Here is a 46,180-nt window from a genome sequence, read left to right as displayed (position 1 = left end):
GTTAATACGTCCCTGTAGGGCTTGGCTGCAGCCATCCCTGGCTGCAGACAGTTTTTGAAAGCGGCACAGCACCGGCTCTCAGTGTGCTTAAGCCTGCCGGTAGCCACTTCTCAAAACACGCCCGTTAATACGTCCCTGTAGGGCTTGGCTGCAGCCATCCCTGGCTGCAGACAGTTTTGAGAAGCGACCAGCGGCACGCTCTCAGAGTTTGGTGACGCCTGCCTAAAGCTTAAAGCAACGCCTGGTGTTGTGCCCGGCAAGCCAGGATTTGGCTGTTTTCAGCTCAAAAACAGTGTGAAAAATCCGCCAGTTCGGCCATTTTGCCGGCGGCCAGGCCGGAACCCATGGCATCCAGGGCCATGTCTACGCCCATTTTGGCGGTTGGTGCCAGACCGGCCACGTAGATGGCGGCGCCGGCGTTGAGGGCGATCATGTCGCGGGCTTTTTCGGCCATTTCGCCGTGGCCTCTTCCGAAGGCGGCTTTGATCAGGTTCAGGGACTCTTCGGCGGTATCCACCGACAAGCCCACCAGGCCCTGGCTTTTTACGCCCAGGTCTTCCGGGGTGATGTCGTATTCGGTGATTTCGCCGTTTTTCAGTTCTGCTACGTGGGTGGCGCTGGCCAGGCTGATTTCGTCGAGGCCGTCTTTGGAGGCCACCACCATAATGTGTTCGGCGCCGAGTGTTTTCAGCACTTCTGTCATGGGGCGGCACAGGGCGCGGCTGAATACGCCTACCAGTTGGCGTTTGACGCCCGCCGGGTTGGTCATGGGGCCGAGGATGTTGAACAGGGTGCGGCAGCCCATTTCCTTGCGTGGGCCAACGGCGTGTTTCATGGCGCCGTGGTGCGCCGGGGCGAACATGAAGCCGACGCCGATCTGCTCTACGCAGCGGGCCACTTGTTCCGGTGACAGGTTGAGGTTGATGCCGGCCTGTTCGATCAGGTCGGCGCTGCCACTTTTGGAGGAGACGGCGCGGTTGCCGTGCTTGGCAACGAAGCCGCCGGCGGCGGCAACCACGAAGGCGGAGGCGGAGGAGACGTTGAACAGGTTGGCGCCGTCGCCGCCGGTGCCGACGATGTCCACCAGGGGTTCGGCGTTTACAGTGACGCCGGAGACCAGTTCACGCATTACTTCCACGGCGCCGGTAATTTCTTCGACGGTTTCGCTTTTCAGGCGCAGGCCCATCAGCAGGGCGCCAATCTGGGCATCGGTGGCTTCGCCGTTCATCACGGTGCGCATCACCTGTTTCATTTCGTCCCGGGACATGTCGAGGTTTTCTGCCACCCGGCTCAGTGCGTCTTTCATGTTCATTGGTTGTGCCTTTTTATTGGGTTCGCAAGAAGTTGCGCAGTAGTTCGTGACCCTGTTCGCTCATGATGGATTCCGGGTGGAACTGCACGCCTTCCACGGCCAGGGTTTTGTGGCGCACGCCCATGATTTCTTCCACGCTGCCGTCGCTGTTGCGGGTCCAGGCGGTCATTTCCAGGCAGTCCGGCAGGCTGGCCTGTTCGATGGCCAGGCTGTGGTAGCGGGTGGCCTGTACCGGGTTGTTGAGGCCGCGGAAGACGCCGGTGCCCTGGTGAAATACCGGGGAGATCTTGCCGTGCATCACCCGCCCGGCGCGGACGATGTTGCCGCCGTACACCTGGCCGATGGCCTGGTGGCCGAGACAGACACCGAGGATGGGGATTTTGCCGGCAAAGTGGCGAATCACCTCCATGGACACCCCGGCTTCGTTGGGGGTGCAGGGGCCGGGGGAGATCACCAGCCGTTCCGGGTTAAGCGCTTCGATCTGCTCGACGGTGATTTCGTCGTTGCGGTGTACCTGCACCTCGGCACCCAGCTCGGCCAGGTACTGCACCACGTTGTAGGTGAAGGAGTCGTAGTTGTCGATCATTAGCAGCATGATGTGTCCCTCGCCTCAGTGGTCAAAGTCGTTGTAGGTCATGGCGACGGCGCGGAAGATGGCGCGGCCCTTGTTCATGGTTTCTTTCCACTCGAGGCGGGGCACGGAATCGGCGACGATGCCGGCGCCGGCCTGGATGTGCAGGGTGTTGTCCTTGATCACCGCGGTGCGGATGGCGATGGCGGTGTCCATGTTGCCGTTGAACGAGAGGTAGCCCACGGCGCCACCGTACACGCCGCGTTTGACCGGCTCCAGTTCGTCGATGATTTCCATGGCCCGGGTTTTCGGCGCGCCACTCAAGGTGCCGGCGGGCAGGGTGGCCTTGAGTACATCTAGGCAGCTGGTGCCGTCTTTTACCTGGCCGGTGACGTTGGACACTATGTGCATCACGTGGGAGTAGCGCTCTACCGCCATTTTCTCGGTGAGCTTGACGGTGCCGGTTTCCGATACCCGGCCGGCGTCGTTGCGGCCCAGGTCGATCAGCATCAGGTGTTCGGCGATTTCTTTCGGGTCGGCCAGCAGCTCGGCTTCCAGCGCCCGGTCTTCTGCCTCGGTGGCGCCGCGCTTGCGGGTGCCGGCGATGGGGCGCACGGTCACTTCCCGGTCTTCCATGCGCGCCAGGATTTCCGGTGATGAGCCAACAATGTGGAAGTCGTCGAGATTCAGAAAGTACATGTAGGGCGAAGGGTTCAGTACCCGAAGCGAGCGGTACAGGTTCAGCGGCGGGGCTTCAAAGGGGATCGACATGCGTTGGGAAATGACGGTTTGCATCACGTCGCCGTCCAGCACATAACTTTTGATTTTGTCGACTGCAGCCTCGAACTTTTCCTGGCTGAAACCGGGCACAAACTCGCTTTCATCCACCGTTTTGCCGCGCAGGTGTTCCGGTGTTTTCGGAGTGTTGGCGGTTTGCCGATGCAGTTTGTTTTCCAGTTCGTCAAGCCGCAACCGGGCTTGTTCGTAACCGTTTTTATCAGTCGGGTCTGTATGCACAATCAGGTGCAGCTTGCCGCGCAGGTTGTCGAACACTACCAGTTCATTAGAGACCATTAGCAGTATGTCGGGGGTGCCGATGCGATCTGGCGGGCAGCGGGCAGCCAGGCGTTTCTCGATGTAACGCACTGTGTCGTACCCGAAATAACCCACCAGGCCACCGTTGAAACGGGGCAACTCTTCCAGGTCAGGGGCATTAAAGCGCTCCTGGTAGCTGGCAACGAACGCCAGTGGGTCGTCAACCTCAGCACTCTCCACCAGCTCGCCATGCCGACGAATTTCTATGCGGTGGTCAAATACCTTAAGCACTTCTTGGCTGGGCAGGCCAATGATGGAGTAACGGCCCCATTTTTCACCGCCCTGTACAGATTCGAACAGATAAGAGTAAGGTCCGCTGGCGAGCTTGAGATAGATGCTCAGAGGAGTGTCCATGTCCGCAAGCACTTCGCGGTACACAGGAATACGATTGAAGCCAGCCTGCGCCAGCTTGTGGAATTGTTCGGAGGTCATGGTCGGGTTTCCTGAAATCTGATCTGCGTTCGAGCAGGCCTGCAAGGCGATGGTCGCCGGACCTGTCGGGTGGTGGCATCAAACGGGCAGGCGCTCGCTATCCGCCGGGCTGAGTTTTTCAGCCGGTACGCCATCGCCACCATCGTGTTGCGCGGGTAGTGAGCACGCCCCGCGCTGCAGTTGGATTCAGTCCCTGCACGGCAGGAATCTCCCGAATTAAATAGTTAAAAAGCTCAAGAAACTAGAGGTTACAAAAGCTCGCTCAGGGAATCAACCACAGCGTCGGCTCCGAGCGACTTTACCGAGTGGCCGAAGTTGTAACCATAGGTTACGGCTACACAGGGAATACCGGCTGCCCGAGCTGCATTTACGTCGGCCGCAGAGTCTCCCACCATCACGGTGGTGCCGCGGCTGCCACGAAGCGCTTCCATGGCGTGGAGCAATGGCGCCGGCTCCGGTTTTTTTGTGCTTAGAGTGTCGCCACCCACAATCAGTTGAAAATGATGCTCTATGCCCATTTGTTCAAGCAGGGGCGCCACAAATTGCTCCGGTTTGTTGGTCACCACGGCCATGGAGCAGCCGCGTTCGCTTAACAATTCAAGGCAGGTTTCAACGCCGGAGTAGACTGTTGAATGCCGGCCATTGAGCTGTCTGTAATTTTCGTACAATAACTTCAGGGCACTCTCGAACAAGGCGTCATCACTGGGCTTTGCGGGTTCCCAGTCGACTTTTCCGGCCAGCGCCCGTCGCATCAGTATGGGGGAACCATGACCCACCCATTGTCGCACCTGCTCAATGCCGGCAGGCTTACGGCCAATTTGCTCCAGGGTGCGATCAACCGCAGCCGCCAGGTCCGGTGCACTGTCTACCAGGGTGCCATCAAGGTCAAACAGCGCAACCCCCGGCCAACGAGCGTTAAACAATCCCGTCAGGCTCATTGGGTTGGCGCCTTGTAGCCTAACGTTGTGCGGGCCTGCTCCAGTTCCAGGCGCAGGCTGTCGATGGTGGCCTTGTAGTCGTCGGTGTTGAAAATAGCCGACCCGGCAACAAACGTATCGGCTCCGGCCTCGGCAATTTCGCGAATGTTATCGGCTTTTACACCACCATCAATTTCCAGGCGGATATCGTAGTTGCTGGCGTCAATGCGTTTACGGGCTTCGCGCAGTTTGTCCAGGGTGCCGGGAATAAATTTCTGGCCACCAAAGCCGGGGTTAACGGACATCATCAGCACCATGTCCAGCTTATCCATTACATGGTCCATGTAATGCAGTGGCGTGGCCGGGTTGAATACCAGACCCGCTTTGCAACCACCTTCGCGAATCAGCTGCAGGGAGCGATCAATATGCTGCGATGCCTCCGGGTGGAAGGTGATATAACTGGCGCCAGCGTCTATAAACATGCGAATCAGGTCGTCGACGGGCGACACCATCAGGTGTACATCGATGGGTGCAGTAACGCCGTGTCGGCGCAGAGCCTCGCAAACCATTGGCCCGATGGTCAGGTTGGGTACGTAGTGGTTATCCATAACGTCAAAATGCACCACGTCTGCGCCGGCGCTCAGAACGTTATCCACTTCTTCGCCCAAGCGGGCAAAATCAGCAGACAGAATAGATGGGGCAATCAGGTAAGGGTTCATGACGGCTCTCGCAAACAATTGGCAGACATTGATAGTAATGGGTTAGCCGCGAGCAAGGGCGGTAAATTTATCAGTAGCCCAACTGACAGCTCTTGCGGCAAACTGTAGAAGGCTGACAGTCTAACAGCACAACCGTGTGTTTTCGTAGCCGGAGGAACAGGAACTGTGCAGCAATTCAGAACAGCAAACCCGGGCGGCCACCGCACGGGAGCCTGCGGATGGCTGTTGGTTATTTTGGCCATCGCCGGTTTTCTGCCGGCACACGCTCAGAATAAAGGTGTTTCTGCAGAGTCTGCCCGGGTGACAGCGAGTGTTCCGCGGGGCGCTGTAATGTCTGGCCTGGATGAGCAGGCACTTGGCAAACGTTTTCCGGATGCGGCGCTGTGGCTTGATTTTGAGAATGGCACTCGCGCCCTGGCTTTGCTTTGGCCTGGGTATGAAGCGCCTGCCCGGGGTGGCGTGATTGTATTGGCAGATGAAGGCGGTAACGCGGAAGCAGGGTTAACAGGCGCTTTGGCCCGTGAGTTGGCACGCCGGAATCTTGCTGTGTTAACCCTTGGTTTGGCGTCACCTTCTCCCGCTCTTGAGAGGATTCTGGACCCGCCTGTTGCGGGCACGGATTTGCCGCACCTACCCGGTGATCAGAACCAGGGTGCGGCCACGTCTGCCACCATCGATGTGATGGCTTCGGCAAGCGGGAATGATCTGGAGGCCGTCTATCGCGAGCGTATCCGTGAGACACTCGTGGCCGGTGCATCGGCGCTGGGGGCACGTGGCCAGGAAGTTTTGGCTGTGGTGGGTATTGGCCGTGGGAGCAATCATGTGGTGGTAAATGCTGCGGAGCTGAGCGGGGCGCCAGCTATGGTCTGGATAAGCCCGACGTTCTATCCCGAAGACGCATCGAGACTGGCTGATAGGCTGGAAAAACACCCTGTGCCGCGCGTTCTTGCGCTTTCATCGTCGGATGAGCGCCGAGCCGGATTCATGCGGATAAAGGTGGAAGACTTTAGTCATCAGCGTGTGGGCCCTGGCGATTTGTCGACGCCAGGGCACGGCAAGGCGTTGGCTGGGCGAATTTCGGCTTGGCTCAAGCCAAAACAGCCGTAAAATCCCGGGTGCCTTAGCCTGGCTTGTGGTGCCGTCTGATGAGCTCCCAGGCTTTCTGGTAAACCAGCAGATATTCTTTGGCCCTTGCTCGCTCAGCCAGGTTAAGTTGCCGCTGCGCCAGTTTATCCGGGTGGTGCTCAGACACTTTTTTCCGATAGGTTCGTTTGATATCCGCAAGGGAGTCCCGCCGGGTTGCGCCGAATAGTGCGCAGGCCTGTTCGAGGTTTACAGGTGGTGCCGGTATGTCGTGTGGGACGACCCAGACTCTGACGGCGTAACTTTCAAAAATGTCTTCGCTAATGGTTACTGGAAGGCCAATTTGGTCAATGGCATCCTCGCATCGGTAAAGGCGGGGTTTTGCTGGCCTGCCCTTGAGCTGTGCTGCGTGGCAAAGGCAGAAGGCCACTTTCAGGGCCGGAGACGGCCTGGTGCCAAGGCTTAATCTGAGAGTGAGCCCGCTTAGTGGCGGCAAGGTGTCTGATATTTTGCCGCGCTGGAAGTTTTGTATAGCCTTGAGCCTCTGCCGTTTTGACAGTTTAAGTGCTGACATAAGGCTTTCGGCAAAGTTGATGTCCTGCTCGGATACCCGCCCCTCAGCTTTGGCTATGTAGCCCAGGAAGAAAAATAATGGGCGCCGGCACCATGAGGGAAGCCTTGCCTGACCGACCAGGGTGTGGGCTTTGTGGTCAGCGGCAGAAAGGCCGCGCAGGAGTTCTGAAAACCTCGCCTCCATTCGCGGTGGCAATGGTGGTTGTACGGTTTGGGTTGCCATAGCCCTATGGCTCCTGAACGGCCAGTTGCTGATCCAGCGCCCGCAGCCGCTCCGGCGTTCCAACATCAACCCAGCGGCCACTGTGGTATAACCCCGACACTCGACCTCTGGCCATAGCGGCCCTCAACACAGGTCCGAGTTTGCCGGCCTGATCCGTTAACCCCTCAAACAATCGGTGGTGCAGCAGGCTAATGCCGGTAAAGGTCAGTTTCTCGCCTTCTTTAATCGTGCAGCCTTCAGAGAGCATGCCGTCGTGGTTCAGGCAGAAATCACCGCTGCGGTGATGTGCAGGGTTGTCTGTCATCACCAGAACTGCATCGATTGCTGAGTCGTTACTGTTGGCCGGCGGCTGAAGCCGGGCCAGGTCAAAGTCTGTCCAGATATCACCGTTGATCACCATGAACCAGTCGCTTTCCGGGCACGAGAGCAAAGGCAGCGCACGGACAATGCCGCCGGCGGTCTCCAGGGGCTCGCCTTCACGGGAGTAATGCAGTGACAGACAAAATTGCTCGCCGTTGCCCAGGGTGTACTCAATCTGCTCCCCAAGCCATGCATGATTAATGACAACATCCCGGAAGCCGGCAAGGTAAAGGTGTTCCAACTGGTGCCCAATGAGCGGCTTGCCGCCTACACTGAGTAACGGTTTGGGGGTGGTAAGAGTAAGTGGTCGCATACGCTCACCTCGCCCTGCGGCAAGAATCATTGCTCTCACTGTGCCTGTTGCTCCTGGCCCGGAACCGGACCGATTAATTCTTCAATACGGGGCACGGCAACTGCCGTTAGCCAGTTATGGAAATGCCGCAAGGCTGGCTGCCGTTTGCTGGCGGTCAGCAAATATCCCACTGTACGGGGAATGTCCTGCAGGTAGCGTGGCTTGTTGTCCCGCATGGCTAACCTTGCAAAAATTCCGGCGGCTTTGAGGTGGCGCTGCATACCCATCAGCTCAAACCACTGCCGAAACGTGTCCCGGTCAGCCCGGTGCAGACCAGCCTCCAGGGTTTGCCCCCGGAACACCTCTAACCACTCGCAAATCTGCTCCTCAGGCCATTGAATGTAACAGTCTTTCAGCAGTGACACAGCATCGTAGGTCACAGGCCCTGTGACAGCGTCCTGAAAATCGATAACGCCGGGGCGGCTGCTTTGCTCCAGTACCAGCAGGTTTCGGGAGTGGTAATCCCTGTGCACAGTTACGCGGGGTTGGGCCAGGGCGCTCTCACGAAGTAATGCGAAGGTGGTGTCCAGCATGGATTTTTCAATATTATCCAGCTCCAACCCCAGATAGCCTTCCAGCAACCAGTCCCGAAACAGCGCCATTTCGCGGTTGAGCAGCGCGGTGTCGTAGGCGGGCAAAGGGCCGTCCGGAGATGTGGGTAGTTGCTGGATAAGCACAAGTTCGTTCAGTGCGCGTTGGTAAAGTGTATTGGCGGTATCAGGGCTCAGTTGGTTGAGCATTAGCTGATCGCCGAAGTCTTCCAGTAGTAAAAAACCTCGCACAGGGTCGGCTTCATAAACCTTCGGGACCTTTATCCCTGCTTTATGCCAGTGTCTGCCAATCGTGACAAACGGCCCGCAGTCCTCCTGCTCTGTAGGCGAGTCCATAACAATGAACGGCTGGGCATTGCTGTCATCGCCGGCTTGCCTGAACACACGAAAGTAGCGCCGAAAACTGGCATCGCCAGACACGGGGTAGGCTTCGGCATATTTAAAGCCGGGAAACTGTCTGACCCAGGTGGTCAGCATTTGCAGGCGGTGATCCATAGCTCGGAGGCTTATCCTTAAGTGTGGTGAGTGAGCTTAGAGCGAAAGTTAGTACAGGAGTATAAAGAGGGCAAAGCTGTTTTGCAGTGGAGTTTGGCTGATAGGGCTCCATTTTCGTTAACAAGCTTCGGGGGCCTGTGTAAACTAGGCCGCTATTATGTGTGTTTGTGCCGCGTGGCGCTATCCACAATCCTTTATTCATCCGGAACAGGAACCTTGCTACCGTGCCAATGTCCGACCGCTACCTGCAGGCGCAAAAAGGCACAGCGCATCGCCAGTTTGCGAACCTGCTTGTCGGGTTTGCCCTGATCTCAGTAGCGGGTACTTCTGTTGCCGAAGAGGCGCCATCTGCAGCCGAGCTGGATTGGCGACCCAAAAGCCAGCTTCCGGAGTCGGCCAGGAGTTCGCTGCCGGCATTCTGCGCAGGTGGGTATTTGCCCTCTGCCGGCGGGAATGGTGGCACAGATATTTTTGGTGAGGACACTAACGGTGCAGGCGAGGCTGTTCCCCTTCAGGTCAGTGGTTTGAATGCCCGCTATGAAATAGATCACGAGCTGTATCTTGAAGGCGATGTCCGGCTACGCCAGGGTGGTTTTCGGGTGACCGGCTCTGAAGCACGCTACAATCAGCGCAATGGCCAGGTGGCTATTCAAGGGCCCCTGGTAAGCCGGGGTGACGGTTTTTTATTAACCGGGGAGCGGGCGGACTACAGTGTTGATTCCGGGCATCTTGATATCAATACAGCGACCTTTCTGCTGCATGGCCCTGAAATGCGGGGCAGTGCCAGCAGCCTTTCGCGAGTGGCGTCGGGCACTGTAAATATCCGCGACGGCATGCTTACCACCTGTGGCCCGCAGCAGAATGACTGGGCGATTGTGGCGTCTGACATTGAGCTGGATCAGGCGGAGGGTTTCGGAACCGCGAAGCATGTTCGCCTCGAAGTTCTCGATGTTCCGGTGTTTTATTGGCCTTATGCCAGCTTTCCCATTGACGATCGCCGCAAAACAGGCTTTCTTTACCCACAGTTCGGATCGTCCAGCGCCGGCAGTGGTGCCTTTTTCGCAGTGCCTTATTACCTGAACCTGGCTCCCCATTACGATGCCACGATTACGCCGCAATATATTCACGGTCGTGGCTTGTTTAATGAAGTGGAAGGCCGGTACCTCAGTCCCTGGGGGGAAACCACGCTGCAAGTGGGCTATATCGACAATGATTCAGCCTATTCCGACGAGAATCCTGATGAGTCCGGCAAGCGGTGGGCGCTGGATGCAACTACCCGTGCTGCCCTGGGGGCAGGCTGGACGGGTTACGGCGATTTTTCCGTGGTCAGCGATGAAGACTACATCAGTGATCTGAACCGCAGCCTCGAAATTAATCAGGCCACGCACCTGCAACGTAAAGGCGGCGTGAGGTATCAGGATACAAACCAGTATTTCGACCTGTATGTGAATGACTACCAAACGGTCAGCGAACGTATTGCACAGGTCAATAAACCCTACGCGCAGTTGCCGGAGGCTATTTATGCGGGAACCGCCGAGGCTGGCTGGCTTGAAGCGAACGTCGAGGGCCAGTATACCTGGTTTTATCGGGACAATAACTCGTTAACCGGGCTGGATAAAGCCAACGGCCAGCGCTTTCGCGCGCGCCCTGAACTGGCTCTGCCAATGCGCGCTCTGTGGGGCTTTAGCCGACCCTCGATAAGCCTTGATTACACCCGTTATGAACTGGACGATTACAGTGCCGGAGATGGCCGGTTCGACCGCACTGTTCCTGTGGTAGAGTGGGACAACGGCTTGTATTTCGATCGCCAGTCGAGCCTGTTCGATGTGCCTTACAATCAGACTCTCGAGCCCCGGCTTTATTACGCCTGGGCCGATGCTGACGCAGATCAGAATGACATTCCTGCGTTTGATACAGCCCTGCAGACCTTTCGGTTCGAGCAGTTGTTCCGGCCGGATCGCTTTGTGGGTGGCGACCGGGTGGGTGATGCGAACCAATTAACCGTGGCCCTGACCAGCCGGTTCAATGATCTGGTAACCGGTGCCGAGCGTGCCCGCTTCAGTATTGGTCAGGTTCAGTATTTCGAGGATCGCGAGGTGACGCTGTTTGGCGCCGGCGGCGGTACTCGCAGCCGCTCACCGTTGGCAGCGGAAGTGGTGCTCAACCCCCTGAAGAATTTGCAAATCCGGTCTTCCGGGCTGTGGGATCCGGATACCGGTGATACTCAAGAGGGCCGCAGCCAGTTGGTTTTCCACACCGAGGATTACCGGTATCTTGCAAGCGTTGGTCATACTTACAGCAAAGACGAGCTGGAACAGTCGGATATTGCGGCGGTTATCCCGGCAACAGACCATGTTAGTCTGATCGGCCGCTGGGTGTACGACTCGGATCTGGATCGCACCGTAGGCTCCCTTGCCGGTATTGAATACAACAACTGCTGCTGGAGCGTTCAGGTGGTTCACCAGAATTACCTGACCGACGACCGGGAGTTAGACAGCCGTCTGCTATTCCAGGTACAGCTCAAGGGACTGGGTGGTAGCGGCGGTTCTTCAACGTCGATGTCAGAGGCGATTTACGGGTTTGATGAGCGCGAGCGGCGCCGCTTTGGAGCCCCTGATCGAAACCCCTGACGGCAACCGTGCCATTCCGGTACCCTGAACGCAGGCTAATATTTTCATGACAGAGGTGATTATGAAGGCGACGATTCGCCAAGGTTTACAAACACTGCTGATGCTGTTGGCAGTGGCGCTTTCCTTTTCAGCCCAGGCAGAGCGCAAGCTACTCGATCAGGTGGTGGCCATTGTGGACAACGACGTGGTTCTGCAGACCGAGTTGGACGCAAGAATTAACACCATCACCGGGCGTCTCAAAGCCCAGGGCACCGGCCTGCCACCGCGTCGCCTTCTTGAGGAGCGGGTTCTGGAGCAGTTGATTACCGAATCTGTTCAGCTACAGATGGCCGACAAAATGGGTATGCGCATCAGCGACAACGAGCTGAACGAAACTCTGGCTAATATTGCCGATCGTAATGGTATGAGCTTGTCTGAGTTTGAAGATCAGCTGGCTACTGAGGGCGTAAGCTACCGCCAAGCCAGGGAGCAAATTCGCCAGGAAATGATCACCGGTCGGGTGCAGCAGCGCCAGGTAGGTAACCGCGTTCGGGTAACGGACCGGGAAGTGGAAAACTACCTGCAGGCGCTCGGGACCGACGGCGGCAACGATGCGGAATACCGACTGGCCTATATTTTCATTGAACTGGATAACCCGAACGATGAGGCGTCGGTGGATGCGACCCGTGAAAAAGCAGAAGCACTCCGCGAAAGTATTTTGAATGGTCGCGACTTCCGGGAAGTGGCCGTTGCTGAATCCGATGCCAGCAATGCCCTTGAGGGCGGCGACATGGGTTGGCGCAGTGAGCGCCAATTGCCCTCACTGGTTGCGCCGGTTGTGCCAGCGCTGGAAGTTGGCAAACCGTCGAAAGTATTGGAGAACAACAGCGGGTTCCATTTGGTGATGGTGATGGAAAAGCGTGGAGGTTCCCAGAAGCAGGTCATCCAGCAGAACAGGGTACGCCATATTCTGATACGCCCCTCTGAAGCCATGACAGATGCCGAGGCCGAAGCGAGTATCCGAGACCTTTACCAGCAGATTCAGGACGGCGCCGATTTTGCCGTGATTGCCCGTGAATTTTCCGACGACCCGGTATCCGGTTCTGATGGCGGTAATCTTGGCTGGGTAAGCCCCGGCCAAATGGTCCCCGGCTTTGAGCAGGCCATGAACGAGGCTGCTGTGGGCGAGATTAAAGGGCCATTCCGTTCCCAGTTTGGCTGGCATATCCTGCAGGTTGAAGAGCGCAGGCAGAAGGATGTCAGTGGTGACGTAAAGAAAGCCGAGGCGCGCCAGGCCATTTACCAACGTAAATTCGAGACTGAACTACAGAACTGGCTCCGGGAAATCCGTGATGAAGCCTTTGTGGAGTTCAAGGGTGACTACGCAGACGAACATGCAGACGACGAGTCCGGCAACGGGCAGGACACTGAAGCATAATGAGTGATAACACTGTTCTGGCTCTGACCGCCGGTGAGCCAGCAGGCATAGGCCCTGAGCTGTGCTTGCAGTTGGCCGCGAAACAGCGTGATGCCGGTCTGGTTATTATCGCCAGCCAGCCAATGTTGAACGAAAGAGCCAAGCAGCTTGGCCTTGACGTTACGCTGTACCCCTGGCTACCAGGTACTGAGCCCCATACGGCTGCCGGAAAGCTATCGGTGCTGCACGTTGAAGGCTGTGCGTCGTTCAGTCCAGGCAAGCTGGATACGGCCAATAGTGCTTATGTGTTGGAAACTCTAACCCGGGCCGCCCAGGGCTGCTTGGCAGGGGACTTTGGTGGCATGGTTACGGCGCCGGTTCATAAGGGCGTGATCAACGAAGCGGGCATTGAATTCAGCGGACATACCGAATTTCTGCAGCAGCTTTGCGGTGTGGAGCGGGTGGTGATGATGCTGGCCACAGAAACATTGCGAGTCGCATTGGTAACGACTCACTTACCCCTCAAGGAGGTGCCCGCCGCAATTACACCAGAGCGCCTGACCCAGGTCGCCACGATTCTCAATGCTGACCTGAAGACGTTTTTCGGCATTAGGCAGCCAAGAATTCTGGTGGCTGGACTGAACCCCCATGCAGGTGAGAGCGGCCACCTGGGCCGGGAAGAAATGGAAGTGATTGAGCCAACCCTTGAGAAGCTCCGAGCCAATGGTTTGCAGTTAACCGGACCACTACCCGCCGATACCCTGTTTACGCCACACTGGCTCGACGATGCGGATGCTGCACTTGCCATGTATCACGACCAGGGGCTGCCGGTTCTCAAGTTTCAGGGTTTTGGTCGCGCGGTAAACATCACTCTTGGTTTGCCCATTGTGCGCACCTCGGTGGATCATGGCACGGCTCTTGATCTTGCAGGTACCGGCAAGGCCAATGCGGGCAGCCTGCACACTGCCATTCGAGTGGCAGAGCAAATGGCTCGGTCCCTCAAGTCTGCTAATCGCAAAACCCTCAATTGAGAGAAACCTGAGTGAGTAAAAAAGCCGGCCACCAGGCCAGGAAACGTTTCGGGCAGAACTTCCTCCACGACCCGGGTGTGATCGAGCGCATAATTCGCGCCATTCACCCCAGGCCGGACGACACCATTGTAGAAATCGGCCCCGGCCTTGGTGCCATTACGGAGGAAATACTGTCCGTTAATGCCAGGCTTCAGGTGGTGGAGCTGGATCGCGATCTGATTCCCGTATTGCGCACCAAGTTCTTCAATTATCCGGAATTCCGTATTCATGAAGCCGATGCGCTGACGTTTGATTTCAGTCAGATCGCCGGTGAAAAGCCGCTGCGTATTATCGGCAACCTGCCTTATAATATTTCTACGCCGTTGATATTTCACTTGTTGTCGCAAGCTGGCGTGGTGCAAGACATGCACTTTATGCTGCAAAAGGAAGTGGTGCAGCGGATGGCTGCAGTCTCTGGTGACAACAACTATGGTCGGCTGGGTATTATGACCCAGTACTTCTGCAAGGTTCAGCCGTTGTTTGAGGTGGGCCCGGGTGCTTTCCGGCCGGCTCCGAAAGTGGATTCTGCTATTGTGCGGTTGGTGCCCCATGCGGAACTGCCACACCCGGCGAAGGATTTCACTACGCTGCAAGACGTGGTGAGAACGGCGTTCAACGCTCGCCGGAAAACTCTACGCAAAGCACTGGGCAATCTGGTGACGGTTGAGCAGCTTCAGGCGTTGGGCATCAACGATGGCCTGCGGCCCGAAAACCTCAGCCTGGCAGATTATGTCAGTATTGCGGATATGCTTGCCGCTGAAAAAGGCGTCGAGAAGGATAGCGAAGGTATTAGCGAGGACAACAATGACTGATTACGCCATAGGCGATATTCAGGGCTGTTACGATCCTTTGAAAGCCGTTCTGGCCAAGGTGGATTTTTCCCCGTCACGGGACAGGTTATGGGTGGCCGGTGATCTGATTAATCGGGGGCCGGCATCCCTGAAAACCCTGCGCTACATTGAAAGCCTGGGCGAGGCGGCTGTGGTGGTTCTGGGTAACCATGATCTGCATTTTCTGGCTGTGGCTCTGGGTGGTCACGGGCTGAAGCGTAAGGATACCCTCGAAGACATACTGAATGCCCCCGATTGCCACAAGCTGGTGAACTGGCTACGGCAACAGCACCTGTGCGTGCACGACTCCGAGCGTAATCTGATGATGGCCCACGCGGGGGTGCCACATATCTGGAGTATTGAACAGGCGCTGGCCTATGCCCGGGAAGTGGAAGAGGTGATTCGCGGAGATCAGGCTGGTGAATATTTTTCCCTGATGTACGGCAATAAACCAGAAGGTTGGAATGACCGCTTCACCGGTATGGATCGCTGGCGGGCCATCACCAACTATTTCACGCGGATGCGCTTTATCGCTAATGACGGCAGGCTTGAGCTCACCGCCAAGGAATCCGCGGGTACGGCACCTGAGGGATTTGCTCCTTGGTTCGAGTTCTCCCGTACTGATAACCTGCGAGTGATATTCGGACATTGGGCGGCACTTGAAGGCAGAACAGGTATTGAGCGATTCGTTGGTCTGGATACCGGCTGTGTTTGGGGAGGTGCGCTCACCATGATGAACCTGGACACCGCAGAGAAAATCCGCTGTGGCTGTTGAATGTGAAGATATGTCTGCTGCCGGTGTGATGCGCTTACCCATTATGGTCGGCGCCTTTTTTGCCCTGACCGCCGTAATGGCAGGGGCGTTTGGTGCCCACGGCCTGCGCAGCCTGGTGAGCGATCGCAGCCTGGAGGTGTTTCAGACGGCGGTGACCTACCAGATGTATCATGCCATTGCGCTGGTGCTGATTACGCTGCTGTCTGGCTATGGTCTTTCAAAACGTTTGCTGGGATTGTCTGCCGGTTTTTTTGTTATAGGCATTGGGTTATTCAGTGGCAGCCTGTATACACTGGTACTTACCGATATAAGCTGGGTGGGCCCAATTACGCCCGTGGGCGGCTTATGCTTTATGATTGGCTGGACACTATTGTTGGCGGCTGGCGCGCGCCGGCCACCGCATAAAAACAGAGGTTAAAATGCTATGCAGGTTCAGGTAAATGGTGAAGTCATGGAGCTTCCCGCCGGGGCCACGGTTGCGGCCCTGGTGGAAAAAATGGCCCTCACAGGCAAGCGGCTGGCGGTAGAAATTAACGAAGACATAGTGCCTCGCAGCCAGCACCCGGAGTTCGCCCTCAGTGACGGCGACCGGGTTGAGGTGGTGCACGCCATTGGCGGTGGCTGAAGACGGTCTGATCAGCAAAAGTCTGGCCGGTAGCGCTTTACACCAAGCCTGCTCATTATTGCAAACGCATTCATTATCACGTTCTATCAACCGGAAGTATCATGACCGAGAAACCCGAGATCCAGTTACCCGAAGACAAACCTCTTGAAATTGCGGGCCGCACTTATCAGTCGCGTTTGCTCGTGGGCACGGGCAAGTACCACGATCTGATGGAAACCGGCCACGCGGTTGAAATGAGCGGTGCCGAAATTGTGACAGTGGCGGTTCGCCGTACCAATCTGGGACAAAATCCCGATGAGCCCAACCTGTTGGACGTGATTTCCCCGGATAGCTATACCATCCTGCCCAACACGGCCGGCTGTTTTACCGCTAAAGACGCTGTTCGCACCTGCAAGCTTGCCCGGGAGCTGCTCGACGGTCGCGATCTGGTTAAGCTGGAAGTGCTGGGCGAAGACAGAACCCTTTATCCAAACATGCTTGAAACGCTCACAGCCGCAGAAGAGTTAGTGAGAGATGGCTTCAAGGTTATGGTGTACTGCTCTGACGACCCTTTGCTGGCCATGCGCCTTGAGGAAATGGGATGCATCGCCATCATGCCGCTGGGCGCTCCGATTGGCTCTGGCCTGGGCATTCAAAACCGCTACAACATTAGGCAGATTATTGAAAACGCCAACGTGCCTGTACTGGTCGATGCCGGTGTGGGCACGGCATCCGATGCCACTATCGCCATGGAAATGGGCTGTGATGGCGTGCTGATGAACAGTGCTATCGCCCACGCGAAAGACCCGATCCGAATGGCTAATGCCATGCGCCTGGCCATTGAAGCTGGCCGCGAATCGTACCTCGCAGGCCGGATGCCCAAGAAGCTATACGGGAGTGCGTCGTCGCCACTTGATGGCACCTTCTTCTGATAAAGAGCGTTGCAGTATTGCTATGACTGACCAGAAACCCAGCCGTAGAGAGGCCATTCTCCACGCTCTTGTACAACTCCTGGAAACTGATCCGGGAGCCCGAATCACCACCTCCGTTTTAGCCAGGTCTGTGGGTGTGACAGAGGCGGCGCTCTACCGCCACTTCCCCAGCAAGCGGAAGATGTTTGAGGCGCTTCTGGAATTTGCAGAAGAGGCTGTGTTCTCGCGTTGCCAGGTTATCCTGCAAGAGCAGGAAGACGCGCGCGTTCGCTTGCAGCAGCTAATGCACCTGGTTCTGGTGTTCGCCGAGCGCAACCCGGGCTTGTGTTGCGTCCTCACGGCGGACGCATTGATGGGAGAGAATGACGCGTTACGCAAGCGCGCCTCCCAGTTCTTTGAGCGCCTGGAGACCCAGGTACGGCAAATTCTGAAGGAAGGAGAAATCCGTCAGGGATTGCGGCCCCGCACCAGTGCAACCCGGGGTGCCGATTTTGTCCTGGTATACATGGAAGGCCGGATTCAGCGATTTATCCGCTCCTCTTTTCACCGATTGCCTGCAACCGATTTTGACGAGAGCTGGGCGCTGCTTTCCGAAATTATCTGGGGCTGATCACAGTTCAGCGAACAGCTATCACACCAAGGGCTTGTGCAAGCTCTATCATTGGCGCCGGGTAAAGTCCCAGCAGTATCACCAATCCCGATATGCCAAGCACCACCAGGCCACCAGCCCGCATGCCCCAGTCATTGGAAGCATCGCGACGACGCATCCCCGGCTGAGCGAGAAACAGTGTGATCGTAACTCGCAAGTAGTAATACAGCCCGATAGCGCTGCCCAGGAGAATGCCCGATACCAGCCACCAGCGTTCGGCTTCAACACCCAGGGCAATGAGATAAAATTTACCGATAAAGCCGACCGTCGCCGGAATGCCTGCCAGCGACAGCATGGCCAGGGTAAGCACAGCCGTCAGGTAGGGCCGCCGCCAGAACAAACCACGATAGTAATGCAGCGCTGCTGCGTCTTCGCCGCCAGCGGTGCTGGATATCAGGATGACCACGCCAAACGCGGCCAGGGTAGCCAGCACATAGGTGATCAGATACACACCGCCGGTTTCTGCTGCCAAGCCGTCGGCGACAACCAGTACAATCAGTAAGTAACCGAAGTGAGCAATCGATGAATAGCCGAGGATGCGCTTAAGGTTGGATTGGGTCAGTGCCAATATGTTGCCCACCAGCATGCTGGCCATCGCCAGCCAGGTAAGCACCGAGCGCAGCCAGTCACCTTGCAAGGCCGGCACCGACAACATCAGCCGCATGAGTAGCGCAAACACCGCCACCTTGCTGGCCGTGGCAAGGAAGGCTGTTGCTGGCCCCGGACCACCCTCATAAACGTCTGGCGTCCATAGGTGAAAAGGTACTACCGAGAGTTTAAATGCCAGCCCTACCACCATCATCGCAATGCCAGCCAGCCCCCAGACATCGGCGCTCTGATCCAGATTGGCCATCAAGACACCGATCCGTAATTCACCGGTTTGGCTATAGAGCAAGGCCATACCAAACAGTAAAAAAGCACTGGCGGCGGCGGAGAGGATCAGGTATTTGATGCCAGCCTCAAGAGACCGATCCTCATGAAACGCATAGGCCAGCATGCCGTAAAGCGGCATGGATAATAGCTCCAGGCCGATGAACAGGCTGGCCAGATGCTGGCTTGCCGCCAATACCAGTCCCCCGGCAGCCGCACACAGCAACAACACATAGAACTCCTCGCGGGCGCCGTGAAAAGACTCGAGGTAAGCGTGCGAAAGGATCGCGCAAGCCAGTGTTGAGCCGAGGATCATCAACCCGGCAAGTAGTGCGAGGCCATCAAAATCCAGCAGTGGCGTGTGTACAGGAATGACCTGCCAGGTAAACGCCTGGGCAATCAGGGCCAGCACCAGCCCCAAAACAGTGGCGGCAACCGTTACCGCGTGTTCGCGGCGCCAGGCAATGCCAAGCATCACCGCAATGGCCGTGGCGGCCACCAAAATCAATGGCAGGTAGGCGAGCATCTCGGCAAAAGGCATCAGGGGGCCTCCGGTGTCAGCGTAAGAGCGGGAGGCTCGAACAGCCGCTGTACTTCGCTCATGGCAAATTCGGTAGTATCAATCAGCGGCTGAGGGTATAAACCCAGCCACAGTAGCAGCGCCACTATACTTAACATCATGGCGAACTCGCGGGTATCCAGCCCCCTCAAGGGTGTTTCTTCCCGCGGCGGGCCATAGTGCACACGCTGCATCAGGATCAGCGAATAGACTGCTGCTAACACCAGCCCGAAGCTGGCGAGCACCACCACCCAGGGCGCCGTGGCAAAGGTGCCGAACAGCACCATGAATTCGCCCACGAAATTGGCGGTAACGGGTATGCCCAGCGAAGCAGCGATAAAGAACAGCCAGAACCCCGGCAAGCTGCCCAGGCGTCCCCACAATCCGCCCATTTTGCCCAGCTCACGGGTGCCCAGGCGTTCGTACAATTGGCCACTGAGGATAAACAGCCCGGCGGCGGAAAAAGCGTGGGCCAGCATCAGTATCACCACACCCTGCAACGCCAGTTCAGAGCCGGAATAAATACCGATCAACACAAAGCCCATGTGGGCAATACTGGTATAGGCAATGAAGCGCTTAACGTTCTGTTGCCCGCAGGCGAGTACGGCGCCGTAGTAAATACCCAAAAGCCCAAGCCCCATGGCGATGGGAGCGAACGCTTGTGATGCCTCTGGAAACAGTGGCAAGGCAAAGCGCATCATGCCGTAAGCTGCGGTTTTAAGAAGTATCCCTGCCAGGTCAACACTGCCAGCGGTTGGCGCCTGTGCGTGGGCATCCGGCAGCCAGCCGTGCAGCGGCACAACGGGGAGTTTGACCGCGAAGGCGATGAAGAAGCCCAGCATCAGCCAGCTGGAAAGCGTGGGCGATACCGTTGTGTCCAGCAGCACCTGGTAGCTGAATGAGTATTCACCGGTGCTGGCGTGGTGGGCAAACACCAAACCAAGAATGGAGACCAGCATCAGCAACCCGCTGGCCTGGGTATAGATAAAGAACTTGGTGGCCGCGCCTATACGTGTCTGGCCCTTCGAATCGCTATGCCCCCACAAGGCAATCAGGAAGTACATGGGCACCAACATCAGTTCCCAAAAGAAGAAGAACAGGAACAGGTCGATAGCCAGAAACACGCCAATAACGCCGGCCAGAATCCACAGCAGGTTAAGGTGAAAGAAACCAATCCGATGGACGATTTCATTCCACGAGCACAGTACCGCCAACACGCCGAGAAAACTGGTCAGCCCGATCAGCACCAGCGACAGCCCGTCCATGGCCAGGTGAAAACTGATGCCGAAGCGGTCTATCCAGGTCGCCTGGTATTCCAGCGCCCACCGGGTTTCTGTGCCGTCCAGCGCTGGCAAGTGGAAATTGAGCTGTGCCCACAACCACAGCGAGACCAGCAGCTCGACCAACATGGTGACCAGCGCCACCCAGCGCGTGAGCTTGTCGCCAAACCGTTCTATCTGCCAGCACAGGAGACCGCCAATGAGAGGGATCACGATTAACCACACCAGTATCATAATCGGTACGCCTCCTGTTATCAGAGTGTCAGCGCCAGGCTGAGCAGAATCAGTGTGGCCCCGACCACCATGGTAGCGGCATAGCCCCGCAGCTTGCCGGTTTGGGTTCGGGACAGTCCAAGGTGCAGGGCGTGCACAGCCTGGGCAACCAAACGGAAGAAGGCATCAAACAGATCGCCCCGCATGATGCGCACCAGGCCGCGATAAGGTCGCACCAATAGCCAGTCGAAAACAACGTCGAAGCCCCAGGCAAGGTTCCACCAGACCCATAACCCTGCACCTATGCCCCTGTGGGTGACGTCTGCCAGCCAATCACGCCTGAAAATAAACAGCCAGCCTCCCAGACCGATACCAATCAGTGCCGTGGCCGATGCGATCAGCTCAAGCACGGTGTGCCCCGCCTCGACACCCTCGCCGGGGCTGACTGGCAACACGCCGCCCAGGGGCGGCACAATCCAGGCCCCCAGAAAAGTGGAGAGCACGGCCAGAACCACCAAAGGCAGGCCATGGGCCAAGCCTCGCCCGGCCCTGGCGTTGCGGGCGTTATCGCTCTTCATCTCGCCATGGAAGACGCCAATGACCAGGCGCACGGTGTACAGCGAGGTAAGCAACGCCCCGGCCAGACCGGCAATCAACAGCCCTTGCTGATCCGCTGCGAAGGCCTGCCAGAGAATCTCGTCTTTGCTGTAGAAGCCTGCGGTAACCAACGGCAAAGCGACCAGTGCCGCGCCACCAACTACAAAGCCCAGATAGGCCAGGGGCAGCTTGCGCCATAAGCCGCCCAGGCGGCTCATGTCCTGCTCGTGATGGCAACTGATGATCACCGCCCCGGCAGAGAGGAACAGCAATGCCTTGAAGAACGCATGAACCATCAGGTGGAAGATCGCGGCATCAAACGCGCCCACTCCCAGAGCCAGAAACATATAACCAATCTGGCTCATGGTGGAGTAGGCCAATACCCGCTTGATGTCGGTCTGTGCCAGGGCGGCAAAACCCGCCATTAGTAGTGTGAGAGCGCCGACCAGTCCCGTGAGGTAGAGTGCCGCAGGTGCCAGCTCAAATATCCCGTGCATGCGCGCAATCAGATACACCCCTGCAGTGACCATGGTTGCGGCGTGAATTAAAGCCGATACCGGCGTGGGGCCGGCCATAGCGTCGGCAAGCCAGGTGTGCAGCGGTAATTGGGCAGATTTACCCACGGCGCCGCCCAGTAGCAGCAAGGCCGCCAGTTCCACCGTGGCATCTCCCGCTTGCCACATCTGCGGCGCCAGAGTAAGGATTTCGGCAATGTTCAAGGTGTCGAGCTTGACGAATAGCAAAAACATACCTATGGCCAGGAACACGTCACCAATGCGAGTGATGATAAAAGCCTTGAACCCGGCCCAGCCGTTGGCGCTGTTCTGGTAGTAATAACCGATCAGCAGATAGCTACACATACCAACCCCTTCCCACCCCAGAAATAGCAGTAACAGGTTGTCGCCCAGCACCAGAAGCAACATGCTGAACACAAACAGGTTCATGTAGGTGAAAAATCGCGTGACGCCGTCATCGCCGCGCATGTACCAGGCGGCAAATAAATGAATAAGAAACCCCACGCCGGTGATAATGCCGAGCATGGTCAACGATAGCCCGTCCAGTGCTAACCCGATGGTTGGCTGAAATTCTCCCACCGATATCCAGGTCCATAGGGTAACGAGTTGCGGCTCGCCAGCGTTGATCGGCTCACTGATAAAATCCAGTGTCAGTAATGCTGTGACCAGCGCCGCGAGCCCAACACTGCCCACACCGATTAACGCACTGGTGCGATAACCCCATTTGCCGCGAGAGAACGCCAGGATCAGTGTTCCCGCCAGCGGCAGCAGAAACGTCAGTGGCAGTAATAGCGCCGTTGAGGGCAGTAACGTCATCATGTCCATCATCCACGCATCCTGCTGACTGCATCGATATCCAGAGACTTGAAGCGCCGGTGTAATTGAATCAGCAACGCCAGGCCAACGCTGGCCTCCGCCGCGGCCAGGGTGATCACCAGCAAAAACATCACCTGGCCTTCCGGCTGTTGCCAGCCTGAACCGGCCACTATAAAGGCCAGCCCGGCTGCGTTGAGCATGATTTCAAGACTCATCAGTATGAAGATCATGTTGCGCCGGAACATCAGCCCCGCCAGTCCCAGCGCGAACAAAATGGCCGCCAGCACCAGGCCGTGTTCCATAGGTACGCCATTCATGACGCCTCCTTGCCTGTTTTTGAGTGGTCGGAACCTGCCCCCGACAAACGTTGACGTCCGACATGTGAGGCGGTGACCAGCGCTGCCAACAGCAGCAAGGCGCTCAGTTCCACGACCAGTAACCAGGGGCCAAACAGAATTGTGCCGGCCTTCTTGGCGCTCAGCGCCTCGCCTTCGCCCTGAAGTAGCATGCCCGCATCACCACGCCACAGCATGTCGATTAATGTCAGCAGCAGGATGCCCGCGAGCAGCGATGGCCCAAGCCAGGCGCGTGGCTGCAGCCAAAGGCGCTCCTGAGCGACCGTTGCCTGGCCCAGGTTGAGCATCATCACCACAAACACGAACAGCACCATGATTGCACCCGCGTAAACGATGATTTCCAGTGCGCCGGCGAAAGATGCACCCAGGGCAAAGAACACCATGGCTACCGCCAGCAGCGACATTACCAGGTACAACACACCATGCACCGGATTGGTATTGCTGATAACGCCCAGAGTTGCCAATACTGCCACCAGGCCGCTCAGGTAAAATGCATATTCCATCTGTCTCTCCTTCCCCCCGCACTGTCTTTTCAGCCAAATAGTGCCAATATTTCGGCGTCAGGGAAGTAGCGAGGTGACGTTGATCGGCTCTTCTTCCGCGACACTCTTGCCCTTGTCTTTGCCAGCGATCGCCATGCCCGCCACTTTGTAGAAATTGTAGTTGTGATCTTTGCCCGGGCCATTGATCAGCAGGTCTTCTTTTTCGTATACCAGTTCCTGGCGGTTGTATTCGCCCATCTCGAAATCTGGTGTCAGCTGGATTGCCGAGGTTGGGCAGGCCTCTTCACACATGCCGCAAAAAATACAACGTGAGAAATTGATGCGAAAAAACTCCGGGTACCAGCGGCCGTCTTCCTGCTCGCCCTTTTGCAGAGAAATACAATCCACCGGACAAGCCACGGCGCACAGGTTGCAAGCCACGCAGCGCTCCTCGCCGTCTGGATCACGGGTTAGCACAATGCGTCCGCGGTAGCGTGGCGACAAATACACCTCTTCTTCGGGGTAGTTGAGGGTTTCGCGCTTGCGAAAGCCGTGCATAAACACCATGCCCAGGGTGCGCAATTGCGACCAGGTACCTTTTAATAGCCCTTTGTACATAGCAGTTGCTCCTTGTTACGGATCAGCTCGCATATTTTCAGCCCGGCGCAGCCAGCAGTATTACTGCGCCAGTCACCAGCAGGTTGATCAGTGTCAGCGGCAGGCAAACCACCCAGCCAAATGTCATCACCCGGTCGTAACGCGGCCGTGGTAACGCAGCCCGCACCAGAATGAACAGCATCAGGAAAAAGCCGGTTTTGAGGACGAACCAGACAATGGGCGGCAGCAGTGGCCCATGCCAGCCGCCGAAGAACAGTGTGACCACCAACGCCGAAATCAGCAGCATGCCCACATATTCGCCGATGAAAAACATGCCGAATTTCATGGCGGAGTATTCGATGTGGTAGCCATCGGCCAGTTCCTGTTCCGCCTCGGGCTGGTCGAAAGGGTGGCGGTGAACCACCGCAAACCCGGCAATCAGAAAGTTACAGAAGCCCAGGAACTGCGGGATGATGTACCACATCCCTTGTTGGGCATTCACGATATCCCGCAGGTTGAACGTGCCTGCCATGGCGACAACGCCCATGAGAGACAGGCCCATAAATACTTCATAGGAGATGGTCTGTGCCGAAGAGCGCATGGCACCAATCAGCGCATACTTGTTGGCACTGGCCCAGCCGCCCAGCAGCACCGAATAAACGTTGATGCCACCCATGGCGAGGAAGAACAGCAGGCCGATATTCCAATCTGCCACGCCCCAGCCCGGGGTGATCGGGATAATCATGAACGACAGCAGCAACGACGCCATGGCGATTGCCGGTGCCAGTACAAAGATTGTCCGGTCGGCGAAAGGCGGTATCCAGTCCTCCTTGAAGAAGATCTTGATCATGTCGGCGACCAGTTGCAGAACGCCGAACGGGCCGACGCGATTAGGCCCGTGTCGATCCTGCCACCAGCCCAGCAAACGACGCTCCACCACCGTGAGAATCGCCCCCACAAGCACCGCTACCAGCAGAATGGCTAGCGCCTGAAACATCGCCACAGCAATATCCATCACCGCCGGGGTTAACCATTCAGGGCGCCAGTTACCAGTGGTTAGCCAGCTCATTCGCGGGTCTCCCTTTTCTCAGGGCCAGCAACGTCGAGCCTTGCCCATTCGCCGCTGCGGAAATCGCCGGATAAACCCGCCGGCACGCTTACAAGGCCGCTTGGCAAGCACTGATCACAGCGCAGCTGCAGGGTCAGCCGTGCTGTATCCGTTACCAGTGTCAGCACAGCGTTTTGCTCAAGGCCCAATTGCGCAGCATCGTCCTGGGACAGGCCAATGCTGGGTGCCTCTGCACGTTCCTCAATGGGCGCGGCGCGGTTGGAGGTTTCTTCGCCGCCAAACAGGCGCGGCAACACCAGTAGCTGCCAGTGGTTCTGCCGCTGCTCAAAAGCCTTGGGAATATCGCTGGCATAGCCGTAGGCGCCCGGGCGAGGGGCAACCAGGCGCGCACCTGGGTCGCCATCCCTCAGGTGTCCGCCCACTTCGTCAGTAAATTTGTTCCAGGCCTGGTGCGAGTTCCAGCCCGGCGCCCAGGCGAACGGTATCTCCTTCCGGGGCTGATCGAAGCCACTGTAGCCTTCCATGGAAAAGTTGAAGGGCGTATCCGGGTCTTGCGGCACGCGCGGCTCGCTCACCGAGAGATTGGCCCGCAGAGAGGTTCGCCCGCTGTAGCGGTGCGGAGCCCTGGCCAACTTCACGCCTTCGATTCGATGCTCTGCACCCGGCGCGGCCGCAATGATGTCCCCCAATGCCGGATAATCCCGAACACAGGCTTCCGTGGCTTCGTCCAGAGAGAGAGTGCTGCCTTCGTGACGAACAAGGCTGGCACGCAGAGCATGCAACCAGCGCCAGCTTTCGTGAATACGCCATTCGGGGCGCAAGAAGCGTGGGTCGAAAACCTGAAAGAATCGCTGCGCCCGGCCTTCCAGACTAACAACTGTGCCGTCTGCTTCGGCAAAACTGGCAGCAGACAAGCCCAGGTTGGCTTGTTGCCAGGTGCGGGTGCGTTGATGGTCCAGCACAACCAGGGTGGACACAGCCTCTAATGCCGCACCCACACGAGCCGCTGGCAACCGGGTGTACAGATCGTTTTCCAGCACCACGAGTGCGTCTGCGCGGCCCTCGGTGATTTCATCCAGTGCCCATTCCAGCGGGCGACCACCCAACATGGTAAGGCCGGTGCTGTTGGCCTCCCGACGCATGAACATAAGGCCGGCGCGTTTGGTGCGCCGGGACAATGCCCGGGCAATACTGCCTGCGGCATCGAGTACCTGGGTGGATTCCAGGGAGCCGCCACTGATTACCAGTGGCTTGTCTGCTGCCATCAGTTGCTCGGCCACTGTCTGTGCCGCCGCTGCCAGAGTGGCGTCTAGCCCCGTTACCTCGGGTGCGTTCCCGTCAATGGCATGGGCAATGGCAAAGCCCAGTCGGGCGATATCTTCAGGTGCCAGCTGCCAGGAACCCGCACTGATGTCGTCGAGTTCTGTGGCTCTGGGGTAGGCAATGTACAATGGGTGCCGGCTGTCCTGTGCCAGGGTTTTGACGGCTTCGGCGTTCCACACCGGAATGCCACGTTCCTCGGCCAACGCATCGCGCCTTGCCAGCACAGCCTGGCGTATCGCCAGTGCCAGGCGAGCCGCGCTGTGCATCGTATCTTCGCCCAATACCAGCACCGCGTCGTGCGCTTCCACCTCTCGTAAGGTAGGAATCGGCAGGCCACAAGAAACTTCCAGCTCCGCCATGCGCTCAAGGCAGGCAAGCTCCGGGGCAGCGATGCCGTTGGAAAAACTGTCGCGACCGACCAGCTTGATCAGCTGATGATTGCTCTCGAGGCTGGCCCGGGGCGAGCCTATGCCAATCAGTCGTTTAGCGCTGCGCAGTAGATCTGCACCGCGATCAAGCGCTGGGTCTACGTCCAGAATGACCGCTTCATCGGTTTGCTCACTCTTTAAATCACTCTTCCATTCAGGCTGGCGCGGCCGGTCGGTGCGATTCACGTAGCCGTAACCGAAACGTCCGCGATCACACAGGAAATAGCGATTGAGCTCGCCGTTGTAGCGATTCTCGATACGCCGGATTTCGCCGTAGCGTTCCCCGGGGCTGGTGTTGCACCCCATAGCGCACTGGTGGCAAACGCTGGGTGCAAACTGCATGTCCCATTTGCGGGTGTAGCGGTCGGAGTGGGTTTGATCGGTGAAGACGCCGGTGGGGCAAACTTCGGTCAGGTTGCCGGCAAACGGACTTTCCAGCACGCCTTCCTCATGGCGCCCGAAATACAAGTTGTTGTTTGAGCCGAATACGCCCAGATCGGTGCCACCCGCGTAGTCGTTATAGAAGCGCACACAGCGATAGCAATTGATGCAGCGATTCATCTCATGGGCGACAAAAGGCCCCAGGTACTGGTTGCGATGGGTGCGCTTGCGGAAATCGTAGCGGCGTCGGTTATGGCCGGTCATTACCGTTACGTCTTGTAGATGACAGTGGCCGCCTTCTTCGCAAACCGGGCAGTCGTGAGGGTGATAGGTCATCAACCACTCCACCACTTCGGAGCGAAATTTTTTGGCTTCTTCGTCGGCGATGGATATCCAGCTATTATCCGTAGCCGGGGTCATGCACGACATCACCAGCTTGCCCTGAGTGTCGTCCTTATCTTTGTACTGCTTGACCGCGCACTGGCGACAGGCGCCGATGCTGTCCATGGCCGGATGCCAGCAAAAGTAGGGAATGTCGAGCCCCAGAGACAAGCAGGCATGTAGCAGGTTGTCTGCTCCATTCACTTCATAGACTTTGCCATCCACATGAATCGATGCCATTAGCTCACCCCCTCAAGCGATGTGTGAGCAATCCCCGCCTCAAATTCCGGGCGAAAGTGTTTGAGCGCCGATTCCAGCGGCATCATGGCCCCTGGCGCGTGGGCACAAAAGGTGCGGGGAGGGTTCAGCCCGAGCGTGTGCTGTTCAAGAATGTCGATGTACTCCGACTTGCCTTCACCACGCTCCAGGGCCTGAAGAATTTTTGCCGTCCAGGGCAGGCCGTCCCGGCAGGGTGTGCACCAGCCGCAAGATTCCCGGGCAAAGAATTCCTCAAGATTCCGCAACAGGGAAACCATGCTCTGACGATCGCTGACCGCCGCTATCAGGCCGGTGCCCAGGCGGCTGCCATGCTTGCCAATGGTGTCGAAGTCCAGAGGCAAATCCAGATGTTCTGGCAGCAGAAAGCCGGTGCTGCCCCCACCAGGCAGCCAGGCTTTGAGTTCGTGGCCCTGGCGCATGCCACCGGCCCTTTCGAGGATTTCCCTGCCACTGGTGCCAATTGGCAGTTCCCAGAGCCCGGGGCGATTGACCAAACCCGAGATGCCGTACAACTTGGTGCCGCCATCTCCGCTGATCTCGCCCGATAGCCCCTGATACCACTGGGCACCGTGGCGCATTACGGCTGGCACGTTACATAGGGTCTCCACGTTATTAACCACCGTGGGCTTGCCCCAGGCACCAGACTGACCGGGGAAAGGTGGTTTGGCTCTGGGGTTGGCGCGTTTTCCTTCCAGGGAATTGATCAGCGCGGTTTCTTCACCGCAGATGTAACGCCCGGCACCTGTATGCAGGGCGATGTCGAAATCAAAGCCACTGCCGGCGATGTCGCTCCCCAGAAATCCCGCCTGCCGGGCTTCTTCAATGGCCAGTGCCAGGGAATGTGCGGCCTCAACGTATTCGCCGCGCAGGAAAATATAGCCGTAACAGGAATGGTTGGCGTAACCGGCGATGATCATGCCTTCTATCAGCAGGTGTGGTTGTTGCTCCAGCAGCAGGCGATCCTTGAAGGTGCCCGGCTCCATTTCGTCGGCGTTGCAAATCAAATAGCCGCGGGGCAGGCGTTCGCCCACCTGAGTCAGGCTCCATTTGAGCCCGGCAGAAAAGCCACCACCGCCTCGGCCGCGCACATTGGCCTGCTTCATGGAATCGATTACGTCAGCGGCGGTTTTTTGCCCGAGCGTGTCCCTGACACTTTGATAGCCGTCTTTTGCACAATACTCCTCAAACCCTATGCGTTCGCCGTCTTTGCGCAGCCGCCAGGTTAGCGGATGCGTTTCAGCTTGGCGCTCCTGTTCACTCTGGCGCAACTGGCAGTGATAGCGTAGCCGTGAATCTTTGGGTATTGCACTCATGGATAAGCCTCCAGAAGTTCCCCCAAATCGTCTGCTGCGATAGGGCCGAAGGTGTCGTTGCCAATCATCATCGCCGGCCCCCGGTCGCAGGCGCCCAGGCAGCACACAGGCAGCAGGGTAAAGCGGCCGTCGCCGGTGGTCTGGCCAAACCCTATGCCGAGCCGCTGGCTCAAGGCCTCACTCAATTCTTCATAACCGGTGAGAAAGCAGGAGCTGCTGTCGCACAGCAAGATTACGTGCCGTCCGACCGGCTGGCGAAAAATCAGGCTGTAAAAGGTAGCAACACCTTCGACTGCACCCGCACCTACCCCCAGGGTGTTGGCGATGGCGACAATCGCGCCATCCGGTACCCAGCCGTGGCGCTTTTGCACAATCTTCAGTGCTTCGATGCAGGCGGCCTGGGGCTGCTCGTAATGCTCACGTTCGGTCAGCATGGCCCGGCGATCGTCCTCGTGCAGCTGAAAACCATCGCTTGCGATGAGATCTGTGGGTGTGCTGTGAGAGACAGGTATTTGCGACATAATCAGCGATCCACATCGGCCATAACAAAATCGATACTGCCCAGGTGCGCGATCAAATCCGGCACAAAACCGCCGCGCATCAGCACCGGAATCTGTTGCAGGTGCGGAAAGCTCGGCGTGCGAATGCGCGTGCGATAGCTCATGGTGCCGCCGTCACTGGTCAGGTAATAACCGTTGATGCCTTTCGTTGCTTCAACCATCTGCAGCGACTCATTACCGGGCAGCACCGGCCCCCAGGACACCTGTAAAAAGTGAGTGATCAGGGTTTCGATATGCTCCAGCATGCGCTCCCGGGGGGGCGGTGTGGTTAGCGGGTGATCTGCTTTGTAATCGCCTGCGGGCATATTGTTGATGCACTGCTGGAGAATTTTCACGCTCTGGCGCATCTCTTCGATACGCAACTGGCCGCGATCGAACGCATCGCCGTTTTGCGCCAGCGGGATTTCGAAATCAAAGTTTTCATAGCCGGAATAGGGGCGCTGCTTGCGCAGATCAAAGTCGCAGCCGGTGGCGCGCAAGTTGGGGCCAGTAACTCCCCAGGCCAGGGCATTGGTGGCATCAAAGGCAGCAATGTGTTTGGTGCGGTCGCGCACCAGAGAGTTCTCCATCATTACCTTTTCGTATTCCCGGAGTCGGGCAGGCATCCAGTCGACAAAGCCCTGCATGAGCCGATCCCAGCCTTTGGGCAGGTCTTGCATCACGCCGCCGATACGAAACCACGCCGGATGCATGCGAAAGCCGGTGATCGCTTCGATCACGTCATAGCCCTTCTGGCGGTCGGTAAAGGTATAGAACACCGGCGACATGGCGCCGAGGTCTTGCAGGTAGGTGCCCAGAAAAAGCAGGTGGCTGGTAATGCGAAACAGCTCTGACATCATCACTCGAATGGTGTTGATGCGATCGTTCACCTGTATGCCAGCGAGTTTCTCAACCGCCAGCACGTAGGGCAGGTTGTTCATGACGCCGCCCACGTAGTCAATACGGTCGGTGTAGGGAATAAAACTGTGCCAGGACTGGCGCTCAGCCATTTTTTCCGCGCCGCGATGGTGGTAGCCGATATCTGGCACGCAATCGACGATCTCTTCGCCATCGAGTTGCAACACCACACGAAAGGCACCGTGGGCAGAGGGATGGTTCGGGCCGAGATTGAGAAACATGAACTCGGTATGATCACTTTGCCGCTTCATGCCCCAGTCTTCGGGTTCGAACTTCAGCGCCTGCTGCTCTTTTTCCTGACCCTCTACCGTGAGGGTATAGGGGTCGAATTCTGTGGCTCTGGCGTGATGGTCCTTGCGCAGCGGGTGACCCTGCCAGGTGGGCGGCATCAGGATGCGGTACAGATTGGGGTGCCCGTCGAAGTGAATGCCGAACATGTCCCAGACTTCGCGCTCGTACCAGTTGGCGTTGGGATAGACAGAAATCACGCTGGGCAGCGACAAACCGTGTTCAGAGAGCGCCACCTTGAGCATGATGTCGCGATTTCCCGACACCGACAGCAGCTGGTAGAACACGGTGTAGTCGGCGTCTGGTAAGCCGTGTCTGTGGCTGCGCAGGCGCTCGTCAATGGCCGATAAATCAAACAGCATTTCGAACGGTTCGGGTAACTGGCGCAGCTCTGCCAGCACATTAATCAGCGCACCCCGACTCACCCACAACACCGGCATGCCCGTTAATGTGGTTTGCTCGCACAACACCTTATCACCAAACTTTTCTCGCAGCGGCGCTACAAGAGAGCTTGTTCGGTGATCGGTAGCGGCTGTGGTGCCGGTGTCGGTTTTAACAGTGCTCATCTTGGCAGTGGCCCCCCTCGCTCCAACCTGCGGTAAAAATGCCAGACTGAAACCTGCTTACGGTCTTAACGAAGCCGCAGGCCGGTAAATGCTTGGCTTATACGCTGTCTGGTGTGCGCAACTCCGTTACCTGAATGCGTCGGTCGCGGTGCTTCTCTCGTTGCGATGGCATTTCGGCACGGTAGACGCCCTGATCGCCAACCACCCAGGACAACGGCCGACGCTCCTCCTGAATAGAATCCTGAAGCAGCTGCAAGCCCTGTAAAAAGGCCTCCGGGCGCGGCGGGCAGCCGGGCACATAAACATCGACAGGTAAGAATTTGTCGACACCCTGCACGACCGAATAAATGTCATACATGCCACCAGAGTTGGCGCAGGAGCCCATGGAAATCACCCATTTTGGCTCTAGCATCTGGTCGTAAAGCTGCTGGATAACCGGTGCCATCTTCACGAAACAGGTGCCGGCAATAACCATGAAGTCTGCCTGGCGGGGAGATGCACGGATGACCTCGGCACCGAAACGGGCAATATCGTGGGGGGAGGTGAACGCCGTGGTCATCTCCACGTAGCAGCAGGATAGCCCGAAGTTATAGGGCCACAGGGAGTTTTTTCGGCCCCAATTGACGGTGGAATTGAGCACGTCTGCAAGTTTGCCGGTGTACACGCTGCGGTGTACTTGTTGTTTCATCGGATCTTCGACGCTTTGGCCCTTGTTGAGTGGGTAGCGTGCGTTTTCTGCGGCCAACGCATCCTCGGCCCGGGTAAGTGTATATGCCATAACAAGCCTCCCAGATGAAAACCAATGAGTGTTTACCTTCCCCGGTGCGGCCTGTCGCTACCCAGCGGGGCCCAGCTCAGCGCACCAGATCGCTGGTCATAAACAAGCCCTGCGAGAAGTATTGCGATAAATACTGCGGCCCCCCAAAAGCCACTCCAGCCCACCTCGCGTACTGAAACGGCCCAGGCAAACAGAAACACGGCTTCGATATCAAATATCACGAAGAGCATTGCGACCAGATAGAACTGAATGGAAAATCGTTGGCGTGCACTGCCTGTGCCGATAATGCCACTTTCGAAAGGCAGCGCCTTGCTGCGCCCCTGGCTGCGACCGCCGAGCAACGCTGATACGCCGATCATGAACGCGCACAGCCCCGCCACGGCCAGGATAAAAAGCCCGATGGCCCAGTACTCGGCAATCAACGCTGTCGCACTCTGCTGCATAGGTGTCCTGATAATGATTTAGGAGCTTGATACTCGCCAATCACCGGCTACACCTAAACGTAGGATGCGAATCAGATCTTGTCAAAGACCTATGACTTTTACACCGACAGGGGAATGGCGTTAATCATACCCGGAGGCAGACCGGAGAATCTGGCGCACAGGCTGCCAGATAGCGGGTGCTGAAATCAGTATGTCGCGGCCCCAGAGATCGGCTGGGTAGCCGTCGGGTACCTTGCTGAAGTGGCCTGCAGTGGCGCCGGCTTCCAGTGCGATCAGGCGGGCGGCGGCGAAATCCCAGGGGCTGACATTCTCGTAGTAGATGTCCAGCCGCCCGCAGGCAACCCAGCAGATATCCAGGGCCGCAGAACCGATGCGCCTCAGGTCGCGACACTGGTGAATCATCGCATCCAGGCGGCTGATCAGTGGCGCAAGTTCGTCTTTGGTGTAGGGGAAGCCGGTTGCAAAGAGGGAATCCCTGGGAACCGTTGCGCCACTGTGGTTAATGGGTTGGCTGTTAAGTGTGGCACCTTCGCCCAGAGTGGCGCGGAAGGTTTCGCCGGGAAAGGGCGCGTGCACCACCCCTGCCTGCACTCGGCCGTTTTCGGCGTAGGCAATGGACACGGCGACCTGAGGATGGCCGTAGGCATAATTTACCGTGCCATCGATGGGGTCGATGATCCACAGAGGTGTGTCCAGGTTTTCGGCCTGGCCAAGATCCGGCATGGATTCTTCTGACAGGATGCGGTGATCGGGGAAGCGTTTGCGGATAGCGTCGGTTATGAACTCATCGGCCATAATATCGGCGTGGGTGACCAGTTCGGTCTGCTGTTTGTAGTCAGTGCGCAGGGTGTTGTTGTCACGCTCCCGGCGAATCAACTCGCCGGCCTCCAGTGCCAGGTTTTCAGCGAAATCGGTGATACTCCCCAAGGATACAGACTTAGACATAACGCCCCCGCTCAAGACTCTAAAGAGTGAAAGCGCCAGTCTACCATGGGGCCGGATCAGAGGCTGTTCAGCCAGGCCTCCATCTTGTCCATGGCTTTCACCAGGCGAGGGCCTGCTTGCTCCACAAAGTCATCAGCCAATTCCTGATCGGCATAATCACTGCCGGCCAAATGCAAAGCTTTTGCTCCGTCGAAGTCTACGAATGCAAGGCGTGCAGCCAGGAGATCCGGCACAAAGCCGAAATCGCTGGCGGGCAGGATGGCAACGCCGGTGTTCTCCAGTAATGCCTGGCAAAACGCCTGGCTGGTTTTGATGTCCTTTCTGATGAGCCGGTCGCGGAAATTCGAGAAGTCCGGGAACAGATAAAACGCACCTTCCGGCTTCTGCACAACCGCCCCCATGTCATCCAGGCGACGATGCATGTATTCACCAATCACTTTAAGCACCCGGCGGGACTGCTTGAGGTATTCGTCTATGTCCTCGCCCCCGTTAAAAGCTGTGATGCCTGCATGCTGTATGGGTGCACTGGTGGCTGTGTAGGTTTCGCTGGCGATGATCGCCATGGCGTCCTGCAGGGTGCGCAGTTCTTTCGGGAAAATAAACGTGCCCAAGCGCCAGCCGCCGGCACCGGCCCACTTGCTCAAACCGGTGCTGATAATCGTACCTTCCGGATAATAACGAGCGATGGATTTGTGCTTACCTTCAAAGTGCACTTCGCCGTAGATCTCATCCGAAAGCAGGATCAGCTTGTACTTGCGCGCAACGTTGGCAATAGCCAGAAGTTGGTCGTCCGTGTAGGTGCAGCCAGTGGGGTTGGACGGGTAGTTGAGAATCAGAATGCGCGGGCGTGACACGTCGTCCCGGCACACTATGTCCAGTTCTTCTGCGGTTAGCTGCCAGTTGTTGTCGGCGTGGGTGGGCAGCCAGTGTACTGAGCGGCCAATAATACGAGCCTGGGGCGCGTAGGAAACCCAGCTTGGGCGGGGAATAAGCAGGTCGCCGTAGTAGGCCAATTGCAGAATGAACAGCAGCTCCTTGGAGCCAGGGCCAATCAACACGTCTTCCCAGGTGCTATGCATACGCTCACTGCGGTTGATATAGCCAGAAATGGATTCACGCAGGCTTTTAAGGCCCTTAACCGGCAGGTAGTCCTTCTCGTGGGCGTGCTCTTTGAGCGCATCTACCACACGCTCGGGCACAGGGAAGGGCGATTGCCCAAGCCCGAGTTTGATAATGTCTTTGCCTTCGGCTTTGAGCTGGTTGCTTAGCTCGTTAATGCGCAGGGTGGCGGAGGGCTGAATGCCCCGAACGTTGAGGTTGATCGCAAAGCGCTGGTCGTTTTGGATGTGCATTTTACCGGTCTGTTGGTTGGGAGTGGCACCAACAGTATAGGAAAACAAACATATTTTTGGATGTTATGCGGATAGGTGATTGCCGAGGTGCGATGGGGTGACGCTGCCGGAATTCTATCTTAAACGTCAGAGGAGAACCGGTGCGGTTCCAACTCCATGTGCAGTATTCGCGGGCCCAGCATAATAACCCGGCCGCTGTAACGCTCTTCACCAGTGGAGGTAAAATCAAACATAAAGCGCCGCCAAACGCGGATTTGCCCCTGGTCATCCCGTTTGAACCAGAGGCCGCGCAGATAGATTGCGTCATCAAGCAGCATCACGTCCATGGTTTTGCAGTAACGGTGCGCAGCCTGAAGGACAGAGTCTTTAATGGCTTTCGCCCGCCACCAATACCATACGGCGAAGGCTGCAACAAATAGCCAGAACAGGGTTCCCAGAGTCATGATAGCAACATGATGGTGGCGATTTTCCAATTTGAATAACGGGCCGTGGTGTCAGACTACCTGTATGCCAGCCTGAAGGCCAAAAAAAACCCGGCTCACCCTTTAAGGAGAGCCGGGGTTACAGTTTGCCGGTTGGCCGTTAAGAGTTCGTCGGCACCGGCTTTGTACCCTGGTTTTGATCCTCTGTGTGTTCGTTGTGATCGCGAGCCAGCAATATGTAGAACGCGGGCAATACGAAGATCGTAAACAAAGTACCAATGCCAAGCCCCGCTGTGATTGTCAGGCCAATGGCAAAGCGGCTCTCGGCACCTGGGCCAGAGGCTATCAGCAGCGGCACCATGGCGAAGATCAGCGCCAGCGAGGTCATGATGATTGGCCGCAAACGAATCGCTGCGGCTTCAATAACGGCCTCTACTTTGTTCAGCCCTTTATCTTTCTGCAGCAGGTTGGCAAATTCCACAATCAGTATGCCGTTTTTGGAGACAACCCCGATCAATGTAATCAGGCCTACCTGCGTGTAGATATTCATGGTGGCGAAGCCAAGCACTATGAAGCCCATTGCACCGGCCACCGACATGGGTACAGACACAAGAATGATGATCGGATCTCTCCAGCTTTCAAACTGCGCTGCAAGCACCAGATAAATAACCAGCAATGACAGGAAGAAGGTCACAACCAGAGCGTTACCCTGGTTAGCCAGCTGTCGGCTCTGGCCGGTATAGTCCTGGGTGAAGCCTTGCGGGAACACCTCTTCGGCTGTTGTCTCGATGTATTCCATGGCAGCACCCGCTGACACGCCTGGCATAATAACCCCTTCCAGAGTGAGGGAGTTCTGCTGGTTGAACTGAGTGCGGTTTGATGGCTCTACACCGTCCTCAAAGCTCACAACGCTGCCTAGCGGCACCAGAGACCCTTTGCCTGTGCGAATGTGGTAATCATTCAGCGCCTGCTGGTCCAGCCGGAACGCCTGATCCACCTGGGGGATAACCTGGTAAGACCGGCCTTCCATGCTAAAGCGGTTGATGTAGCCGCCGCCAAGCATGCTGGAAAGCGATTGCCCCACGTCTTGCATGGAGAGCCCCAGATCGGCAACCCGGTCACGATCTACTTTGATGCGTGTAACCGGGCGGTCAAAGTTGATGGATTTTTTCAGGAACATGAAGTTACCACTGCCCATGGCCTTGCCAAGCAACTCATCCGCAACCTGGTTAAGTTGCTCGTAGCTGTTGCCAGTGGTGATCACGAACTGGAACGGCAGGCCACCACCGGAGCCGGGCAGGGCCGGTTGCGCGAAGGCGGCGGTTTGCAGGCCGGTTACGTGCTTGAGTTCGGCATCCAGTTTGGGTTGTACCTCAAACTGGCTCACGTCGCGCTTGCTCCATGGCTCCATCTTGAAACCGCCAAACACCGCATTGGGCGCGGTGATGCCGATAATCATGAAGTCTTCCTGGTAACCCGGCACCGTTGCTATACGGTCCTGAACTTCGCTTCCGTGCTCGGTCAGGTAGTCCATTGTGGCTGTTTGGGGCCCAAGGCCTTGATAGAAAAGAATGCCCTGGTCTTCGGTGGGGGCTAATTCGTTCTGGCTCATCATCGCCATGAAGTAAATAGAGGCCAATATAACCAGCGCGAAGAACACAACCACGGATTTGGTCTGCATTAACGAACCAAGAATCGTTTTGTAGCCAGAGGCAATGCCGTCGAACGTACGCTCAACCAGGCTTTCAAACTTACCGGGGTTTCCGTGGGGCTTGAGCACCATGCCAGACAGCATGGGTGAGAGCGTCAGTGCAATGATGCCCGAGACAACCACTGTGCCCGCCAGAGTGAAGGCAAACTCGGTAAACAACGAGCCGACCAGCCCTCCCATAAAGCCGATGGGGGCATATACCGCAACCAGTGTTGTGGTCATGGCGATAATTGGTACTGCCATTTCCCGTGCGCCGTGTATGGCCGCATCAAATCTCGATTCGCCCTCTGCAATGTGCCTGTGGATGTTTTCCACCATGATGATGGCGTCGTCCACCACCAGACCGATGGCGAGAACCATAGACAGTAGCGTGAGCAGGTTCAGGGAGAATCCGAAAAACAGCATGACAAAGGCGCCGCCAATCAGCGAGAGTGGCACGGCCACCGAGGGCACCACAGATGCGCGGATAGAGCCCAAACAAAGGAATACCACCACGAGTACGATGACCATGGCTTCCAGCAGGGTGCGAACAACCTCATTAATAGAGTCTTCAATGAAGTCAGACGAGTCATAGGCCAGCCTCACATTCATGCCTGCAGGCAACTGGCTTCGGATATCTGGCAGGTCGTCTTTCACCAGGCCCGCCACCGTCAGCGGATTGGCGCCAGGTGCGAGATCAATCGCCACGAACGTAGCTCGCTTGCCCTTGTAAAGTGCCAGCTTGTCGTAGGTTTTCGATCCCAGCTCTACATTGGCAATGTCCTGCAGACGAATCTGGGTGCCGTTGGCCTCTTTAACCACCAGATTCCGGAACTCGTCCGGATCAGACACGTCTGTGTCGCTGGTCATACTGATTTCAGTATATGTGCCTTTGGTGTTGCCCACGGCAGCCTGATAGTTGTTGGCACGCAGCTTTGCAACCACCTCTTGGGGTGTCATATCCACGGCCGCCAGGCGTTCCGGGTCAAGCCAGACCCGCAAGGCAAAGGGGCTGCCGTATATGTTGGCTTTACCCACGCCCTCCAGAGCCTGAATTCTCGGCTGCACCACTCGCGTAAGGTAGTCAGTAATCTGCGGTACCTTGAGATCATCACTGTAAAAGGCGATGTACATCAGCGCTGTGGAGTCACCTGTTGTGGAGGTGATAACCGGGTCCTGGGCTTCTGCCGGCAACACGTTGCGCTGGCTGGCCACCTTTGCCTGAATCTCTGCCAGGGCGTCGTTGGCATCGTAGTTCAGCTTCATCTTGGCTGCGATGGTCGACGTACCCTGGGAGCTGGTAGAGGTCAGGTAATCGATGCCACTGGCTTCGGCAATTGCCTGCTGCAGGGGCGTGGTAATAAAGCCCTTGATCAAGTCGGAACTGGCGCCCGGGTAGGCGGTTGTGACAGTAACCGTTGTGCTCTCAAGTTCAGGGTACTGCCGGATTTCCATTTCCATGGCAGCCCGGACACCGAGCAACAGAATAAGAAGGCTAACCACCGTCGACAGTACCGGACGGTGGATGAAAATGTCGGTGAATCGCATTACTCGGATGCCTCCTGCGGCTGCTCTTCATCGTCCTTGTCGTTATCCTGAATCTCGACCTTCTGGCCGGCACGGAGTCTCAGCAATCCTTTGGAAACCACTTGCTCACCTGCTTCGAGGCCAGAGGTGATGGCAATGCGAGGGTCTCTTGTTTCGCCTGTCGTTATAGACCGGCGATTGACGACCAGATCGCCCTCGTCGTTTTCTTCCACAATAAAGACGTAATCACCGTAGGTATTATATGAAATAGCGGTGCGAGGAACGGTAACCACCTCTTTGTCTTCAGGCTGCCTGGTGCGGATGGTTGCAAACATGCCAGGCCGCAGCAGGGTGTCCGAATTGTCCAGGGTGGCACGCACGCGCACGGTGCGGGTCTCCGGATTGATAGACGTGTTAATCGCGCTGACCTTGCCCTCAAACTGATGGTCCGGCGCCGCGGCGACGGTGGCAATCACGGTGTAACCCCGGTCAACGTTGATCAGGTTTTTTTCCGACAGAGTGTAGTCCACATAGATCGGATCGAGCATATTTACTTCAACAATGGATGTGCCCGTTGCGATATATTCGCCCTGATCCACCATGCGGATGCCCAGTGTGCCGTCAAACGGGGCACGGATGACCTTTTTGCTCAACTGAGCCTCTGCCTCATTTACCCGGGCTTTGGCGGCATCGTAATTCGCCTTGGATTCGTCATATTGGGACTGGGACACCGCGCGTTTTGGCAGCAGGTCGGAGATGCGCTTGAACTCTTGTTCCGCCAGATTGGCCTCTGCTTTGCGGGTGCGCACAGCCGCTTCGTCAATTGCGGTGTTCAGACGAATGAGGACGTCGCCCTTTTTAACAGCATCGCCGGATTCAAAGTTGATGCTCGCAATCACGCCAGGAATCTCGTTGGCCACCTCAATGCCATTAATAGCCTTGATGCTGCCCACCGCCTTAATAGAAGGCGTCCAGCTTTCTGTACGGGCCTTGGTGGCTGAGATTTCAACAGGCGGCTGAGGCTTGGACAGCTGTTCTTCCATCTGGCCAAATTGGTAGAACTTATAGCCGAAGATGCCGCCAAGCACCACGCCAAGGAAAATAAGTGCAATCAGGAAGCGGGAAGCAGTGCGCATAGTTCAGGTCCTGGGAATCTCTATTTGGATGCGGGGATAATTGGTTTCGCGAAAAAGCATAGTATCCTACAAGATTTAGGGTGGAGTTGTCACCGCGTTGTAGGCATTTATGGCTAGCATTGATGTTACGTTGAGTGCCAGACTTACGAACTTTTAGCAGTAAGGGATCAGTCATGCATTGGATACTGGGAATCGCACTGGCGGCGGCTGTCTTTGTGATTCTGAAACAGTGGGGTGGATTGTCCGCGGAAAAGAAGAAAGCTGCAACCTGGAAGCTTGTGCTTGGTGTCGGCGGTGTTCTGTTGTTGGTGATGGTTTTAACTGGCCGGGTGCATGTGTTGACTGCTGCTGTAGCTGCCTTTATTCCTCTGTTGCGCAAACTACCGGAGCTTGCCCGGCTTTTCCCGGCGTTGAGGCGCCTGTTTTCCGGCAAAGACAGTGGCGAACCGGGCGGTGACTCAGGGCCGAACACCGGGCAGGCCGGAGCGGATCCTGCTCAAGGTAACGGCATGACAGAACGCGAGGCCTGCGAAATATTGGGTGTGACGCCTGTTTGCTCGAAAGAAGATGTTGTAATAGCCCATCGTCGCCTGATGCAAAAGTTGCACCCCGACAGGGGAGGGAGCGACTATCTGGCTGCCAAAATAAACGAAGCCAAAAGCGTGCTTCTTCGCACCAAAGCGTAAAACTTAGTGTACAACTTCTACTTTCACTTCAAATTGCCGGTTATCTGATCGGCTGCTCTCAACACGGTAGGCAATGCCCGAATTTTTGCTGGTTGATTGGGTTGATGTGCTACCCAGAGGCACCCATTGGCCAGGTTCGACCCGGCGAATAGTAACCAGTGCTTGAGTCTCATACCCGTCAAGCTCGGCAGGGTCTGCCTCGAAAGACGTGATATTCAGCTCTATAGCGCGGTCTGAAATAACCTGCGGGCTGACAACAAACCCGCTGTGAGTTTCTATCTGCTCAAATATGGCAGCCGGGTTTCTGCCACCGCGTACGGCGAAGGGCAGAGTGCGCACCTGGCCTGAGGTGATGTGGGCAGACTGTCCATCCATCACCATTAAGCTGCGCTCTTTGGAGCCGCCGGTGCTTGTTACCTGGCGTTCCACGGTTACGCCAACGTTGTTTCCCGTGGTGGTAACGCCTGCGCCGGAGCGTTTACCGCCGATATTCCCGGTGGATCTTACGGTGATGCGAAGCTGGGCCTGGGCTACATCCAGGGTTTCGATCAGGGTGCCTATTTCATCCAGCAGTTGCGAGTTGCCCCGAACCACCAGTTGCTGCCCTCGGGCAGTGATGGAAACAGACTCGTCCTGATACAGCTCCTTTATCTGGCTGGCTACATCGTCGCCTGGCCGGTTGGCTAGCTGGTAGGCCCGGGATTCCGCGTGGACAGAAACAGAGCCGAAGGTGAGTGCCATTACGAGCACAAACAAGAACAAGAACAAAACGGTGTGATTCCGTAGGTTCAGTGTCATTTCTGGCTTCCTTATTGTGCGAAAAATCCGGTTTGCTTGTTAAAAAACCGGTTTACGGGTTGCCAAGTTGAAAACCCGGGGTATATATTAATAAGCATGAAGACGACACAAGCGATCTGTCAATTGAATGTTCTGCAAGCTTTCGGCACAAAGCCGACAGCGGCAGTCGCTGTTGTGTTTGGCTGGTGGTTTGGTTATGGCTTTTATTTTAGCCAGTGCCAGGGCCGCCCATAGCTTCTTCACCAAACGAACAACGAGGATGGCAGCCCGGCGAAAAACCAGGCTGCCGTCGGACTCAGAAAGCCCCGACTGGTAGCCCAGCCGGGGCTTTTTTGATTCTGACGCAGGGAAACGGGAACACTGATATGAACATGCCTTTAAAAACAGCCGGCGAAACCCAGATGGTTAGCTCCGCTGTCATGCACCGGCAGGAAACCGCGCTGCCAACACCGGCTGAACTACGGACTCGTTTGCCTGTTGATGAGAGGCTTGCCGGCCAGGTAGATGTGCACCGAAACGCCGTCCGGGGCATTTTGCACGGTACGGACGACCGTACCTTGCTTGTGGTTGGGCCTTGCTCCATTCACGACGAGGTGGCCGCAATGGAATACGGCGAGAAACTTAAAGCATTGGCCGATGCGGTGAGTGATCGGTTTCTTATTGTGATGCGCGCCTACCTGGAAAAGCCCAGAACCTCTGTGGGCTGGAAGGGACTGCTGTACGACCCCGAACGAACAGGGCGCGGAGACCTTAACGAAGGTTTGTTGCGCTCACGCCGTTTACTGTTGAATTTGGCTGAGATGGGCCTGCCTTTGGCGACCGAAGCTTTGAGTCCTTTTGCGATGGAGTATCTTGGTGATCTGGTGAGTTGGACTGCCATAGGGGCTCGCACCACCGAATCGCAGATTCACCGCGAGATGGTCAGCGGCCTTCCCATGCCTGCCGGGTTCAAAAACGGCACTGACGGCGGAATCAGTGCTGCTGTTAACGCTATGAAATCGGGTGCTCACCCGCACCATCACCTGGGCGTCTCCAGCCATGGTACGCCAGTTATGATCAGTACTCAGGGCAACCCGGACACCCACCTGGTATTGCGTGGGGGACGAGGTATCACCAATTACGACGAAGCGAGTGTTCAATACGCCGCACAAAGCCTGGCTGGCGCAGAGTTGTGCGCCGCGATTATGGTGGACTGCAGTCACGACAATGCCTGCAAGCAGGCTGAGCGACAAATTGATGTGGCCCGTGAAGTAATGCGCCAGAAACGTGCGGGCAATACCGGCATTCGCGGACTAATGCTTGAGAGCTTTCTTGAAGCGGGTAGGCAGGACGACGGCGCAGATCTGCGCTACGGTTGTTCTATTACCGACCCGTGTCTAGGCTGGGATCAGACAGAGCGTTTGCTCCGCTCACTATAGAGAGCCGGCGTTGGTTTTCACCTATCACCCAGGTTCCCGTTTTCGGGAAACCGGTCTGGAGACTGTTTTATGGAAAAGCGCGAAGTTGACGTTGCCATTATCGGTGCAGGAACAGCAGGGATGGTGGCTTACCAGCGGGTGCGAAAAGTCACCGACAAAGTTGTGCTCATTGAAGGCGACCAGTACGGCACCACCTGCGCCCGCGTGGGCTGTATGCCGAGTAAATTGCTGATTGCGGCCGCAGATAACGCCTATCAAATGGCCCAGGCTGAGTTGTTTGGGGTCTCTGCTGGTGACATATCCGTGGATGGCAAGAGGGTAATGGAGCGGGTGCGCGCTGAACGTGATCGGTTTGTGAACTCGGTTATCCACTCTGTGGAGAAGTTCCCGGAAGAGCATCGCATCAAGGGACATGCTCGTTTTACCGGACCAAATTGTCTGGTGGTCGAAAGTGAAACTGAGATTCATGCCAGGCGAATTATTATTGCCACTGGTTCGCGACCGAATATTCCCGGATTTTTGAAGGAGGCGAAAGACCGGTTGGTTGTGAATGACGATATATTCGAGTGGCAGGATCTTCCTGAATCGGTTGTGGTTTTCGGGCCGGGTGTGATCGGTTTGGAGCTTGGGCAAGCTCTCAGCCGTTTGGGCGTGCGGGTTCGCATGTTCGGAGTGGGCGGCGCCGTGGGGCCAATTCGCGACGAGAATATTCGTGAGTATGCGCTTAAACGCTTCAATGAAGAGTTCCCGCTTGACTCTGATGGGAATGTGAAGCGTGTAGAACGAGTGGATGGCGGGGTTGCCATTACTTATATAGACAGTAACGCCGGCGAAAAAACCGAAGTGTTTGAGTATTTGCTGGCGGCCACGGGGCGCCGGCCCAATGTCGATGGCCTGGATATACAGAATGCGGATATTGAACTGGACGAAAAAAGTATGCCCGTGTTTGACCCGCACACTCTGCGCTGTGGGCAGAGTCATATCTTTATCGCCGGTGATGCCAACAACGATGTGCCCCTTTTGCACGAGGCCGCAGACGAAGGTCGGATCGCTGGCAATAATGCCGCGTCTTATCCGGAAGTAATGGCGGGTAAGAGAAGCGCTTCCCTTGCAGTTGTGTTTACCGACCCCCAGATAGCGAGTGTGGGGCTGACGATTGATGAGGTGGATAAGCAGTGCGAAGGTTATTTTGCCGTAGGCGAGGTGTCGTTTGAAGACCAGGGCCGCAGCCGGGTACTGGGCAAAAACCGTGGTCTGCTGAGAGTGTATGGTGAGCATGGTAGCGGGTTGTTCATGGGGGCCGAGATGTTTGGCCCGGCCGCCGAACATATCGCCCACTTGTTGGCCTGGTCGGCACAGCGGCGATTAACAGTTAGTGAGATGCTGGATATGCCATTTTATCACCCGGTTATTGAAGAAGGGGTGAGAACCGCCCTGAAAGACCTGAACCGGAATCTCAATATCGGACCGGCTCCCGAGGAAGGCTGTACAGATTGTGGCCCGGGTGTATAGTCTATTCGTAAAGGTTTTTTGTGTTCGATGGTTTTATTATATGGAAGGGATTGAATAACTAAACTTCCCGGACGCAGCGGCGCTGAGCTAGAGTGATTTCAGTATCGAGTTAACAGCCACAAAGGAGGCGTGTAATGGGTAAGAATTTTATTGGTCTGGACACCGAAAAAACATCAAAACTGGCCAACTCTCTTAACGATCTGCTATCTAATTACCAAATTTTTTACATGAACGTGCGGGGTTATCACTGGAATATTAAAGGCGATAACTTTTTTGAGCTACATGTGAAATTTGAAGAGCTATACGACGATTTGCTGCTCAAGATTGATGAGGTGGCAGAGCGCGTTTTAACCTTGGGCCATCGTCCGGCTCACGCATACAGCTCTTATATTGAGCGCTCAGAAATTCCGGAGCAGAAAGACGTTTCGGATGGTAAGCAGGCCATGGAAAATATTCTCGATAGCTTTGCCAAAATTATTGGTAAGCAACGGGAGCTCCTGAACCTGGCAGGTACTGCAGAAGATGAAGGCACGGCCTCGTTGATGAGTGACTATATTGCCGAGCAGGAAAAAACGGTTTGGATGTATCGCAGCTACCTGGGCCAATAGGCTCAGCAAGCGCGTGTACCTGGCGGTCAGTTGGCCGCCAGGGGCAACACGTCTTGGTGTAAAAACCATTTTTCAGTGACCACCTTGCGGGTAAACCAGTGAGAGCGCATTAACGTGCTCGCCAGTGGCATTTTTATCCAGCTTGGCACTTGAACCCCCTCCTGCGTATCAGAGCCGCGGTGGCCGAAGCGCAGAGTAACGGCGTCGCCGTATTCTTGCAGGTATTGGGCAGAGAAGTCCGGCGCTTGTCGAATGACCTCAGCCGCCAGTAATGCAGATTCAATCGCGGGGCGAATGCCCTCTCCACTTTGAGTGTATGCAAGCCCGGCGGCATCGCCAATCAGTAGCAGCCCATCGTCTACCAGTGGTCGCTCCGCGTGGTCGTAGAGTAAATAAGCATGGCCCTTGAAGCGGGCTGGCAGGTCTGCAGGAAGGCGCCCGGTGGCTTTCATGGTGTCCACGAAATCCTGTAGATGCGCGGTTAGCTTATGGTTATCTTCTCGCCCCAAACCTACGTTCAGGTAGTTACCCTTCCGAAAGACCCAGGCATAGCCTTTGAGGTCCCGGCAAAACCAGAGTTCTGGCGTGTCCCCCTGGGCCTCGCAGTTGCTGGCTTGCTGGTCGGTCATCTCGAACTCCACTTCCTTGGCCACCACAGCGGTTTCGTGGCTTCCCGGGCCATCGCCGATTAATCGCGCCACCGGGCAGAAGTGCCCGCCGGCACCTACCAGCAGTGGTGCTGACCAGGCGTCGTTGATCTGCCAGTTGCCGTCTTTTCGGACAATACGTTTGACCGGAACACCAAGTTGTTTGGGCATATCGGTAAGGTTCAGCAGGTAATGATCAAACTCGCAGCGCCGAATGCCATAACTCACCACGCTGCCATGGTCATTCTCAACGGCTGGCTGCCCCATCATGCCAATTCGGAAGCGGCGAATGGGTTGCAGTGTACGCCCGTTTCCGTATTCTGCCAGATCAATATTCAGGGATTCCATAACCGCAGGGGTTACCCATCCTGCGCAGGTTTTATCTCTGGGGAAATCCTGTTTATCAATCAACAACACGCGCTTGCCGCTACCTTCAAGAGCTTTGGCCAGGGTAGACCCTGCTGGACCAGCCCCAACGATAATCAGATCGAAAGTTTCCATGTCACATAACCTCAGGTAGGTTCGGGTGCCGCGGGAAATGTGTAAAGATCCTGCCGGGTCGCTGGCAACTGGTTGTTGTTGCCATGGGTGAATACAACCTGAAAAAGCTGCAGCGATCCCGCCCGAAAGGCAGCAATAGAGCCAGCCAGATACATGCGCCAGGCTCGAGTAAAGTGCTCGTCGTACATTTCGCAGACGGTCTCTTCTGCTGCGTTAAAGCGTGCCATCCAGGCGTTCAGGGTGCTGGCGTAGTGGAGCCGAAGGTTCTCTACATCCAGGACAGAAAAATCACCGTGCTCACACAGCGCCATGAACTCGCCGATGCCGGGAGGGTAGGCCCCCGGGAAAATGCGTTTTTCGATCCATGCGTTCATCAAC

43 protein-coding genes (1 of these 43 only partly in view) are annotated in these 46,180 nt (G+C 56.7%); 14 read left to right on the top strand and 29 right to left on the bottom strand.

Annotation, left to right across the window (positions count from 1 at the left end):
* Positions 1-283 precede the first annotated feature (283 nt).
* The 5 genes from trpD to rpe all read right to left on the bottom strand — a co-directional run bounded on the left by trpD (position 284) and on the right by rpe (position 5,046).
* Positions 284-1,312, bottom strand: a complete 1,029-nt coding sequence (gene trpD, locus ACTHYN_RS01555) for an anthranilate phosphoribosyltransferase (protein WP_441810723.1) — start codon at positions 1,310-1,312, stop codon at positions 284-286.
* Between the two features lie 13 nt (positions 1,313-1,325).
* Complete coding sequence (locus tag ACTHYN_RS01550) at positions 1,326-1,907, bottom strand: anthranilate synthase component II (RefSeq protein ID WP_441810722.1); 582 nt, start codon at positions 1,905-1,907, stop codon at positions 1,326-1,328.
* A 15-nt stretch (positions 1,908-1,922) separates the two neighbouring features.
* A complete protein-coding gene (trpE, locus tag ACTHYN_RS01545; RefSeq protein WP_441810721.1) occupies positions 1,923-3,410 on the bottom strand; it encodes an anthranilate synthase component I in 1,488 nt (495 codons plus the stop codon).
* 248 nt (positions 3,411-3,658) lie between these two features.
* Complete coding sequence (locus ACTHYN_RS01540; protein ID WP_441810720.1) at positions 3,659-4,348, bottom strand: phosphoglycolate phosphatase; 690 nt, start codon at positions 4,346-4,348, stop codon at positions 3,659-3,661.
* Positions 4,345-5,046 (bottom strand): ribulose-phosphate 3-epimerase, encoded by a 702-nt coding sequence (rpe, locus tag ACTHYN_RS01535; protein WP_441810719.1) that lies wholly within the window; start codon positions 5,044-5,046, stop codon positions 4,345-4,347. Before rpe ends, ACTHYN_RS01540 begins: the two co-directional genes overlap by 4 nt.
* Positions 5,047-5,211: 165 nt before the next feature.
* On the opposite strand from rpe, the gene ACTHYN_RS01530 reads away from it, so the two are divergent.
* A complete protein-coding gene (locus tag ACTHYN_RS01530) occupies positions 5,212-6,153 on the top strand; it encodes a hypothetical protein (protein ID WP_441810718.1) in 942 nt (313 codons plus the stop codon).
* A gap of 13 nt (positions 6,154-6,166) precedes the next feature.
* On the opposite strand, the gene ACTHYN_RS01525 is transcribed toward ACTHYN_RS01530, so the two are convergent.
* Genes ACTHYN_RS01525 through ACTHYN_RS01515 form a run of 3 tightly spaced genes read right to left on the bottom strand, consistent with a single transcriptional unit; the run spans position 6,167 to position 8,683 of the window.
* On the bottom strand, positions 6,167-6,925 hold the full coding sequence (locus tag ACTHYN_RS01525; RefSeq protein WP_441810717.1) for a molecular chaperone DjlA: 759 nt from the start codon (positions 6,923-6,925) through the stop codon (positions 6,167-6,169).
* Between the two features lie 4 nt (positions 6,926-6,929).
* On the bottom strand, positions 6,930-7,637 hold the full coding sequence (gene murU, locus ACTHYN_RS01520) for an N-acetylmuramate alpha-1-phosphate uridylyltransferase MurU (protein WP_441810716.1): 708 nt from the start codon (positions 7,635-7,637) through the stop codon (positions 6,930-6,932).
* Positions 7,634-8,683, bottom strand: coding sequence for an aminoglycoside phosphotransferase family protein (locus ACTHYN_RS01515; RefSeq protein WP_441810715.1), 1,050 nt, complete (start codon positions 8,681-8,683; stop codon positions 7,634-7,636). The genes murU and ACTHYN_RS01515 overlap by 4 nt, the downstream gene beginning before the upstream one ends.
* A gap of 230 nt (positions 8,684-8,913) precedes the next feature.
* Here ACTHYN_RS01515 and ACTHYN_RS01510 point away from each other — a divergent pair, with 230 nt between their 5' ends.
* The 9 genes from ACTHYN_RS01510 (at position 8,914) to slmA (ending at position 17,530) form a co-directional block, all read left to right on the top strand.
* Positions 8,914-11,313, top strand: a complete 2,400-nt coding sequence (locus ACTHYN_RS01510; RefSeq protein ID WP_441810736.1) for an LPS-assembly protein LptD — start codon at positions 8,914-8,916, stop codon at positions 11,311-11,313.
* A gap of 61 nt (positions 11,314-11,374) precedes the next feature.
* Positions 11,375-12,730, top strand: a complete 1,356-nt coding sequence (locus ACTHYN_RS01505; protein ID WP_441810735.1) for a peptidylprolyl isomerase — start codon at positions 11,375-11,377, stop codon at positions 12,728-12,730.
* Entirely contained in the window at positions 12,730-13,740 is a 1,011-nt protein-coding gene (gene pdxA / locus ACTHYN_RS01500; RefSeq protein ID WP_441810714.1) for a 4-hydroxythreonine-4-phosphate dehydrogenase PdxA, read from the top strand. Before ACTHYN_RS01505 ends, pdxA begins: the two co-directional genes overlap by 1 nt.
* A gap of 11 nt (positions 13,741-13,751) precedes the next feature.
* Positions 13,752-14,591: a 16S rRNA (adenine(1518)-N(6)/adenine(1519)-N(6))-dimethyltransferase RsmA gene (gene rsmA, locus ACTHYN_RS01495; RefSeq protein ID WP_441810713.1), complete on the top strand. Its 840-nt coding sequence runs from the start codon at positions 13,752-13,754 to the stop codon at positions 14,589-14,591.
* On the top strand, positions 14,584-15,384 hold the full coding sequence (locus ACTHYN_RS01490; protein ID WP_441810712.1) for a symmetrical bis(5'-nucleosyl)-tetraphosphatase: 801 nt from the start codon (positions 14,584-14,586) through the stop codon (positions 15,382-15,384). Before rsmA ends, ACTHYN_RS01490 begins: the two co-directional genes overlap by 8 nt.
* Before the next feature lie 43 nt (positions 15,385-15,427).
* Positions 15,428-15,802 (top strand): DUF423 domain-containing protein, encoded by a 375-nt coding sequence (locus tag ACTHYN_RS01485; RefSeq protein ID WP_441810734.1) that lies wholly within the window; start codon positions 15,428-15,430, stop codon positions 15,800-15,802.
* A 6-nt stretch (positions 15,803-15,808) separates the two neighbouring features.
* Positions 15,809-16,009 carry a sulfur carrier protein ThiS gene (thiS, locus tag ACTHYN_RS01480; protein WP_441810711.1) on the top strand — a complete coding sequence of 67 codons (201 nt, stop codon included), beginning with the start codon at positions 15,809-15,811 and terminating at the stop codon, positions 16,007-16,009.
* A 101-nt stretch (positions 16,010-16,110) separates the two neighbouring features.
* Positions 16,111-16,920: a thiazole synthase gene (locus ACTHYN_RS01475; protein WP_441810710.1), complete on the top strand. Its 810-nt coding sequence runs from the start codon at positions 16,111-16,113 to the stop codon at positions 16,918-16,920.
* 22 nt (positions 16,921-16,942) lie between these two features.
* Positions 16,943-17,530: a nucleoid occlusion factor SlmA gene (gene slmA / locus ACTHYN_RS01470; RefSeq protein WP_441810709.1), complete on the top strand. Its 588-nt coding sequence runs from the start codon at positions 16,943-16,945 to the stop codon at positions 17,528-17,530.
* Between the two features lie 7 nt (positions 17,531-17,537).
* On the opposite strand, the gene nuoN is transcribed toward slmA, so the two are convergent.
* The 18 genes from nuoN to ACTHYN_RS01380 form a co-directional block, all read right to left on the bottom strand.
* Positions 17,538-18,980, bottom strand: a complete 1,443-nt coding sequence (gene nuoN / locus ACTHYN_RS01465) for an NADH-quinone oxidoreductase subunit NuoN (RefSeq protein ID WP_441810708.1) — start codon at positions 18,978-18,980, stop codon at positions 17,538-17,540.
* Positions 18,980-20,512, bottom strand: coding sequence for an NADH-quinone oxidoreductase subunit M (nuoM, locus tag ACTHYN_RS01460; RefSeq protein WP_441810707.1), 1,533 nt, complete (start codon positions 20,510-20,512; stop codon positions 18,980-18,982). The genes nuoN and nuoM overlap by 1 nt, the downstream gene beginning before the upstream one ends.
* 20 nt (positions 20,513-20,532) lie before the next feature.
* Positions 20,533-22,428, bottom strand: a complete 1,896-nt coding sequence (gene nuoL / locus ACTHYN_RS01455) for an NADH-quinone oxidoreductase subunit L (protein WP_441810733.1) — start codon at positions 22,426-22,428, stop codon at positions 20,533-20,535.
* Positions 22,428-22,736 carry an NADH-quinone oxidoreductase subunit NuoK gene (gene nuoK, locus ACTHYN_RS01450; RefSeq protein WP_441810706.1) on the bottom strand — a complete coding sequence of 103 codons (309 nt, stop codon included), beginning with the start codon at positions 22,734-22,736 and terminating at the stop codon, positions 22,428-22,430. Before nuoK ends, nuoL begins: the two co-directional genes overlap by 1 nt.
* Complete coding sequence (gene nuoJ / locus ACTHYN_RS01445; protein ID WP_441810705.1) at positions 22,733-23,278, bottom strand: NADH-quinone oxidoreductase subunit J; 546 nt, start codon at positions 23,276-23,278, stop codon at positions 22,733-22,735. Before nuoJ ends, nuoK begins: the two co-directional genes overlap by 4 nt.
* A gap of 57 nt (positions 23,279-23,335) precedes the next feature.
* On the bottom strand, positions 23,336-23,875 hold the full coding sequence (gene nuoI / locus ACTHYN_RS01440; RefSeq protein ID WP_441810704.1) for an NADH-quinone oxidoreductase subunit NuoI: 540 nt from the start codon (positions 23,873-23,875) through the stop codon (positions 23,336-23,338).
* A 37-nt stretch (positions 23,876-23,912) separates the two neighbouring features.
* Positions 23,913-24,923 (bottom strand): NADH-quinone oxidoreductase subunit NuoH, encoded by a 1,011-nt coding sequence (gene nuoH / locus ACTHYN_RS01435; protein ID WP_441810703.1) that lies wholly within the window; start codon positions 24,921-24,923, stop codon positions 23,913-23,915.
* Complete coding sequence (nuoG, locus tag ACTHYN_RS01430; protein WP_441810702.1) at positions 24,920-27,676, bottom strand: NADH-quinone oxidoreductase subunit NuoG; 2,757 nt, start codon at positions 27,674-27,676, stop codon at positions 24,920-24,922. Before nuoG ends, nuoH begins: the two co-directional genes overlap by 4 nt.
* Positions 27,676-29,028 carry an NADH-quinone oxidoreductase subunit NuoF gene (gene nuoF, locus ACTHYN_RS01425; RefSeq protein ID WP_441810701.1) on the bottom strand — a complete coding sequence of 451 codons (1,353 nt, stop codon included), beginning with the start codon at positions 29,026-29,028 and terminating at the stop codon, positions 27,676-27,678. Before nuoF ends, nuoG begins: the two co-directional genes overlap by 1 nt.
* A complete protein-coding gene (gene nuoE / locus ACTHYN_RS01420; RefSeq protein WP_441810700.1) occupies positions 29,025-29,549 on the bottom strand; it encodes an NADH-quinone oxidoreductase subunit NuoE in 525 nt (174 codons plus the stop codon). The genes nuoF and nuoE overlap by 4 nt, the downstream gene beginning before the upstream one ends.
* 2 nt (positions 29,550-29,551) lie before the next feature.
* Positions 29,552-31,339 (bottom strand): NADH-quinone oxidoreductase subunit C/D, encoded by a 1,788-nt coding sequence (gene nuoC, locus ACTHYN_RS01415; RefSeq protein WP_441810699.1) that lies wholly within the window; start codon positions 31,337-31,339, stop codon positions 29,552-29,554.
* 97 nt (positions 31,340-31,436) lie between these two features.
* The gene (locus tag ACTHYN_RS01410; RefSeq protein ID WP_441810698.1) at positions 31,437-32,117 is read right to left on the bottom strand and encodes a NuoB/complex I 20 kDa subunit family protein; all 681 of its coding nucleotides are present in this window, start codon (positions 32,115-32,117) and stop codon (positions 31,437-31,439) included.
* 32 nt (positions 32,118-32,149) lie between these two features.
* Positions 32,150-32,560, bottom strand: a complete 411-nt coding sequence (locus tag ACTHYN_RS01405) for an NADH-quinone oxidoreductase subunit A (protein WP_441810697.1) — start codon at positions 32,558-32,560, stop codon at positions 32,150-32,152.
* Positions 32,561-32,680: 120 nt separating this feature from the next.
* Positions 32,681-33,505 carry an inositol monophosphatase family protein gene (locus ACTHYN_RS01400; protein WP_441810696.1) on the bottom strand — a complete coding sequence of 275 codons (825 nt, stop codon included), beginning with the start codon at positions 33,503-33,505 and terminating at the stop codon, positions 32,681-32,683.
* Positions 33,506-33,561: 56 nt separating this feature from the next.
* Positions 33,562-34,857: a pyridoxal phosphate-dependent aminotransferase gene (locus ACTHYN_RS01395; RefSeq protein ID WP_441810695.1), complete on the bottom strand. Its 1,296-nt coding sequence runs from the start codon at positions 34,855-34,857 to the stop codon at positions 33,562-33,564.
* A 119-nt stretch (positions 34,858-34,976) separates the two neighbouring features.
* Positions 34,977-35,300, bottom strand: coding sequence for a DUF3301 domain-containing protein (locus ACTHYN_RS01390; RefSeq protein ID WP_441810694.1), 324 nt, complete (start codon positions 35,298-35,300; stop codon positions 34,977-34,979).
* Between the two features lie 139 nt (positions 35,301-35,439).
* On the bottom strand, positions 35,440-38,517 hold the full coding sequence (locus ACTHYN_RS01385; RefSeq protein ID WP_441810693.1) for an efflux RND transporter permease subunit: 3,078 nt from the start codon (positions 38,515-38,517) through the stop codon (positions 35,440-35,442).
* Positions 38,517-39,632: an efflux RND transporter periplasmic adaptor subunit gene (locus ACTHYN_RS01380; protein WP_441810692.1), complete on the bottom strand. Its 1,116-nt coding sequence runs from the start codon at positions 39,630-39,632 to the stop codon at positions 38,517-38,519. Before ACTHYN_RS01380 ends, ACTHYN_RS01385 begins: the two co-directional genes overlap by 1 nt.
* 173 nt (positions 39,633-39,805) lie before the next feature.
* Here ACTHYN_RS01380 and ACTHYN_RS01375 point away from each other — a divergent pair, with 173 nt between their 5' ends.
* Complete coding sequence (locus tag ACTHYN_RS01375; RefSeq protein WP_441810691.1) at positions 39,806-40,318, top strand: molecular chaperone DnaJ; 513 nt, start codon at positions 39,806-39,808, stop codon at positions 40,316-40,318.
* 3 nt (positions 40,319-40,321) lie between these two features.
* Here the strand turns inward: ACTHYN_RS01375 and ACTHYN_RS01370 are convergent, their stop codons facing one another.
* On the bottom strand, positions 40,322-41,116 hold the full coding sequence (locus tag ACTHYN_RS01370) for a secretin (RefSeq protein WP_441810690.1): 795 nt from the start codon (positions 41,114-41,116) through the stop codon (positions 40,322-40,324).
* Positions 41,117-41,481: 365 nt separating this feature from the next.
* Here ACTHYN_RS01370 and ACTHYN_RS01365 point away from each other — a divergent pair, with 365 nt between their 5' ends.
* The 3 genes from ACTHYN_RS01365 to ACTHYN_RS01355 all read left to right on the top strand — a co-directional run bounded on the left by ACTHYN_RS01365 (position 41,482) and on the right by ACTHYN_RS01355 (position 44,654).
* The gene (locus ACTHYN_RS01365; RefSeq protein ID WP_441810689.1) at positions 41,482-42,534 is read left to right on the top strand and encodes a 3-deoxy-7-phosphoheptulonate synthase; all 1,053 of its coding nucleotides are present in this window, start codon (positions 41,482-41,484) and stop codon (positions 42,532-42,534) included.
* Between the two features lie 69 nt (positions 42,535-42,603).
* Positions 42,604-44,046, top strand: coding sequence for a dihydrolipoyl dehydrogenase (locus tag ACTHYN_RS01360; RefSeq protein WP_441810688.1), 1,443 nt, complete (start codon positions 42,604-42,606; stop codon positions 44,044-44,046).
* Positions 44,047-44,180: 134 nt separating this feature from the next.
* Complete coding sequence (locus ACTHYN_RS01355) at positions 44,181-44,654, top strand: Dps family protein (protein ID WP_441810687.1); 474 nt, start codon at positions 44,181-44,183, stop codon at positions 44,652-44,654.
* Between the two features lie 26 nt (positions 44,655-44,680).
* Here the strand turns inward: ACTHYN_RS01355 and ACTHYN_RS01350 are convergent, their stop codons facing one another.
* On the bottom strand, positions 44,681-45,802 hold the full coding sequence (locus tag ACTHYN_RS01350; RefSeq protein WP_441810686.1) for an NAD(P)/FAD-dependent oxidoreductase: 1,122 nt from the start codon (positions 45,800-45,802) through the stop codon (positions 44,681-44,683).
* 11 nt (positions 45,803-45,813) lie between these two features.
* Positions 45,814-46,180, bottom strand: the final stretch of a protein-coding gene (locus ACTHYN_RS01345) for a class I SAM-dependent methyltransferase (RefSeq protein ID WP_441810732.1). It continues 932 nt past the right edge of the window; only the last 367 of its 1,299 coding nucleotides appear in the window; its start codon lies off the right edge, out of view; its stop codon occupies positions 45,814-45,816.

Source organism: Marinobacter sp. (genome assembly GCF_052091845.1).
GTDB lineage: Bacteria > Pseudomonadota > Gammaproteobacteria > Pseudomonadales > Oleiphilaceae > Marinobacter.
Note: the sequence above shows the minus strand (reverse complement) of the source record. Positions and strands in the feature narration are given on the sequence as shown.

What these genes read in the sequence shown, in the direction of transcription:
- ACTHYN_RS01505 (WP_441810735.1), top strand. Translation starts at nt 11,375, where the DNA reads ATGAAGGCGACGATTCGCCAAGGTTTACAAACACTGCTGATGCTGTTG.
- ACTHYN_RS01510 (WP_441810736.1), top strand. Translation starts at nt 8,914, where the DNA reads ATGTCCGACCGCTACCTGCAGGCGCAAAAAGGCACAGCGCATCGCCAG.
- nuoG (WP_441810702.1), bottom strand. Translation starts at nt 27,676, where the DNA reads ATGGCATCGATTCATGTGGATGGCAAAGTCTATGAAGTGAATGGAGCA.
- ACTHYN_RS01405 (WP_441810697.1), bottom strand. Translation starts at nt 32,560, where the DNA reads ATGCAGCAGAGTGCGACAGCGTTGATTGCCGAGTACTGGGCCATCGGG.
- slmA (WP_441810709.1), top strand. Translation starts at nt 16,943, where the DNA reads ATGACTGACCAGAAACCCAGCCGTAGAGAGGCCATTCTCCACGCTCTT.
- ACTHYN_RS01365 (WP_441810689.1), top strand. Translation starts at nt 41,482, where the DNA reads ATGAACATGCCTTTAAAAACAGCCGGCGAAACCCAGATGGTTAGCTCC.
- ACTHYN_RS01370 (WP_441810690.1), bottom strand. Translation starts at nt 41,116, where the DNA reads ATGACACTGAACCTACGGAATCACACCGTTTTGTTCTTGTTCTTGTTT.
- ACTHYN_RS01485 (WP_441810734.1), top strand. Translation starts at nt 15,428, where the DNA reads ATGGTCGGCGCCTTTTTTGCCCTGACCGCCGTAATGGCAGGGGCGTTT.
- ACTHYN_RS01385 (WP_441810693.1), bottom strand. Translation starts at nt 38,517, where the DNA reads ATGCGATTCACCGACATTTTCATCCACCGTCCGGTACTGTCGACGGTG.
- ACTHYN_RS01390 (WP_441810694.1), bottom strand. Translation starts at nt 35,300, where the DNA reads ATGACTCTGGGAACCCTGTTCTGGCTATTTGTTGCAGCCTTCGCCGTA.
- ACTHYN_RS01525 (WP_441810717.1), bottom strand. Translation starts at nt 6,925, where the DNA reads ATGGCAACCCAAACCGTACAACCACCATTGCCACCGCGAATGGAGGCG.
- nuoL (WP_441810733.1), bottom strand. Translation starts at nt 22,428, where the DNA reads ATGGACATGATGACGTTACTGCCCTCAACGGCGCTATTACTGCCACTG.
- nuoK (WP_441810706.1), bottom strand. Translation starts at nt 22,736, where the DNA reads ATGAATGGCGTACCTATGGAACACGGCCTGGTGCTGGCGGCCATTTTG.
- ACTHYN_RS01540 (WP_441810720.1), bottom strand. Translation starts at nt 4,348, where the DNA reads ATGAGCCTGACGGGATTGTTTAACGCTCGTTGGCCGGGGGTTGCGCTG.
- ACTHYN_RS01350 (WP_441810686.1), bottom strand. Translation starts at nt 45,802, where the DNA reads ATGGAAACTTTCGATCTGATTATCGTTGGGGCTGGTCCAGCAGGGTCT.
- trpE (WP_441810721.1), bottom strand. Translation starts at nt 3,410, where the DNA reads ATGACCTCCGAACAATTCCACAAGCTGGCGCAGGCTGGCTTCAATCGT.
- nuoC (WP_441810699.1), bottom strand. Translation starts at nt 31,339, where the DNA reads ATGAGCACTGTTAAAACCGACACCGGCACCACAGCCGCTACCGATCAC.
- nuoI (WP_441810704.1), bottom strand. Translation starts at nt 23,875, where the DNA reads ATGTACAAAGGGCTATTAAAAGGTACCTGGTCGCAATTGCGCACCCTG.
- nuoJ (WP_441810705.1), bottom strand. Translation starts at nt 23,278, where the DNA reads ATGGAATATGCATTTTACCTGAGCGGCCTGGTGGCAGTATTGGCAACT.
- rpe (WP_441810719.1), bottom strand. Translation starts at nt 5,046, where the DNA reads ATGAACCCTTACCTGATTGCCCCATCTATTCTGTCTGCTGATTTTGCC.
- ACTHYN_RS01395 (WP_441810695.1), bottom strand. Translation starts at nt 34,857, where the DNA reads ATGCACATCCAAAACGACCAGCGCTTTGCGATCAACCTCAACGTTCGG.
- ACTHYN_RS01550 (WP_441810722.1), bottom strand. Translation starts at nt 1,907, where the DNA reads ATGCTGCTAATGATCGACAACTACGACTCCTTCACCTACAACGTGGTG.
- pdxA (WP_441810714.1), top strand. Translation starts at nt 12,730, where the DNA reads ATGAGTGATAACACTGTTCTGGCTCTGACCGCCGGTGAGCCAGCAGGC.
- ACTHYN_RS01515 (WP_441810715.1), bottom strand. Translation starts at nt 8,683, where the DNA reads ATGGATCACCGCCTGCAAATGCTGACCACCTGGGTCAGACAGTTTCCC.
- ACTHYN_RS01360 (WP_441810688.1), top strand. Translation starts at nt 42,604, where the DNA reads ATGGAAAAGCGCGAAGTTGACGTTGCCATTATCGGTGCAGGAACAGCA.
- ACTHYN_RS01475 (WP_441810710.1), top strand. Translation starts at nt 16,111, where the DNA reads ATGACCGAGAAACCCGAGATCCAGTTACCCGAAGACAAACCTCTTGAA.
- ACTHYN_RS01380 (WP_441810692.1), bottom strand. Translation starts at nt 39,632, where the DNA reads ATGCGCACTGCTTCCCGCTTCCTGATTGCACTTATTTTCCTTGGCGTG.
- nuoN (WP_441810708.1), bottom strand. Translation starts at nt 18,980, where the DNA reads ATGCCTTTTGCCGAGATGCTCGCCTACCTGCCATTGATTTTGGTGGCC.
- nuoE (WP_441810700.1), bottom strand. Translation starts at nt 29,549, where the DNA reads ATGTCGCAAATACCTGTCTCTCACAGCACACCCACAGATCTCATCGCA.
- ACTHYN_RS01490 (WP_441810712.1), top strand. Translation starts at nt 14,584, where the DNA reads ATGACTGATTACGCCATAGGCGATATTCAGGGCTGTTACGATCCTTTG.
- ACTHYN_RS01410 (WP_441810698.1), bottom strand. Translation starts at nt 32,117, where the DNA reads ATGGCATATACACTTACCCGGGCCGAGGATGCGTTGGCCGCAGAAAAC.
- nuoF (WP_441810701.1), bottom strand. Translation starts at nt 29,028, where the DNA reads ATGAGTGCAATACCCAAAGATTCACGGCTACGCTATCACTGCCAGTTG.
- ACTHYN_RS01375 (WP_441810691.1), top strand. Translation starts at nt 39,806, where the DNA reads ATGCATTGGATACTGGGAATCGCACTGGCGGCGGCTGTCTTTGTGATT.
- ACTHYN_RS01400 (WP_441810696.1), bottom strand. Translation starts at nt 33,505, where the DNA reads ATGTCTAAGTCTGTATCCTTGGGGAGTATCACCGATTTCGCTGAAAAC.
- nuoM (WP_441810707.1), bottom strand. Translation starts at nt 20,512, where the DNA reads ATGATACTGGTGTGGTTAATCGTGATCCCTCTCATTGGCGGTCTCCTG.
- trpD (WP_441810723.1), bottom strand. Translation starts at nt 1,312, where the DNA reads ATGAACATGAAAGACGCACTGAGCCGGGTGGCAGAAAACCTCGACATG.
- ACTHYN_RS01355 (WP_441810687.1), top strand. Translation starts at nt 44,181, where the DNA reads ATGGGTAAGAATTTTATTGGTCTGGACACCGAAAAAACATCAAAACTG.
- thiS (WP_441810711.1), top strand. Translation starts at nt 15,809, where the DNA reads ATGCAGGTTCAGGTAAATGGTGAAGTCATGGAGCTTCCCGCCGGGGCC.
- nuoH (WP_441810703.1), bottom strand. Translation starts at nt 24,923, where the DNA reads ATGAGCTGGCTAACCACTGGTAACTGGCGCCCTGAATGGTTAACCCCG.